This is a genomic window from Mycobacterium sp. 852002-51163_SCH5372311 (genome assembly GCF_001667115.1).
Classification (GTDB): Bacteria; Actinomycetota; Actinomycetes; order Mycobacteriales; family Mycobacteriaceae; genus Mycobacterium.
In genome coordinates this window covers 1-57,443 of sequence record NZ_LZIJ01000201.1, presented here as the reverse complement: position 1 = coordinate 57,443, position 57,443 = coordinate 1, and the positions used below count along the sequence as shown (strand labels likewise).

Below are 57,443 nucleotides of genomic sequence, written 5' to 3'. Positions count from 1 at the left end.
GGCGGGATAGGTCCCGATGCCATGGCCCAGATAGAAGTGCGGCAGCCATGGTTTTCGGCCACCGTAGGCGGCGATCGCCGCGCGGGCCAGATCTCCTGAAGTGGCGCCGGCCCTGGTTACCGCGAGCACCGCGTCCAAAACGGAACGCCACTGCCGGAACTGGTCCTGCTGCGCTGCCGTGGGTCGCGCGCCGACCAACCAGGTGCGGCCGAAATCCGAACAGTATCCGGCGTAGCTGAAGCTGATGTCGGTCCAGAGCACGTCGCCGGCTGCCAGTTCACGATCGGTGGGCAATAGCGGAAGCGCCAGATCGCCGTGGGTAGTCCACACACCGGCCTCGCGTGAGGCGGGCATCACCTGCCAGATCGCCTCCAGCATGTTGGCGGTAGCACCCAGCTCGAACGCGCGGCGCACCAGCGCGGCGGAAAGATCGATCTGCCGCACGCCCGGCGCCAGCGCTTGCTGGACATCGGCCATGGCCTGTTCGGTAATCCGGGACGCCCGGCGAATGCACGAGACCTCGTCGCGGGTCTTGACCAGCTGCGCTGCGCCGACCACGACGGCTGCGTCCGACGGCGGGCCCGACGGAAACAGCGTCGCCGCCGAGCGGCGCATCGCACCGGTCAGTTCGTCGACGGCGACTGCCGAACCCGGTGGAATCAGCCCAGCCAGTACAGAAGCGAAATAGGCTACACCGTAGTCGAATTCGAGATACACCGGGTCGTGCAGATGGTCAGCCGGAACCGGCGGCTCCGATGCAGCGCCACTGCGAAAAGGGAGGAACAGATGCGGATGCACATCCTCGGCCAGAACGACCGCCACCGGGCGTTCCACGTGCGACAGACCGGCGTCCAGCAGCGGCCAACTGACCCCGGTTGCGTATTGGACATGGCCGTTCATCAAAAGGATCAGCGCGTCGACGCCGTATTTGGCCATCGCGGACCGCAGCCGCGCCCCCGTCTCGGAACGCATGCGCGCCCAGTCCGGTTCGTCGGGAATGTCGAGGACCGTGCCGCTGGCAGTAAGGGTGTGGGGCATCGGGGTCCTTCTAGATAGCTGAGAAGTATCGAACGTTACCCTGCGCCAGCTTGTCCGCCGAGCCTGCGGTAATGGCGGCGAGCCTGCGGCCAGTGCGGAGATTTCGTAAATTTGCACACCCTGGTCGCAGGGTCAAGCTAGATGTCAAACCGGCGCTCACACCGACGACGTAAGCGCGTCGAATATCAGCGTCCCGTAGGTCGCCATCCGGTCCGAGCCCAGGATTCCAGGACCCATCTTGTTCATGACGTAGGAGATGGTGGTGCGGCGGTCCGGGCACATCACCACCATCGAGCCGCCCCAGCCACCCCAGAAGCAGATCTTTTCGTCCGGAACATAGGGGAGGGCCTTGTTCTTCGCCAGGGCATAACCGATGCCCCACCGGACGGGGGCGGGCAGGACGAGGTCGACACCGTTGGCCTGCTCCTCGAAGATCAGCTCGACGGTCTCAGGCTTGAGCAGCTCAACCCCACGCGTCGTGCCGCCCAACGAAACTGCCGACAAGATCGTCGCCAAAGAACGCGCGTTGCCGTGGCCGTTGAGTGCGCCCATATCGGCTTCGCGCCAGGCCGGTGTGTTGGCGGCGTCGGCGTTAGGTGGGGGTCCGCTGAAGGTTTTGCGCATCGGGCTGTCTTCGGGGAGCATCTCCAGCGGCAAGTCCAGCGGTGGCGGCGGCACTATTTCGGCGATCCGGCCGTAATCCGCGGGCCTGGCACCGATTTGGAAGTCGGCGCCCAGCGGGCCGGCGATTTCGTCTCGGACGAACTCCCTGAGCGAGCGCCCGGTGGCCCGCCGCATCACCTCGCCGATGAGGTGGCCCTGGTTGTGCGCGTGATAGCCCGACGCGGTTCCCGGCTCCCACCACGGAGCTTGGGCGGCCAGCGCCGCCGTGGACTTGTCCCAGTCGTACATGTCTTCGGTGGTGAACGGCGCCTCCCAGCCGGAAACACCTGACGTATGCGATAGCACGTGGCGAAACGTGATGTCCTGCTTGCCGTTTGCCGCGAATTCCGGCCAATAGCGAGCGACCGGCGCGTTCAGTTCCACCAGACCGCGGTCGACGAGCATCAGGCCGGCCAGACTGGTGACCGTCTTCGTCGAGGACCACACATTGACGATGGTGTCCTTGTTCCAGGGCCGTGTACGCGCGAAGTCCGTGCAACCACTCCACATATCGACGACAGTTTCACCGTCGATGTCAATCGCGATGCATGCGCCAACCTCTTCGCCGGAGGCGATGTTGTCCCCCAGCGCGGCGCGGACGTTGTCGAACGTGCTGTCACAGTGGCCGTGCACGACGTCGTCCATGTCGACTCCGTTTCGTTGAGGGCCGCTCAGCCGCCGAGCCCCTTCTTGACGGCCGCGTCCTGCTTCTGACCGACGTCGTTGACAAAGTCCGGCGGCGCCAGCGAGTCGACGGGACCATCGAATTGCAGTGTGACGAACGCCTTCCCCTCGGTGAACATCAGTATCGTCACACCCTTGGAGTGGTCCAGTGCGTTACCCGTTAACGTTGTGCCGCCGGTACCGATGTTGGCCGTTTGCGTTCCCGGGTGTTTCAAGGTGTTGGTCTGCGCGCCCTTCGCCGCATTCAGTGCATTCGTAGCGGCGGCGCCGTCCGCCAGCACCTGGATCGTGTCGTGAATGACGTGGACGCCGTCCTGTGTGCTGAACGTCGTCGCGACACCCGGTTGGCCATTGGGATTGTTGGTCGGCTGGCCGGCCGTGAACGGTTCCGGCGCGACGATATCGGTGGCCTGGATCAACAATTTGGCGTAATCGGACGGCTTACCTGCCACCGGCGATGTCGGCGCCGGGCCGCGGCTACCCGTGGCTGGCGTGGGCTTACTGCTGCAACCGTCCGCCATCAGCACCAGACTCACCGCTGTCAGGCCGGCGACCACCGTATGAGAGATTCTCATCGCATCGCACACTACCTCGCGTTGCGATGCACACGATAGGAGACCTGACATGGCGGGTTTGCTGGCCGGCCGGGCCGCGGTGGTGGTCGGCGGGAGTCGCGGCATCGGGCGCGCGGTCGCCGAATTACTCTGCGAACTCGGTGCCGGCGTCGTCGTCAATGGCCGCGATCCCGATGCCGTCGAGGAGACGATCGCAGCGATAAGCGCGGCAGGCGGGCGCGCCGCCGCAGTGCCCGGGGCGGCAGACGAGGAACGCAATGCCGCGGCGCTGATCGACGAATGTACCGGCAGGTTCGGGCGGCTCGACGCCTTGATCAACTGCGCGGGGATCGCCGAACCGCCCCGCTCCTCGATTCTGAACATCTCACCCGCGGAGTTCGATCGCCTGATGAGCGCCCATGTCGGCACGGTGTTCCACACCTGCCGGGTGGCCGCGCCGGTGATGGCCGACCAGGGCTATGGGTCGATCGTGAACACCAGCTCAGCGGCGTTTCTCGGCGACTATGGCGGCACCGGGTATCCGGCCGGCAAAGGCGCGGTCAACGGGCTGACGATGGCGATCGCCGCGGAACTGAAAGGCCATGGCGTGCGTGCAAACGTGGTGTGTCCCGGTGCGCGAACGCGGCTGTCGACCGGCTCGGAGTACGAGGAACACATCGAAGATCTGCACCGCCGTGGACTACTTGATGAAATCACCAGACAGGCCTCGCTGGATGCTGCTCCGGCTGCGTTCGTGGCCCCGCTTTACGCGTATCTTGCCGGCGACATGTCGGTTCGTGTGACCGGCCAGATCTTCGTTGCCGCAGGCGGTTTCGTCGGTCGCTTCGACCGGCCGACACCTCGGGTGCTGGGATATCGCGACCACCGCGGCTCCCTACCGTGGTCGGTTGAGGAGCTGCACAACATGATTGGCGGTTAGCCGCTCAGCTAGCCGGTGAGCGTGAAGATCAGCACCAGCGCGGCATAGGCGACAACCAGCGCCACGGCTCCGGCCACGCTGATACGTGCCAGTTCGCCATCGATGGGGTCGAGCCAGCGCCGAAACGGTAGCGAGGCTGCCGGAACGAGCACCCACTGCAGCAATGCGACGCTGATGACGTTGCCGATGAACACCGCCAGTGCCTGTCCGACGCCGGCGTGGCTCAACGCCGGCGCCAGCGACTTGGAAAGCAGAATCACTGTCGGGTACAGGCAGAGCACCACCAGCATCGCCGTCTTCCAGGCCGGCGTGATCCTGGTCTGTCCGTCGGCCACTCGAACCGTCGACCCGAACGGCGCGCTACGTGACAGCTCGGCGAAGTCTCGGGTCAGTTCGCGGCGCAACCGTGGCAGCGCCTCCCGACGCTCCCGCGAGCGGATCCACCCGGTCAGCTGACCCGCCGTCCGGAATCGGAGCACCGACATCCACTGGCCCGACGAATCTGCCGGAAACAGGGCTGTGCCTTCATATCCCGGAAAGCCGGAGCTGACCGTGGTGAGATCGCTTTGAGCCGAGACGAATTCGGCCTCTTTTTCGGGAGTCACGCTGTGCAGGAAGACGCCTGTGTTGGCCGGTGGCAGCTCCCCCCGCGCGAGAATCAGATCAGCGGCGGACCGCCAACAGCCCTGCGCTTGACCGTCGGAGAGCAGGGCTTGACGGTCATCGCTGTCGAGCCAGGCATCGAGCTGATCGGCGCTCTCGAAGGAGACCTCGACCGCCCAATCGAGCTGCCCGCTGCCCTGAACCGATCGGCGTGCGGATACGTGTCCAATGCAGTGACGCGCCGAAGCAAGGTATCCGGTCACCCACCGGTCGAAACGCTGCGGATCGGAGGGCGGATGGAAGATCGTGATCGCTGTGGCGCCGACAGTCATGTCAGTTGTCTACCATCCACGTTCAGCGCGCCCGCCGGCGAAGCGGTTGCCACAGCGCGGCGACCACTTCGGGTGCTGGTTGTCGGCGCCGCCGTAGCCGGAATCTCCGTGGCGCGGGGCCTGCTGCGCGACGGTCACGATGTCTCGGTCTTCGACCAGCGGTCGAACGTGCAGGCCGGCGGCGGTGCCGTGACCATCTGGTCCAACGGGGAGACGGTGTTGCGACAATTGGGCGTGGACATGGACGGGGCCGGTCAGCTGCTGTCCAGCGTTCGGGTGATGACGTCGGGAGGTCGCCGGCTCGCCACCGTGGACGTGACGGCGATGGAGAACCGGCTCGGAGCGCCGGTACGGATGGTGCCACGGCGCGTCCTGTTGCAGCGGCTGCTGGAAGGGTTTCCGGGAGAACGCATCCGATGCGGCTTTCGTGCGGTCGGAGTCACCACTTCGCGCGACGGGGTGCGAGTGGAATTCGAAGACGGCAGCACGGCCGAAGGCGATGTGCTGATCGGTGCCGACGGCCTGCACTCGACGATCCGCGGCGTGGTAGGTGCGCCGAACGCGAAGCCGACCGGCTGGTGCAGCTGGCAGGGGCTGGCTGAGTTCCCAAATCTCACCGACGAGCAAGTCGGCCTGATTGTGATCGGCGACCGGGGAAATCTCGGCCTCTGGCCCGCGGGCGAGCGCGAGCTGCAGTGGTGGTTCGATTTGCCGTGGACGTCCGACTTCGTCAGGCCGACCCGTCCGATCGACGTGATCCGGTCGAACTTCGCTGGTTGGACCGACTCAGTCGATCTACTACTCGCGAAGCTCAGCGACGACGACCTGGCCGCTTCGCCATTTCCGCATTTTCGGCATCCGATTCCCGCTCCGGGCCGCGGGGTGCTGACCTTGCTCGGTGATGCCGCCCATACGATGCCGCCGACCCTCGCGCAGGGCACGAATCAGGCGTTGCTCGACACGATGGTGTTGTGCAAGGCGCTTTCGGATTTCCGGCAAGGCATCAGGTTCGGTGATGTCCCGGGCGCGTTGCGCTGGTACGAGAAGACCAGGCGACGCAGGGTCGCAGCGGTGTCGCGGGTGGCGTCGCTTCAGGTCGCCCATGGCGAGTCTTTACTGCGCCCGGCTGCTTTGATCTCGGACCGGCTGCACACCTGGAGTCTGACCACGTTTCTGCGTTCCACCAGTCACCGTCGGCTGTCGGCGCGGATCAGCCGCGATCTAACGGGGGCGACCCATCCGATCCGGGCGCCGATCCACTCGGCACAGCGATGAACGATGCGGAATATCCGGTACGTGTGCGAGGCGATTTCGATGCGCCCTCGCGCTGGCTGTGGCTCGTCAAGTGGTGCGTCCTGGCCGTTCCGCATTACCCGATATTGATTGCGCTCTACCTGGTGTATCCGGTGCTGACAACCGTTGCGGGCGTCGCCATCTTGTGCACCGGACGGTACCCGCGCCCGATCTTCGACTTCAACGTCGGCGTGCTGCGCTGGTCCTGGCGCCTGATGAATTACCGCTTCCCGATGAACAGCACCGACAAGTACCCGCCTTTCACCCTGGCGCCCCGGCCCGACTACCCGGGCGATCTCGAAGTGGATTATCCGGAGCGGCTTACGAATTGGGCGGTGCTGGTGAAGTGGCTGCTGGCGCTGCCGCAGATATTGCTGTGCTGGGCAATGGAGCCGCTGCTGCAGGTGCTGGCCCCGATCACCGCGATGGCATTGTTGTTTACCGGAACGATCCCGCGCGGCATTTTCGAACTCCTCCTGGGCATCGTCCGCTGGCGGTACCGGGTTGCGGTGTATGTTTCGTTGATGCGGGACGAATATCCGCCATTCCGAATGGATCTCGGCTCGCAGCCAGCGGCGTCTAATCGACGCTGACGGCCTCGACGATGTTGAGTCGCGCCGCGCGCCGCGCGGGTGGCACCGAGCCGAGCAAGCTGATCGCCAAGGCGCCGATCGTGAAGACCAGCACCATCGCGCTCGGCCGGAAGCTGACTTGAAAGCTCATCATCTCGCCGCTGACGAGGCTGAACAGCCACTGGTCCGTCACGCCGAACACCAGCCCCAGCACGCCTCCGACGACACCGATCCCCAATGCCTCGACCAGGACCATTCGCAAGGTGAACCGGCGGCTGGATCCCATCGCGCGCAGCACACCGATTTCGCGGCGGCGTTCCAGCACCGACAGCGTCAGGGTGTTGAGCAGCGCCACCGCGGCCACCGCAACAACGATGATCCAGACGGCATTGGCGATGAACATGCTCTGCCGCATCGGCGCCTCGAGTCCGGCCAACGCGGCGCGACCGTCGTAGACGTAGTTCGACGCCGGAACCGCCCGGCGAACCTCATTCAGCAGGTGCCGCGGGTCGACGCCCGGAGCCGCCGAAACCTGCAATACGGTGGCCGCCGGACGGTCGAACCAGGTGCGCATTTGATCGAGGTTCATTCCTACCGTCCCGATGACCGTCGAGAAGTACGGCACCAGCGCCAACACGGGTGTCTCTTGCACGCCGCGCGGCGTCTCCATGCGCAATCGATCACCGGCCCGAACGTGTAGCGTCTTGCCCAGGTTCTGGGTCAGTACCACGCCCCGACCGTCGAGCAGCTCGGCGCGAACCCGGTTGTCGAGCGCGCGGAAAAGTGCGTCGGCGGTTCCCGCCGATAACCCGTCCAGCATCACCCGGGTGCCGCCGACCTCGGCGAACCCGTATGCGCCCTCGGTGACGTGCGCGACGCCCGGCACCGCGGCCACCTTTTCGGAAAGACCTTGCGGCAGAGTATCGGTGGGGTAGCTGTCGGGGGCGTTTGCGCTCACCCATACCGGGACCTCGGCGACCGATGAGAAGATGCCGCGCGCCGAGCGGATCATGTCGGTGTTGGTGCCGGTGATCGCGATGGTCGTGACGACCGCGATCAGCACCGTCATCACCGTCGCCCACACTCGTCGAGGCGCGCGCTCGATGGTCGCCGCCGCCAATGCCCCGAAGGATCCGAACATCCGGGCTGTCGCGGCGGTGGCCCGCACGATAGCCGCGGTGAGCGCGAAGCCGAGCGCCACTTGGGCACTGAACACGGCCGACATCGCGGCGAAGGCCACCACGCCGCGCTGGGTGACCACGATAAGCATCGAGGCCGCCAACACCGTGAGCGCGCCTATCCCGGTTGTTATCCGCAGCCACCGTGGCACCCGGTCGGCGGCTGAGACGCCGACCGGCGCCAACGCCTCGATCGGTGAGACCTTGTACACCTGCCGGGTGGCCATCGCCGACGCCGCCACGCTGGTGAGTGCGGTGGCCGCCAGCGCCGCCGGTATCGCGTAGACAGGCAGCCAGTATTCGACGCGGGCCTCCAGCCCTTGAGTCATCGCCGCGGGCAATCGGCCAATGGCTATGCGGCCCAGCAGGATTCCGGCGACCGACCCGATAGCTCCGCCGAAAAGTCCGAGCAGCGCCGCTTCGGCGAGCATGTCACGCACGATGGTGACGCGCCGGCCGCCGATCGCGCGCAGCATCGAGATGACCGGGCGGCGCTGGGTGATCGCCATCGTCATCGTGGTGTAGATCAGGAACGCGCCGACCATCAACGCAACCATCGCGCCCATCAGCGCCATGTAGTTCATCATCTTGACGCCGTCGCCGGCCCGGGTCGCCCGCATGCTGGGCTCGGCCACCACTGCCCGGCCGTTGACCGCGGCGGTGACGGCCTTGCGAACCTGGGCCGGATCGACGCCAGGCTTGAGGGTGATCAAAATGGAGTCGAGCTGACCGTGGCGCCCGGTGATGTTCTGCGCCAACGCAAGCGGGGCGAGAACATAGTGCCCGCCGTTGAGGTCGGCAAGCTGCTTACCGCCCAGCACCTCGATGACTGTCACCGTCTCCGAACCAAGTTGGAACGTACTGTTTTTCGCGTTTCCCACCGCCGGGCCGACGCGGACACCGTTGGGCGGATCCGATGAGCTTGTCAACCGGCCCGATACGGCGTCTTTGAGCGCGCCGCCCAGCGCGGCGATGCTCTGGTCCGCACCGAACAGCAGCACGTGACCGGACGCGGTGGGCGCCGATGTCCGGATCATCGGCGCCGCGACCGCGACGCCGGGGACCGCGGCCACGTCGACAGTTATGGTGTCGGGAAATCCCGCGTCGGTGATACCCGACACCTCCAGGGCTGCGATGCCGGCGACGCCGTCGGCCAACCGGTTCACCGATCCGGTGATCGACCCGAAGATGCCGAATATCGCGACCAGATACATTGCGGACACCGCCATCACGGCGATCGAGGCGATCGTGCGGCGGCGATGGACCGCGAGTTCGCGGACGCTGAACACTCGTAGCCGGCTGGCCGCGGCGGCTATCGCCGAGCCGGGTCTCAGCACGGGACCAGCAACGACTCGTCGGAACCGACTCTGCCGTCCTGCAGTGTGATAACCCGATCCGTCGCCTGTGCGGCCTCTGGGTTGTGGGTCACCATCACCACCAGCCGGCTGCGGCCTTCCTCGTGTGCAACTTCGGCCAGAAGTTCCAAAATCGAAGCGCCCGTGGCGGAATCAAGGTTCCCGGTCGGCTCGTCGGCGAGGATCAGCGACGGATCCATCATCAACGCACGCGCCACCGCGACTCGCTGCATCTGGCCGCCGGACATCTCCGATGGCCTATGCTCGGTCCGGTTGCCAAGGCCGACCCGCTCCAGCAACCGAACCGCGTCCGGCTTGGCCTTGCCCAGCCGCACACCGTCGAGCAGCTTCGGGACGGCCACGTTCTCCCACGCCGAGAGCGTCGGCAGCAGGTTGAAGAACTGGAAGACGAATCCCACCCGATGATGCCGAAACTCGGACTGCTGCCCATCGCCGAGGCGGCCGATTTCCCTGCCGTCGAAGGTGATCGACCCCGAATCGGGGGAGTCCAAGGCACCCAGCAGATGCAGTAATGTGCTCTTGCCTGCGCCCGACGGTCCGACTATCGACACGAACTGTCCGCCGTCGAGCCTCAGATTGACGTTGTCCAGTGCGCGGACCGACTGGCCGCCGACACGGTATTGGCGCACCACGTCGCGCAGTTCGACGGTCAGGCCGCGATCCGGCCCGTCCAAGGCAGCAAGTGCTTCGATAACCGCGCCGAGCAGATGCAACAGTGTGCTTCTACTCGCCCCGGAGTGTCCGACCGTCGACAAAACCTGCTCACCGTCGAGCTGCAGGTTCATGTTGTCCAGTGCGCGGACTGACTGGCCGTTAACCCGGCGCGGGCGCACCACATCGCGCAGTTCGGTGCTCAGGCCGCGATCCGGCCGATCCAAGGCAGCAAGTGCTTCGATCGAGGAAATCAACGAGCCCGAAGTGCCCATCGCATGACGGCCGTGACCCATGCGAAGTACACGAGCCCGACGCCCGAGCGGTTCAGCGCGACCGCCAAAGTGGCCGTCGAATGTGAGTTTGTGGCACGCCTGCAGTTGGTTACGCGTGCATCAACCTCCCACATTCGGCGCCAAGGTGCGGGTCAGTAGCCGGTGCTGGTGCCGAGGATTTCGACGGCCGCGTTGATGTTCGGGATGACACTCGCGCCGTATCGGGCGACGATCTGCCCGAGCGCTCGCGCGATGTGCGGACCCACATCCTCGGCGAGCAGGACGTCCTCGGCAATGACGATTCCGTTGATCAGGTGCGCCGCCAGCAGGCGGCCGTCGTGGCTGACCTCGTAACGCCAGTCACCGATCTGTATCCGCTCCGGTTGCGATCGCAGAAATCCGCGTCGCGCGGGCGTGTGCACCACGCCCGGAAGTCCCGCGAAGACCTTCACGACCATCGCGACTCCGCCCGGACCGGACAGCGCCGCGCCGACGATGCGACTCACCCGCTCGTGATCAAAGTCGACCATCAGCCGTCCATGGGCAGGACGAACGACGGCGTGATCGTTTCCCCGCTGCCGGTGCGGCGTACCGCGGTTCCCGCCGTGTAGAACTCCACCGTGTGCAGGCCCCAGGCGTAGTTGGAGATGGCGAAGTGCACGCCCACCACGCCGGTTGCGCCGTCGCGCTCCGCCTCGCTTTGCATGCGCGACATCGCAAGCTCACGCGCTTGGTAGTTGCCCTGCGTCCACTGCGGCATCTCCATGTTGCGGCCCATTTGTTTCAGCGTCTGCATGAACCCCTGCACTGCGATGTGAAATACGCAGTTGCCCATCACGAAAGCCACCGGTGCGAACCCGGATCGCAGTAGCGTCACCATGTCCTGACCGGATAAATGGCTGGAGAACGCCTGTCCGTTGGGGCGCCGGAATGCGCCCGGTTTTTCGGTGTAGCGCACCGCGGTGCCGACCGCCATGAACTCCAGATGCTCGCCACCCTCGCCGTGATGACGCCAGTTGAGGCGGACGCCGACGATCCCGTCCGCTTTGAGGGCGTCGGCTTCGGCCTGCATGCGCGCCATCGCGTTCCACCGCGCCCGATACGTGGCCTCGGTGAGGACACCCAACTCCTGCTGCTGCCGCATGCCGCTGAACTGGAAGCCGACGTGATAGACGGACACACCCATCACCAGTTCGATGGGTTCGAAACCGGCTCCGTGCAGTAATGCGAACTCGTTGATCGACAGGTCGGACGTCCATGACTTGGCGGCGTGCGACAAACGTTCACTGGCTACGGGATCGAGCTGGTTCGGTTCCATCGGCAAGGTCCCTTCTGTTTTGCGTCAGCGTACGACCCGGGAGCCGCAGGTGTCTGCCATATCCATGCGATTTTGGCCGGACAAGGGTAGCCCGGGAAACTGCGGATCCAGCCCTCTCAGTGTTCTTGTGGGACAGGGGACCTCAGGGTGTCAGCGTGATCGCCTGCTCAGGGCAGTTCTGTTCGCCGATGCGGGCATGCTGCTCGGCTGCACCGGAGACGTCCTCGACCAGCACGACCGAGTGTCCGATCTCGTCGGCATCGAAAACGTCGGGCGCCAACGTGTAGCAACGCCCGTGCCCGACACAGCGGTCCGGGTCGACCGAGACGTGAGTCATCGTGCTGGTGCTCCGAACACCAGCGGCAGCGCCTCAACCGATCGGAGCGCTGCGGTATAGATCAGTTGCGTGCCGGGCTTGATCTCGTAATCCGGTATGCGCCGGTGGAATTCGCGCAACGCCACGCGTAACTCCATGCGGGCCAGGTGGGATCCGAGACAGCGGTGCGGACCTCCGCCGAACGCACGGTGCCGGTTGGGGTTGCGGGTGAAGTCCACCAGCTCTGGCTCGGGGAATTCGGCCGGGTCCGTGTTGGCCGCGCCGAGCAGCGGACTGACCCGTTCGCCCTTGCTGATCGGGCACCCGCCCACCTCGACGTCCTGCATGGCGACGCGGGCCACCCCGGGCACCGGCGTCTCCCAACGCAACAACTCTTCGATCGCGTGCGGCAGGACGTCCGGCTGCTCGATGAGCTGATGGCGGTGGTCGGGATGTCGCGCCAGGTACACGAAGAAACAGTCGAGCGAGTCGGTGACCGTGTCCAGGCCGGCGATCAGAAACAGGAAGCAGATGTCGAGCAGCTCGTCGCGCGACAGTGGCCGGCCCTCGCTCTCCACGTTCGCGGCGATCATGGCGGAAAGCACGTCGTCGCGGGGGTTGGCGATGTGGTCGTCGATGGCGCGCTCGAAGTAGTCGTAGATCTGCTGCGCCACCGGAGCCGACGCGTTGTGGCGGCCGTCCCAGTCGGTGGCGCCCTCGGGCCGGATCACGCCGTCCTTCCACGCCAGGAACTTGTCCAGGTCGTCCAGCGGCAGGCCCAACAGCTGCAGGAACACCGTGCACGGCAGGGGAACCGCGAACTCGGCGTGAAAGTCGCACTCGCCCCGGTCGGCAAAGCCGTCGATCATCTGGTTCACCAGGTCGGTGACGAGCGGTTCACGCCGGGCCATCTCTCGCGGGGTGAACAGCGGGTCCAGGATGCGGCGGTACTTGGCATGCTCGGGCGGGTCCACTTGCAGCGGGATCAGCGGGCGCACGTTGCCGAGGTCGACGGCGTCCATGTTCGACGAGAACAGGTCGGTTCGCTTGAGCGCCATCTCGATGTCGGCAAGACGGCTGAGCACCACCGCCTGCGGCGCCCGAAATACCGGAGTCGACTCGCGCAGCGCCTTGTACATGGGTTGCGGCTCAGCGAGGCCCATCACTGCCTGGTCGACGAAACCTTCGGTGTCTGTCATGCAGCTAGCGTGACACCCGTGTCCGGCACTGGGCAATGCCTGCGGACGCCTTTATTGCAAAAATACCTAAGTTAAGCAAGTTATCGACCTGGGCTGGGGTCGTCTCCGGGGACCCGGTGTCGCAGCAGCGAGGCCGAGGAGCGGACTGCCCCCCGCACCGCGTAGACGGCCGCCACCACCGACAGCAAGATCAGCACGATGAACGTCGGCAGCCAGTTGGCGCGATCATGTTTGACGTTCCACCAGACGATGGTGAACAGCACAGTGCACAGAAAAAGCACCACGTCCCGCCAATTGCCGTGGTACGACGTGGCCGCCCTGCGCAGTGCACGTCCCCGGTCGGCGGCGTCGATCAGGTCGTCGACGCGGTCGTCGATGCTGCGCTGCAAGTTGGCGCGTCTTTCGATGGCGTCCGGAGGCAGCCGATCCAGCAGATCCATGTCCTGCTTGATCATTCCCCGGAAGTCGGGGCCCCTGAATTGCCCGGCCGCGAAGGCCAGCATGGCGCCACCGAAAACCGGTGCCGCACCCATCGCCGCCTGTCCAATACCGACCACGTCAGCTTCCTCCTTCGGGGATCTTCCTCAACATGCCACGGCGCGAGCAGACGCAAAAGCCCCCAATTCGAGTTGAATTCGGGTGCTTTCGCGTCTGCTCGTCCTTCTAGCCGAATTGGATGGGAAGTGTTGTGGGGCCGGAAAGTTCGGTCGGCAGCTTCCATGGCGCGGGGCCGGCGCGACGAGCGTTGGGCATGCGCCGCGTAATGACGCGCAGCGCCTCGACGAGTTCGACCCTGGCCAGATGGGCGCCCAGGCAGTAGTGAGCGCCGCCGCCAAGGGTCATGATGCCCGGACCTCCCTCGCGAGTGATGTCCAGACAGTCCGGATCATCGAACACGGCCTCGTCGCGGTTGGCGGACGCGGTATTGGCGATGACGTAGGTGCCCGAAGGGATCAGGGCATCGTCGAGCACGACGTCTTCGGTCGCGACGCGCAGCGCCGTATAGATGATCGGGGAGTGGCGGATGAGTTCCTCGACGGCTTGCGCCGCCAGCTCGGGGCGTCCGGCGAGCAATGCCCATTGGTCGGGGTGCTCGCAGAGCACTTGCACGGCGACGGCCAGCTGGTTTCGCGTGGTGTCGGTTCCGGCGTTGAGCAGAACCGCCACGAGACTGACGAGTTCGTCGTGGGTGAGCCGGTCTCCGTTATCCTCCGCGCGGATGAGCTCGGAGACGAGGTCGTCGGACAACGACCGGCGCCGCCGCTCGATCAAGTCCTCGACGTAGGCCTCGAGTTGTTCCCACGCGCGCAGGATCGCCGATTGCTCCTCGGCGACATGGACTCCGAACGCCTTGCTGATGTCGCCCGCCCACGTCGCGAACCGTTGCCAGTCCTCCCGCGGTGCTCCCAATAATTCACAGATGATCGGGACCGGGTACGGCTGGGCAATGTCGGCGACCATGTCGCAGTGCCCGGCCGCAGCGTGCTGGTCAACCAGCTCGCTGATGACGTCAGTGCACGCGGTGCGCATCCGCGCGGCGGCCCGCGGGGTGAAGGCTCGCGACACCAGGCGCCGCAATCGGAGGTGCTCGGCGCCGTTCAGGCTGATCAGCAGCTTGCATACCTTGTCCCACACCGGGCCGGAAGTGATGCCCTGCACCGCCAAGCCGATCCCTTGCGGCATGGCGAACCGGGGATCGCGCAGCATGGTGCGCACCAGCTTGTAGGTGAGCACTTCGGGTCCGTAGGGACCCAACGCGATGGGTGACCGGTGGCGGGCTTGCCGGATCAGTCGGTGGACCTCGTTGTGATCGCGGGACTCGTGATACGAGATGGATGGAAGTGCGAGATCGAAGACATTGGCAGTCGGGGTTTCTACGGTCATGGCCACCCTCCTCGGGTCGGATTGACTCGACTATCCGGCGATTGCGGCCAGGGACCATCGGCCAACGTGCCAATTTGCGCGACGCTCGAAACGCTCACGTAGGCATAGCGCGCAGCAAACTATTAAGCCATTTGGCTAATGTTTCTGCCGCGCATGTCACCGCATGCTGGCTAGCATGAGCACAACTGAGTGGAGTGACGTCGGTGTGAATGGGCTACCAACTGGAACTGTGACGTTGCTGCTGGCCGACGTCGAGGGTTCCACGCGGCTATGGGAAACCCAGCCCGAGGTGATGGCCGCCGCGGTGGCGCGCCTGGACCAGGCACTGTGCGAGGCGGTCGCTGCCCATGACGGCGTGCGTCCGGTCGAACAGGGTGAAGGCGACAGCTTTGTGATCGCGTTCGGGTGGGCATGCGACGCGGTGGCCTGCGCGCTGGATTTGCAGCGGGCACCGCTGGCCCCGATCCGGTTGCGTATCGGCATCCACACCGGCGACGTGCGGCTACGTGACGAGGGCAACTATGTCGGCCCGACGATCAATCGCACGGCGCGCCTGCGTGACCTGGCCCATGGCGGCCAGACCGTGCTCTCGGGTACGACGGACGACCTGGTCGCCGAATCGTTGCCCAAGGAATGTTGGGTGGCCGATCTCGGTGCCCACCCGCTTCGTGATCTGGCCCGGCCGCAGCGGGTGGTGCAACTTTGTCACCCGGACTTGCGCAATGACTTCCCGCCGTTGCGGACTGCGAACAGCGTTGCGGCGCATAATCTTCCGGCCCAGCTCACCAGCTTTATCGGGCGACGAGCCGAAATTGCCAGCGTACGAGGGGCATTGACGGCCAATCGGCTGGTCACCCTGACTGGTGCCGGAGGAGTGGGAAAAACCCGATTAGCCGTGCGGGTGGCCGCTGCGATGGCCGATGAGTTCAGCGAAGGCGTGTGGTACGTCGACTTGGCCCCGATAACGGCGGCCGAGGTGGTGCCGGTCACCGTCGCCCGCGCATTAGGCCTGCCCGACCAGCCCGGCCGCTCAACGATGGACACTTTGATCCGGTTTGTTCGCGATCGCCACATGTTGATCGTGCTGGACAATTGCGAGCATCTGCTGGATGCCAGCGCGAAGTTGCTCGCCGAGCTGCTGGGCGCGGCTCCCCGAGTAACCGTGTTGGCCACCAGCCGGGAACCGGTCAATATCACCGGCGAAGCGACCTGGCAGGTGCCGTCGCTGTCATTGGCCGACGAGGCCGTCGAGCTGTTCGCCGAACGTGCCCGCCTGGCCCGGCCCGACTTCGCCGTCACTGAGGACAATTCGGACGCAGTGGCCGAGATCTGCCGTCGCCTCGACGGCATGCCGCTGGCGATCGAGCTGGCCGCCGCACGGGTGCGGGCGTTGTCGCTGACCGAGATCGTCGACAGTCTGCACGACCGTTTCCGATTGCTGACTGGCGGCTCCCGCACCGCGGTGCGTCGTCAACAGACGCTGCGCGCTTCGGTGGACTGGTCGCACGCACTGCTGACCGAGACCGAACGCATCCTGTTCCGACGTTTATCGGTGTTCTATGGCGGATTCGATTTGACTGCAGCGCAATTCGTGTGCGGCGAGGGTGACATCGAGCGTTATCAAGTGCTGGACCAGCTGACGTTGCTCGTCGACAAATCGCTGGTGGTCGCCGACGAGAGTAGCGGTCACACCCGCTACCGACTGCTTGAAACGGTGCGTCAGTATGCGTTGGAGAAACTCGGCGAGTCCGGCGAAGCGGATGTCGTGCGGTCGCGGCATTGTGATCACTACACATCGATTGCGGCGTTGCTTGATGCGCCTGCGCGCACCGATTATGAGCAGCGGCTCGAGCAGGCCGAAATCGAAATGGACAATCTGCGCAATGCCCTCGGCTGGAACCTGGAAAACCGTGACACCGAACGGGCTTTGGCACTGGCGTCGTCGCTGCAGCCGGTGTGGCTGTCCAGAGGCCGTATTCTCGAGGGCCAGGCGTGGTTCCACACCATATTGGCTGACTTCGACCAACCCGTCGACGTCGCACCTGCTGTGTATGCGCGTGCGCTTTGCGACGAATCCATCTTGAATGCGTTTGTCGGCGCTCGCATGAGCCGCGCACAACGCGCGGTAGAGATCGCCCGCGAACTTGATGACCCGGCGCTGCTCGCCCGGACGCTCTCCGCATGCGGCTTCATCGCTGGGACCCAGTACGACGAGAAGGCGGCGGCAGAGTATTACGCGGAGGCCGCCGAGCTGGCTCGGGCTTCCGATGACCTATGGCGGTTGAGCCAGATCCTTGCCTGGGAAGCCAACAGCCGTTTAAGCGCTGGTGATCCACGGGCCGCGGGCAGGGCAGGGCAGGAAGGACGCGATATCGCAGATGCCATCGGTGACCGGGCGAACTCGCGCCAGTCTCGCTTGGGAATCGGGTGGGCACTTCTCGTGCAGGGAAACGTCGCTGGAGCCATTTCCGAGTTCACTACGTTGGTAACCGACTGCGAGGAGGCTCACGACGAGGTCTTCAAACCGATCTTCATGATGGGATTGGGAATATCGCTTGCCTATCACGGTGAAGTGGAGGCTTCAGTCGCCGTCGCCGACGCGGCGCTGAAATGCTCGGCCGACCTTGGGGAGTACTTCCTTGGGATGGGCTATGCGCAGTTGTCCCAAGCCTGCCTGGCCGCAGGCGATATCGACGCAGCACACCATGCCGGCCAGGCCGCCTGGCAGGGTTTGCGCACCTTCCAGCACGAACTGTCGGATGTACAGCGTGCCTTCAACTCCATCGAAGTCGCTTTGGCGCGCGGTGAACTCGCCGAGGCCCGAGAGATGGCTGATACGGCCGTCGCAGTGGCGAAAGGGTGGCACAGAGTGGCGGTGCTCGCAGTTCGCGCCCGCATAGCGATTGCAGAAGGTTCGCCGACGGACGGCGAACGTGACACCCACGAGGCGCTGGACCTCGCAGCCGGCGAGGGCCTATACCTCCACATTCCCGACATCGTCGAATGTCTGGCCGGCCTGGCGACTAGAAATGGCAACCACCTGGAAGCGGCACGGCTCTTCGGTGCGGCGAATGCGCTCCGCCAGCGCATGGGCGTGGTGCGCTTCAAGATTCACGAGCCCGCGTACCAGGAGTCCGTAGCAGAGCTACGGAAGGCGATGGGCGACATGGCTTTTGACGCTGCCTGGGCTGAGGGGGAAGCGATGTCGCTCGAGGAGGCAATCGCCTACGCGCAGCGCGGGCGCGGACAACGCAAACGGCCCGCGACAGGCTGGGAATCGCTGACGCCGGCCGAACGTGATGTCGCCCGACTGGCCTGTGAAGGGCTGGCCAACAAGGAGATTGCAACGCGGCTCTTCGTGTCACCCCGCACCGTGCAAGCTCACCTTTCGCACATCTACACCAAGCTCGGTATCACCTCCCGCGTCCAGCTCGTCCGTGAAGCGGCGCAGTGGCGAGCAGACGCAGAGTCGCACGATTTCACGCCAAATCGTGCGACTCTGCGTCTGCTCGCGGGGGAATGCCGTCAGGCAACTGATGCACCGAGAATCAGGTTGACCGCCTCGGTCAGCTGGTCGGCGATCTCGTCGTAACTGACAAACCGGGCCGTCATGAGGGCGCCTGCAAACGTCATCTGCAGAGTGGACTTCACCGCACGTGACCATCCCGGGCCCAGGGCCGCGCCGATCCGCCTGGACACCTCTTCCGCGATCTGTTCCCGCAAGGGCTTGACCGCGGGGTCGTCAGCCATCAACGCCGCACCGCACGCGGTGATCAGCTCGGGCTCGTCAGCAACCACCACCGCCATGTCCCGCATGGTCGCAGTCACCCGCGTCTTCGTCGTGTCGTTGACATCGGTGTGCATCGGAAGATCCCGCAGGAAACGCAGGTACACCGCGGCGACCAGCGCGCTCTTGGACGGAAAGTAGGTGTACGCGCTGGCCGGCGACACGCCGGCACGGGCCGCCACCGCCCGCATCGTCAAGTTGGCGTAGGAAGATTCGCGCAGCTCCTCCAACCCGGCATCGAGAACCTTGCGGATCGTCTGCCCCGGCCTACGGTCCGACCGGCGAGCTATGCCCGGGTCACGGGCGACGGAAGCCGCGGCATATCTAGACATCCGTCCAGTATAGAAAAGTTCGCCACGCGGGACAAACCTGGCCAGAAATACGGCTTTGCGCCTGATTTACCCCATCGGTAAGCGGCTTTGCTGCCCGGACCAGGCTTGCCGGACCGCCATCAACGCGCTACCCTCGAGCACTAAATCCAGACAGATGTCCAGAAATTACGCATGTCGACAATTCCGCTATGGAGGACTGCAGTGACCACCGATCGTGTACTCGTCACCGGGGCATTCGGCCTCGTCGGCTCTGCGGTGGTAGCCGCGCTGGCCGACCAAGACCGTCGCGTTGTGGCGACCGACCTGGACATTCCCGCGAACCGCAAACGCGCACAAGCGCTTACCGCACGTCCCGGTGTCGAGGTGCGCTGGGCCGATCTGACGTCAAGCACCGACGTCACGACCCTGCTGGAAGCGGTTGCGCCGTCGGCGATCATCCATTTGGCGGCCATCATTCCGCCGTTCTGCTATGCCCGTCGCGAGCTCGCGCGGTCGGTCAACGTCGATGCCACCGCGGAGTTGGTCAAGGCCGCCTCGGCGCTGGCGAACCCGCCGCGCTTCGTGCACGCTTCGAGCGTCGCGGTGTACGGGGCGCGGAATCCCTACCGCACCGAGGGACTGTTGACGTCGTCGACACCGGTGCGACCCACCGAGCTCTACGGCGAACACAAGGCCCTGGCCGAACAGCACGTGACGACTTCGGATTTGGAGTGGGTGGTACTCCGGCTCGGAGCGGTGCTCAGCGCCGAACCGCGTTGGACCATCGACCGCGATCTGATTTTCTTCGAAGCGGTATTGCCGTCCGACGGGCGTATTCAGAGCGTCGACGTGCGTGATGTCGCTGCCGCGTTTTGCGCGGCGACGGTGACCGACCAGGTCCGAGAGGTCTTCCTGATCGGCGGCGATGAAACACACCGCATCACCCAGGCCGTCATCGGCGCCGAGTCTGCCGCCGCGATGGGACTCGTGGGCGGCTTGCCCCCGGGACGACCGGGCGATCCCGACGACGACCGGGCCTGGTATGCCACCGATTGGATGGACACCGAACGCTCGCAGAATGTCCTTGCCTTCCAGCATCATTCGCTCCCGGACCTGAATGCCGAGCTACGGGCGAAGGTCGGCTGGCGGCGCGTGCTAATGCGTCTGCTCGCACCTGCGGTGCGCTGGTATCTGAGACGGCATTCGCCGTATCGGGGAATTGCCGGCGACTATGCGGACCCCATGCAGGCGCTGAGCCGGCGATGGGGCGAACCGAAACCATCGCGGGACTCCGACGAACGGGTCCTGCAGCCTTAGGCTGTGTCGGGTGACCGACGAGGACCGGCGCCGCTGGGACGAGAAGTACGCGGACCGCGGACCGGCACCCGTCGGTGCGGTTGGTCCGCCGGCCGTCTTCGCCGCCTATGCGGACGTGTTTCCGGCCGCCGGACGGGGTCTCGACATCGCCTGCGGCCAGGGACTCGGCGCCGTCTGGCTCGCGCGCCGTGGGCTGACGGTGTTGGGACTGGACATCTCTGAGGTGGCCATCGTCCAGGCACGAGATCTGGCCCGGCGCAGTGGTGTTGGCGATCGCTGCCATTTCAAAACGTGGGACCTCGACGAGGGCCTGCCGGACGGTCCAACCGTCGACGTCGTTCTCGGCCACAAGTTCCGGGACCGCCGCCTCGACCGGGCGATCATCGAACGCCTGGCCCCTGGCGGCCTACTGGCGATCGCCTCGCTGAGCGAAATCGGCTCCACCGCAGGGCCATTCCGGGCCGAGCCCGGCGAGCTACCGGCCGCCTTCGGCGAACTCGACCTGATTGCTGCCGGGGAGGGCGAGGGCTACGCGTGGCTGCTGGCTCGCGCCTAGCTCTCCCGAGCGAGGCCGCCTAGCCGGGACTTCGCTGAGGGCGGCTGGAACGGCGACGACGTCTGATTTGCTGCGTCGGTGCGGCGGCGCGCTCCGACACCGCCGGTGTTGTTTCGACGCGATTCGTGTTCGCTGATCGCGTGCGGCTGCGACGGGGTCGGTGCACCACGGTGGTCGGTCGATGCTGTTGATGAGAACGCGACGAGACGGGGGCAGGCTGGTAGGGCGCGGTCTCACCGACAAGCGCCTGCACCGCTTCCGATTCTGCGCTGACGTGCTTGGGGGCGACCTTGACGCCGGCCTTGCGCATCAGCGCCTGGGTATGTTCGCGCTGCTCGGGCAGGACCACGGTGACGACATCGCCGGTGCTTCCTGCCCGTGCGGTGCGTCCGGACCGATGCAGATAGGATTTGTGCTCGCTGGGCGGGTCGATGTGCACGACCAGTTCAACGTCGTCGACGTGCACGCCGCGGGCGGCGATATCGGTTGCTACCAGTACCCGGGCACTACCCGCGGCGAACATCGCAAGGTTGCGTTCGCGTGCGGGTTGAGACAGATTTCCGTGCAAATCGACTGACCGAACTCCCGACTCGGTGAGCTGCTTGGCGAGTTTGCGCGCTTGATGCTTGGTGCGCAGGAACAGAATTCGGCGTCCAGACCCGGAGGCGAGGCGGTGCACCAATTCTTTCTTGGCCGCTGCGCTGGCGACATAGAAGACGTGGTGGGTCATCTCTGAAACGGGTGTGCTGACCTCATCGACGGAGTGCGACACCGCATTCCGGAGGAAACGCGTGACGAGCTTGTCGACACCGTTGTCCAGGGTCGCGGAGAACAGCAGCCGCTGGCCACCCTGAGGAGTGGCTGCCAGTATCCGGGTGACGCCGGGCAGGAAACCGAGGTCGGCCATGTGATCCGCCTCGTCGATCACCGTGATCTCCACCGCGTCGAGACTGATCAGACGCTGCTTCATCAGATCCTCGAGCCGGCCCGGACAGGCCACCACGATGTCGACGCCGGATTTGAGCGCGGCCACCTGACGGGTTTGCGATAAGCCACCGAAGATGGTGCTGACCCGCAGGTTGTAGGCGACTGCCAATGGCTCGAGTGTCGCTGTGATCTGCGTCGCCAGCTCACGGGTAGGCGCGAGCACCAAACCCGCAGGTCGCGACGGGCGCGCGCGTCCGGAAAGCCGGCTGATCAGCGGAATCGAAAATGCAAGTGTCTTCCCGCTGCCGGTCTTTCCACGGCCGAGTACGTCTCGGCCTGCGAGTGTATCGGGAAGGGTCTCGACCTGGATCGGAAATGGATGCGTCATGCCGCGGGCGGCGAGGGCACTTACGAGCGGTCTCGGCACGCCGAGATCGGCAAAGGTTTTGTCGGTAGTCACTTTCGGTGCCTTTCAGGCATCGGTGGTGCGTGGCCGAAGACGCGATCGTCGCGCGGCCCGCACAAGGTGGCGAGATTGCCGGAGGGCAAAATCGATCGCCGCGAGACAAGCTGGTGCGAGATGCACGGATCATCTGGACTCGGTGGCAACGCGAGGGTTGACACCAGGAGGATGAAAAGCGTTCCACGACGGGGTTGGCATCAGGGTGGTGAGGCCAACGTTCCTGCCAGCCTAGCGCACGCGGCACCGAACGACTAAATAGGCGCGGCAATCGTTGGGTTCGTGCCCGGAAAGCTCCTAGCGGATGCTTTGCTCAAGATTCCAGCCTCGCTCGCACTGCTGCCATACGTTCCTCGAGCTCGGACTCGTCGATAACGCCGCGCGCTACCAACGATTGCGCCAGCGCGACAAGCCGGTTCTCGGGATACGGCAGCGTGGAATAGACGGTTGCCGACAGCTCGTCTTCTTCGTCGCGCCGCTCAACGAAGTTGAGTACCTGTGAGCCAGAGGCGCTTTGGTCGAGCGCGTCGCATATGCCGTCGAGACTGGTCTTCCATGGCGGCACGGGGTTGTCGACGCCGTACTTTGCTGCCATCCGCTGCCAGACCTGGTTGCGTTCAATGATTTTCGCCAGCGAGGTGGGTGTGGTGCTGTTGACAGAACGAGTATTCGCCATCACTGGTCCGCCGGATGAATGGCCGGCCGGGTCTCGGTGATCACGTTGGTGGTCACACCCACCTTCGGCAGCGCGACACCGATCAGGCAATCGCGGGTGATGATCTCCACCAGCTGGTCCTCGGACCAGCCGTCGGTTCCTTCCGGGCGTACCGGCAGGACCATGAACCGATGCTTCTGATTGGAGTCCTCGACCCGGATCTCGACCTCTTCGGGCAAGTAGAGCCCGAACTCCGCGAGCACCTGGCGCGGCCAGCGCACGATACGCCGCCGAAAGTTCGGTGTCCGGTACCACTCGGGCGAATTGCCCAGAATCGGCCGCGGGTAGCAGGAACACAAGGTGCACACGATGACATGGTGCAGCGTGGGCGTGTCTTCGAGAACGCGAAAGGCCGTGAAGTCGCTGGGCGTCCCAAAACCGGTGGGTTGCAGCCAGTCCACACCGACTTCCTTGCTTGCGGCGAGAGCATCGTCGAGGGTCAGCTGCTTGTACTCCGGATCCAGCCAGGCCCGGGCCACCATGCGCGCAGCGGGCGTCGGGCCGATCTGTTCGGCGAATTCGGTGAAGCGCCGATGGTCCTCCGCGGTGAATATGCCCTTCTCGATGCACAGTTCGCGCAGGGCGATCTCGAGGACTTCGAAATCGGTTATCTCATCGACCATCGGCGCAGCGGTTCGATCGTGATCGTGATCGGTCATGCTGAGGCCCTTTCCAGCCATCGCTCCGGGATCTCGGTCTGCAACGTGTCGTTGCCGGGTCCGGTGTAGCCGTGCCACAGCTCGGAGAGGTTGAACCGAACGATGTAAAACCACTCCGGCTTCATGTCCGGGCGGTCCCACGTCTCGTCCTCAGCCGCCGGGCTTTCGTATGAGACGACCGCGATTTCGCCTCTGGCACCACGCAAGTACTCCTGAGTGCGGGTGTACAGCAGGACCGGAAGGTCCCGCACCACGACGTGGTCGCCGACTCGAAACCTGGGCTCGCCGGCGTGGCCGGCGAACACTTGGGGGTCGCCCTTGCCGACCGCATGCCTATGGTGACTGTTGCGTTCGACGCCGGACGGATCACCTTCGAACTTCGGCTTGGCCGCCAATGAGTTTCCCTGCAGGCCTTCCGGGTATCGCGCCTTGACTTCGGCCATGCGTTCGGCCAACTCGCTGAGCCCGATGTGGTGTTTCTCGACCAGGATGCGAGCGACCGCCAACAGCCATCGCCCGTAATAGGGAAGGCCCAGGTAGATGGTGCGGCCGAGGTCGACGTTGCCCATCCGGCGTCGTTCCTCTGACAACCAGATCCCGCGCCAGCCGAGAACCTCGCACAAAACATAGGTGTTCTCTTCCCACATCTCGTACTGCTTGTTCTCGAATCTGAGGGGCACATCCGGCTCACCGCCGACGTCATGCGGCGTCTTGAGGTAGGCGGCAATTCGCTCGTGGTCCAGGAGATCGGGGGTGGGGGCGTCGGGAAGCTCCGGATAGGAGGACTTGAGCCGGGCCACCAGGTCGAGCTGGGCTGCACGCTCTGACGCAGTTGGCATGCCGAGCTCCATTCGCCGAGGGAACCGTCCCGTGCAGCCGCAGCGGATCCCGCCCAGCGGCTCGGGGCAAATGCTTCTAGCCCAGCACACCGCAACGCTCGACATCACGCAACCATCCCGCGTTGGAAATATCCGGCGAATATGGCTGCAGCCCTCTTCGTCGGAGCCTACGGCTGTCGACAAGATGTGCGGCGGCACAACAGGAATCAGGCGGGAAATCGCGAGTCGTTCGCCGGCACCGCGCTATCCGGTAATGTCACCCGGCATGGAGCGGCGTGTGCTCGAAGCGGTCATCTACGAACGCGAACCGCCGATTGCGCGGATCATCCTGAACCGAGTCGACAAGGCCAACACCAAGGATGCGGTCCTGGTCACCGAAGTCGACGACTGCCTGCACGAGGCAGACCGCGACAAGGAAATCAAAGTCGTCATACTCAAGGCCAACGGCAAAGGCTTCTGCGGCGGGCACGTGGCGCGCTGGAGCCCGGACGAAAACCCTTACCCAGACTTCGGAAATACCTTCGAGGACCTGTACAAGGGCACCGCCGACCTGTTTCTCTGGCCGACGCTGTACCTGTGGGAGTTTCCCAAACCGACGATCTCGCAGATCCACGGATACTGCATGGGCGGCGGGATCTACCTCGGTCTGCTGACCGACTTCTGTGTGGCGTCCGAAGACGCGTACTTCCAGATGCCGCTTGCCCAGAGCCTCGGAGAACCCGGCGGGCACACCATGATCGAGCCGTGGCTGCTGATGAACTGGCACCGTACCATGGACTGGCTGCTGCTCGCCCCGACATTGTCGGCCCAGCAAGCCCTCGAGTGGGGCCTGCTCAACAGGGTGGTGCCGCGCGACGAGCTCGAGGATGTCGTCGAAGAGATGGCACGCAAGATCGCGCAGATCCCGTTGACGACCCTGATGGCGGTGAAGAACAACGTGAAGCGCGCGTGGGAGTTGATGGGCATGCGGGTGCACCTGCAGGTCAGCCACATCTTGACGAACATGGTCGGCGCGGCATCCGACGTTCAGGCGCGGCGGGCCGAGCTCATGCAATCAGGGCTGAAACCACGCGACTTCGTCGACGGCGAGCAGACGTAAAGGCACAAGCAAGCCCGGCGTGTCGCGTGCTTTTGCGTTCCCCCGCAAGCGGGAGGTGCCCCCAGCTCGCGCAACCTAACCGGCGGCGTGGCGGGCGGCCACGTACCCGAAGATCATCGTGTAGGCGATGCTTCCCCCGGCGCCCAGATATTTGCGACCCATCACAGTCGCCGTGATGTTGCCGGTGGCATACAACCCTTCGATCACGCGCTCGTTCGTGTCCAGGACCTGCGCGTGCTCGTTGGTGACCAGTCCTCCGCAGGTTCCCACATCGGCGGGAACGACTTTGGTGGCGTAGTACGGTGCGTGGTCGAGCGGCCCGAGCGCGGCGTTCGGGCGATACCCGGGATCTCCCAGGCAGTCGTTGTAGGCCGACTGGCCGCGCCCGAAGTCGGGGTCGAGGCCCCTGGCCGCGAATTCGTTGAACCGCTGCACAGTCTGCTCCAGCGCGTCGGGAGGCACATCCATCTGCCGTGCCAGATCGGCGATGGTGCCACCCCGCAGCACCGCGCCCCGCTCGATCAGTTCTTCGGGCAGGCGACGTTTGCGGAACGGGTTCGCCCCCGACACGTACCTGCCAATGTAACCCTCGTCGAAGACCATCCAGCACGGCACCGCCTTGTTGGCGTACATCGCCTTGCCGACTTCGACGTAGGAGTTCGACTCGTTGCAGAACCGTCGGCCGGTTCCGTCGACATAGATCGCCCCGGGCCGCTGCCGGCCGCTGCCGAGCGCCTTGGCGGCGTCGCCTCCGTCGGCGATGAAAACCGATGGCAGCCACCAGGCCTCGTCCATCAGGTCGGTTTTCGCGCCAAGCTCGATCGCCGTCTGCAGCACTTCGCCGGTGTCGCCGGCGTTGGCGATCGACCACAGCCCCTCGTTGGGCTGCTCGCCGCTGTAGCGGCGACGCATATCGGCGTTGCGACTGAAACCGCCCGCCGCCAGCAGGACACCCTTGCGGGCCTCGATGTTCAGCGAGGTGCCGTTGCGAGCGACCCGGGCTCCGACGATACGGCCGTCTTCGACGATCAGGTCCTCCATCGCGGCTCCGGTCCAGATCGGCGGCTCGCCGCGAAGGTCCATCAACACTTTCAGCATCTGTCCGATGAGTGACGCACCGTTGGTCAGCATCTCCCGACGGCGCAGCCGGGCCGCCCGCGTGCGCGCGAACACCCGCACCGCTACAGCGAAAGCACGCGGCGACCGATTGAAGTACTGCACCGCGCGAAGCTCGTTCGTCTTGAGAACGAATCCGCCGTAGTTCTTGCTCATCGAGGGCTGGACCTTGTCCCTCCAATTACCCAGCGCTGCCGCGTCGTACGGGACTCCCTCGACGGCGCGCCCGGCTTCGTTGCCGCCCTTGTGATTCGGGTAGTAGTCGCTCCAGCCTGGGCACCGCACGAATCGAACACCCTTGTGCGTGAGGAATTCGATCATCTCGTAGCCGGCGCTGAGAAACATTTCGCGGCGCGCCGGCGATGAGGCCGGGCCGATGTCGCCGACGACGTCGTCGAAGTACGCCAGACCGTCCTCGTACGAGTCGGGGATGCCTGCGGCGCGCATCAGCGGGTTGTTCGGCAGCCACACCATGCCGCCGGAAAGCCCCGTGGAACCACCGACCAATCCCTGCTTTTCGATCACCAGCGGCTCGATCCCCGAGTCGAGCGCCGCGAGCGCCGCCACCATCCCGCCCCCGCCGCTGCCCGCGATCAGGAGGTCAACGGAGTGATCCCAGTTGGTCATCGTGCCTCCGAAGCGACAGGAGCACTGAATCCCAAGTCGGCGACCGGGACGTCGATGGTGGTGTTCGTCTTCTGGATCGCCGGTATCAGCGCGTCATAAGGCAGGCCCGCGAGGAATCCGTCGACGACACGTTCGAAATTCGAGATCAGTCCCTCGATCTGGTTGGACAGCCGCATGTACTCAAACCCCTTGGAGTGCAGGCCTTTCTGCTGTCGGGGCAAGTTGGAGAAGTCCTGGGCGGGGATTGGCGGCCAGCGCGGGTCGTCCGGCGGCATGGGCTCGGGCGGGGTGGGCTTTCCCGCGGAAACATCGGAGGGCAGACGGGTGAGGGACCAGATCTCGAACAATGTCTCCTCTGGCCCCAGCGGGCGTATCCGGTACGACGAGGCGCTGCTGTAGGTGGGCAGGATGAAGTGGTGCGGGAAGCAGAACCCGATCGCGTCGGTGATCCCGCGTCGAACCAGGTCGTTGAGATCGGGCATGGTACTGCCCCGGGCCCGGTGCCAGCTGACGACGGCGTCGTTGAGTGCGCTGCGCCAGGCGGTCAGCGCTTCGGCCGGATCCGGCGGCAGCTGGATGGTCTGCAGTCCCTCGGCGATTCGGACGTCGTTCTCGTGAGTCATCCCGCCCATGCCGTCGCCCAGCGTGCGCATGAAATACAAACTGCTCTGGACGACGGGGTGCACCGCGCAAGACAGACCGCCCGTCTGCGCGGACGGCAGCAGCTGGGGATGCGTCTGGGGGACGTGGTAGCCCTCCATGAACGCCGCCGTCGCCAGCTTCCAGTTCACCGGGAGGCGGCACGACTGCCACCACTCGACCCGCAACGATTCGACCTCCCATGCGTCGTAGGTCGACGCGAACGGCTCCTGGCAGTCGCGCAGCGCCGGCGCATGGTCGTCGAAGTTGATCCACGCGCATCCACCCCACAGCTCGCAACGGACCGAGACAAGGCGGAGATCGTCGGGGCACAGGTTCTCCTCGGCGAACACCTCCGGGCGTGCGACGAAGGTGTTGCGTCCGTCGACACCCCAACACCACCCATGGAAAGGACAGACGAATGTGCGCCGAGATCCGTTGCCTTCCACCAGCTTTACTCCCCGATGTCGGCAGGCGTTGTGATAGGCGCGTACCGTTTCGGCGTCGACGCGCACCACGATGATCGAGTCGTCCAGGATCTCGTACTCCACGAAGTCGCCGGGCTTGGGGATCTCTTCGAGGCGGCACGCCATCTGCCACACGCGCGGCCAGAACATCTCGTTTTCCAGCGCGTAGAAGTCCGGGTCGTAGTAGCGCTGCTTGGGAATACGATCGGGCATCTGTACGGCCCATGGCACCGGAAGCGGCGTCCAGTTCACGTCGGTGCTCACACTAGCCATCGCAAGCCATCCTTCTTCGATGCGGGGTCACACGATTCGCGACGCCCGCCCCGCCCAGTAACGTTCACGGATACGCCTCTTGTAAAGCTTTCCGTTCGGGTCCCGGGGCAGCTGCGGGTCGAATTCGATTGTGCGCGGGCACTTGTACCCCGCGAGGTGTTTTCGGCAGTACTCGATGAGCTCGGCCTCCAGGTCGGGCCCGGGAGTGACACCCTCGACCGGCTGCACGACGGCCTTGACCTCCTCGCCGAACTCGTCGTTCGGAATGCCGAAGACCGCTGCGTCGACGAGTTTCGGGTGCATGACCAGAAGGTTTTCGGCCTCCTGCGGATAGATGTTGACCCCACCGGAGACGATCATGAAGGTCGAGCGGTCGGTGAGGTAGAGGTATCCGTCCTCGTCGACGTAGCCCATGTCTCCCAGTGTCCGCCAACCTCGCTCGTTGTACACCGACGCGGTCTTGGCGGGATCCTTGAAGTACTCGAATGCCGGGCCGCCCTCGAAGTACAGCTCGCCGGCCTGGCCGACGGGGAGCTCCTCCCCGTCGTCGCCGACCACGTGGACGGGAGACATCGGCACGCCCACCGAACCGGGATGCGCGAGCCACTCTTCGGGGCCGATCGTGGTCCCGGCGAATCCCTCTGTGCCGCCGTAATATTCGTGAATGATGGGCCCGAACCACTCCATCATCCGGTGTTTGACGTCCACCGGGCAGGGCGCGGCCGCGTGGATCACGCACCGCAAGCTGGAGACGTCATAGCGTTGCCGGACGGCCCTGTGCAGCTTGAGCATCCGCACGAACATCGTCGGCACGAACTGGGCATGAGTCACCCGGTGGGTCTCGATCAGCCGTAGCACGCTCTCGGCGTCGAACTTGGGCATGACGATCGACGCGGCGCCGACGCGGTGGACCGCCATGGTGTAGTTCACCCCGGCGGCGTGGTAGAGCGGCGCGGGGGAGAGGTACACGCTCGACGGGCTCATCCCGTACTTGTGGGTCAACGCCATCTCCAGCACCGCCTGCGCCCATGACCCGTTGCCGTCGGCCGGCAGCGGCCGCCGCACCGCCTTGGGCCGCCCGGTGGTACCTGACGAATAGAGCATCTCCGAGCCGTCCGACAGCGGCGGCGCATCGCCCGCCGCCGCCAGCGCGTCTTCATAGCGGCGCCAGCCCGGCAAGTCCGGACCGACGACCAGATGGACCTTGACGCCGGTGTTGACTTCGCGGATATGCGCCGCGAGCTCGCCCATCGACCCGTCGACCAGCACCGCCCGCGCGTCGGAGTCGTCGATGACGTAGGCGACTTCATCGGGCGTGAAGTGGGTGTTGACGGCGGTGTAGTAAAGCCCGGAAAGCTGGCAGCCCCAGGTGATTTCGAGGCACTCCGCCCGGTTCGGCAGGACCAGCGCAACTCCGTCGCCGCGGCGCAGCCCCGCATCGTGCAGCACCGCGGCGACGCGCTGGCTGCGGGTGTACAGCTCGCCGTACGAGATCGTGTCACCGTCGGCGACGATGATGGCCGGCGAGTGGCCGGCGGTGATCGCGTGGTCGGCGATGTTCACCGGATGAACCTCGAAAACTCAACTGGTCGCTGCGCCGTCGGCCGATGCAGCGGCGGCCGCCTGGCGGCGCGCCTGTTCGGACGGCAGCACCTTGTCCTTGAACACGGTCTGGATCAACTGCTGCACGTCCCTGCTGACCGAGGCAAGCGCGACCAGGTCGTTGGAGCTCTGCCAGTGGACCCGCATGCCCATCAGCTCCCAAGCCCGCTTCAGGTTGGCCTTGGTCGCCAGCAGGGTTGTCATCGGGGCCTGGGCGATGTGGCGGGCAATGGCATCGACCCGTGAGTCCAGCTCGTCGCGCGGGACGACCTCGTTGACCAGACCGATCTCCAGCGCCCGTTTGGCGTCGATGACCTCGGCGAGATAGAGGTAGTAAGCCGCGCGCCGCCAGTTCATGAAAACCCATGGCTCGATGGAGCATTCGCCGGACGGCATGCCGAAACCCTGCAGCGGCGGGTAGGAGAAGTAGGCGTCGTCGGAGGCGATGACGATGTCGGTGGTCAGCCCGTAATGGGTGCCCCCGCCGACGCAGTAGCCGTGTACCTGGGCGATGGTCGGCTTGGAGAACTCCCACAGATTAAGGATGGGCTTCACGAACAGGTCGGTCTGCGGTTTCCACGGCGTGCCCATGACCTTCGCGCCTTCCACGAAAGCCGGGTAATCGACCGCGTTGTTGCCGATCGCGTGGCCCGAGCAGAAGCCCTTACCGTTGGCCTTCATGATTAGGACCTTGATGTCGTAGTCGCGATCCGCGTCAAGCAGCGCGGCGTCGACCTCTTCGGCCAGCTTCTGATCCTGGGCGTTGGCCTTCTCCGGCCAGTTGAGGGTGACCTTCGCGATCGGGCCGTCCTTTTGGTAGATGATTCTCTCTCGGGTCTCGTTGAGATCCATTGCCTGCCCTCACCTTTCGTTATGAGCTGATGACGCCGATCTGGGCGCCGATGTCGTAGGTCTTTCCGATCTGGCCGGACCATTGCACCGTGCCGGAGGCGCCGGCTTCGATTTCCTGCTCCACCTTCTCGGTGGCGATCACGTAGATGGGTGTGCCCGCTTCGACATGTTCGCCGGCCTCGACGAGAAGGTCGGTGAGCTCGGCTTCTGAGACGGCGACCGACACCCGGGGGATACGAATGATGAAGTCAGTCACGGGCTCCCGCCCTCTGCAGCGTGCGCTGCGCGGCCGCCACGATTCGTGCCGGCGAGGGATACACCTGGGCCTCGAGCGCCGCCGCCGCAGGGTTGGGGACGAACCGGGCACCGACGCGCTCGATGGGTGCGACCAGCTCGCCGAACAGTTCGGACTGCAGGATGGCCGCGATTTCGGCTCCCGGCCCGGCGAATTGGACCGCGTCGTGCACGACCACGACCCTGCGGGTGCGACGGGCGGAGCCGACGATCGTGTCCACGTCGAGAGGTACCAGGGTGCGCAGGTCGACGACCTCGACGTCCACCCCCTGCTCCTGCAGGATGGTCGCGGCCGCCAGCGCGTCGTGCACACTGCGCCCGTAGCTGATCACGGTCAGGTCGGTACCCGGACGTTTGATGTCGGCCTGGCCCAACGGGATTGAGAATCCCGGATCGGCCGGTACCGATCCCTTCTTGCCCTGCAGCCGGATCGTCTCGACGAACAGACACGGGTCCTCGTCGAAGATCGCCGACGTCAGCAGGCCTTTGCCGTCGCGCGGAGTGGACGGCACGATCACCTTCATCCCCGGAATATGCATGAACCACGCCTCCAGGCTCTGCGAATGCGTTGCGCCGGTGGCCAGCCCGGCATACACCTGGGTCCGGATGGTGATCGGTGCGGTGGTGCGCCCGCCGGTCATGAACCGCAGTTTCGCGGCATTGTTGATCAGCTGATCGGCGGCGATGCCGATGAAATCCATGATCATGATCTCGGCTACCGGCAGCATCCCGTCGATGGCGGCACCGATCGCCGCACCGACGATCGCGGCCTCCGAAATCGGCGTGTCCAGGACCCGGTCGTGGCCGTATTTGGTGGACAGGCCCGCCGTCGGGCCGGACGCTCCCGGGTCGGCAATGTCCTCACCTAGCAGAAACACCCTGTCGTCGGCCTGCAACGCCTGATCCAGCGCGAGGTTCAGCGCCTCGCGCATGGTCATCTCTTTTTCGTCTACTCCCTCTTTTCTATTCATCCCGCACTCCTCAGACCGGGAACCCGATCGGCGTCGCGTACACGTCGCGCTGGAGTTCTTCGGCGGGGGCGGGGTCGGCGCTCATCACGGTGTTCAGTGCGTTCTCCACCGTCTGCAGTGCGTCGTCGTCGATCCGGCTGAGCTCGTCTTCGGTGCAGATGCCGGCGTTTGCGAGGTAGCGCCGAAACCGCGGCACCGGATCGGCCGCCATCGCCGTGGCCAGCTGATCCTTGGGGATGTATGGCATCCGGTCACCGAAGTAGTGGCCGCGGAACCGGAATGTCACGCATTCGATGAAGGTCGGTCCCTCGCCGGCACGCGCCCGCTGCAGCGCCTGGTCGAGTACCGATTTGACTGCCAGCGGGTCGTTGCCGTCGACGTGGACGCCCGGCATGCCGTAACCCGCGGCACGCTCGGCGACGCGCGCGAGTTTCATCGTGTCCGACGTCGGTGTCATCTCGGCGTACAGGTTGTTCTGGCACACGAAGACCAGTGGCAGATCCCAGAGCGCGGCCATGTTGGCCGCCTCGTGAAACGAGCCGGTGTTGGTGGCGCCGTCGCCGAAACTGACCACCGTGACCCGGTCGAGGCCTTTGCGTCTGCCGACCATCGCCAGCCCCACGGCCACCGGTGGGCCCGCGCCGACGATTCCTGTCGAGAGCATCACACCCTTGTCCGGGTTGGCGATGTGCATGGTGCCGCCCTTGCCGCGACAAGCGCCGACGGTGCGCCCCATCATCTCGCCGTAGATCTCCTCCAGCGGGACACCCTTGCCGATCAGGTCATGCAAGCCGCGGTACGTCGTGACCAGCTGGTCGTCGGGGCGCAGCGCGACGCCCATCGCAGCGGCGATCGCCTCCTGCCCGCGCGACGGCCAGTACACGCACATGAACTCGCCGGTGCCGATGCCCTTGGACAGCCGGTCGTCGGCGGCCTTCATCAACACCATCAACGCGTAGAGCCGACGCTGAACCGCGGGCGGCTCCTCGCTCACAGTGCTCCTCCAGTTTTGCTGCGGCGCAGTCGGATTGGCGTCACCTCGGTCACCCGCCCGACCATGGTTTGACCTTGAGGAAGCCGCCGCCGTCGACGCGCAGCTGCTGCCCGGTGATGTAGCGGGCCGCGTCGGAGGCCAGGAACAGCACCGCCTCGCTGATGTCCTCGGGTTCGACGTAGGGGATCGGCATCGACTGCACCAGCGGGAAGATCGGCTCGGCATCCTCGCGGGTGGGGTTCTGCAAGTCGGGCCGGAACGCCCGGTACATCGGCGCGCTGTGCAGCATGTCGGTGTTGACGTTCGTCGGGTGCACCGCATTCATCCGGATGGAGAACGGTGCCAGCGCCCGGGCGAAGTCGTTGACGTAATGTGCCGCAGCCAGTTTCGCGAAGGCGTAGCCGGCCCCACCGGGACCGCCGTCGATGCCGCTCGTGTTCATCGACGACATGAATGCGGCGTTCGATCCTATGACGATGATCGACGCGCCGGGTCGCAGATGCTTGAGGCTGGCGTGCACCAGGTTGAGCACACCAACCAGGTCCACGTCCACGGCGTCGGCGAAGGCCTTTGGCGGTAGGCCGGCGGTCAACGGACAGATGCCGGCGTTGGCGACGACGATGTCGAGATGTCCGAGTTCTGCGACGCCGTCGTCGATCGCCTTGGACAGCGCCACGCGGTCGCGCACATCGGCGATCGCGCTCACCACGCGCTGGCCCTCCTTCTCGACCAGTCGCGCGGTCTCCTCGAGGTCCTCCGGACGCGCCAGCGGGTACTCGTTCGTTTCGATGTCTTCGCACAGATCGACCGCGATGATGTCGGCGCCCTCCGCGGCCAGCATCCGCGCGTGCGAACGACCCTGACCGCGCGCGGCCCCGCTGATCACCGCAACCTTGCCCGTCACCCTGCCCATCGCCGCAACCCGCCCTTATATCCCGGTAATCGTATACACGACAGCCGTTGCAGCCCAAAGCATTTCCGGGACGGCCGCGACCCGGCGACGGGTGCGCCGCATCGGGATTGGGCTCAGATCAACGGTCGGCTCCATCGCATCTCTCCCACGAAATACTGCCGCGCTGATGACTTTCCTTGGCGCAGCGCGGCCGCAGCCGGGCTACTGTATCCCCTACAGTAGCTAGAATATCTAAAATAGCAAGGAATGGCCGCCCGGGTGGCGGCGCCTGCCGGCGGGCCATCTGCCACATCGGCTTCTACTGAGAAGATTGTGTGCGCGTGCAGGCACTCTGGTGCTGAAATTGGCTCACAAAGTACCGAGAGGAGCTGCCATGGCCCAGTCTGGTCGGATCACCGCGCTGCCGACCGAGCTGGCCACGATGCGTGAGGTCGTCGAGACCCTAGCGCCGATCGAACGCGCTGCCGGTGAACCGGGGGAGCGGCAGGCGGCCGAGTGGATCGTCGAGCGCCTGCGCACGGCGGGTGCGCGAAATGTGCGGATCGAGGACGAGCAGTTCTTCGACGGCTACCCCCGCTTGCACGTGAAGCTGGCGGCGATCGGGGCGGCAGCCGGGCTTGCGGGCCTAGTCAGCCGGCGCCTGCGGGTACCCGCAGCGCTGGCAGGCGTGGGGGCGGGGCTGGCGATCGCCGACGACTGTTCCAACGGTCCGCGGGTGGCCCGCAAGAGCGTGCAGAAGGCACGAACGACGTGGAACGTCGTGGCCGAGGCGGGTGATCCCGGCGGCGAGCACACGGTCGTCGTGTGCGCTCACCACGACGCGGCGCGCACCGGCAAGTTCTTCAACCAAGGTCCTCAGCAGTTCTTGGTCGAGCGATTTCCCGGCATCGCCGAGCGCATGAACACATCGCTGCCCAACTGGTGGCCGCCCATCCTCGCGCCCACCCTCGCAGGCGTCGGCGCCCTGCGCGGCAGCCGCAGGATGATGATCGCAGGTGCCGCGATGAGTGCGGCGGCGGCCGCGATATTTGCCGACATCGCTCGCAGCCCCGTCGTCCCCGGAGCCAACGACAATCTGTCTGCCGTTGCGCTGATCGTCGCGCTTGCCGAACGGCTGTGTGAGCGACCGGTGAGAGGTGTACGCGCCCTGCTGGTTTCGCTCGGCGCCGAGGAAATATTGCAGGGCGGTATCTACGGGTTCATGGCGCGGCATGCGCCCGAACTCGACCGCGGCCGGACCTACTTCCTCAATTTCGACACGGTCGGATCACCGGAGCTGATCATGCTCGAGGGTGAGGGCACCACCGTGATGGAGGACTACTACTACGGTCCGTTCCGCGACCTGGTGATACGCGCGGCCGAGCGGGCCGACGCGCCGCTGCGCAGGGGCATGCGATCCCGCAACAGCACCGACGCGGTGCTGATGAGCCGCGCGAGATACCCAACCGCATGCTTCTCGTCGATCGACCGCCACAAGGAGTTGTCCAACTATCACCTGATGTCGGACACACCGGAGAACCTGGTCTACGAGACGGTGAGCCACGCCGTGACGGTCGCCGAAGCGGTGATGCGAGAGTTGGTGCGGTGATCCCGCTTTGGCGTACCGCTACGCCGATCGGAATCGATTCATCCCCTGGCTGCTAAAAGACGCTCTGTCACTTGCCATTGCCCGACGCGCAGTTGACGCCCCCGTCGATATCGGCGCCGTCACAAGCACATATCGATTCAGGCGTTGGTCTGGCACTCCGCGTTTGAAACACAAATCATTGCACAGTGCGCTATCGGGGATCGTGGTCGCGAATTCGCCGACATCGATAGGGCTCAACAGGAGGTATCCACTTCATGATCGCTAACTGGGTTCCGGCCCAGATGTCGTCTGGCCACAACTCGGGCCGCATTCTGGACACCGCGCGGGGCATTCTCATCGGCTTGCGGCGCTGCCCGTCAGAGACCGCGTTCGACGAATTGCACAGCGCCGCACTACGTCACAAGGTGCCGGTATTCGCGATGGCGTGGGCGCTGGTCCACCTCGCGGGTGAAGGCGAGAAGACACCCAGCTTCAGCGAAGCGCAGTCTGCGGCCCGCCACGAATGGGGTCAGTTGTTCGCCCGGAAGGCCGCCGCGGCCTGCTGAACGACGGCCGCGGTAATGGGGAAGTACCGCGGGCGTCGCTTCCAGAGCACCCGATTCAAGTGAAGGCGGGCACGACAAAGCGCTGCACCAGTTGGCGTTCGGCGTCGTCATTCTCGGCGGGCAAGTACATCAGCGACAACACCACGCGAACCAACCATTGCGCGGCCTGCGGGTCGCCGTCAGTGAGCCCGGCCAGATCGGTGGCGAAGCCGGCCAGCAGCGGCGAAGAGGTGAGCCACGAAATTTCGTCGGTGGCGCGGATCGAGCCGACCATCAGTTGGCCCAGTGGGTCGGAGCGAATCCTGTTGAGTGCCAAGATGATCGCGGTGGCGACGCGTTCCGGCCCGGTCAACCCCTCGACATCCGAGCGGACGGCGTCGACGATACGATTGGCGGCGCGCGCAAGTACTGCGTCGCGGATTTCGGCCTTTCCGCCGGCGTATCGATAGACGGTCGCACGGGAACAGTGGACGCGCGCGGCCAGCGTGTCGATGTCGAACGCGTCCAGCCCCTGCTTCGCGATGAGGTTGGTCGCCGCGGCGTAAATGCGTTCGGTGGCGGCTGCCCGCCGGTCGCCACCGACCAGCCAATCGTCACGCGGCACAGCTCACCTGACCTTCAGAGAAGTAGTGGATACAGCTTCTCACACTGAGACAAACGTGGCGCTTATTCTCAGCGAAGGCCCAGGTCGGGGCCGCGCGGTGAGAACACCTGCCAGGTGCCTGGCCGGCGCCGGTTTTCAACTTCTCTCAGCACCGTTGACGTGCGCCGATCCGCCGATCAGCCTGGGAAAATGACCGTCGCCGAGCAGACGTTGTTTACCGCTGAAGCTCTGCAGGATCCCTATCCGCTTTACGAGCGCATGCAGGCCGCGGGGCCGGTGCATCGCATCGGCGACTCGCAGTTCTACGCGGTGTGCGGTTGGGATGCGGTCATCGAAGCCGTCAGCCGTCCGGAGGACTTCTCGTCCAACCTGACCGCGACGATGACGTGCGCCCGAGACGCCACCGTCAAGCCGTTTGAGATGGACCCGCTCGGCGGCCCTACCCATGTATTGGCCACCGCCGACGGTCCCGCGCACGCGATGCACCGCAAGCTGTTGATACGCCACCTGGCGGCTCGGCGGATCCGGGCGCTGGAGGACTTCGCCTCGCAGGCCGCCGATCGGCTGTTAACCGACGGCATGCGTGGTGGCCGCATCGAGTGGATGGGCGCCGTGGCCAACCGTCTGCCCATGATGGTGGTGGCTCAGCTGATCGGCGTGCCCGACACCGACGTTGCTCAATTGGTGAAGTGGGGATACGCGGCCACCCAGTTGCTCGACGGGCTGGTCGATGAGGATCAGCTTGCCGCCGCCGGCACCGCCGTGCTCGAACTCAGCGGTTACATCGCCGAGCGCTTCGCCGCGGCAAGTCAGGTCGCCAAGGCCGGCCCGCCGGACAACCTGCTCCGCGAGCTGGCCACCGCTTGCGCGGCGGGTGAGCTGGACATGATCACCGCCCAGGTGATGATGGTGACGTTGTTCGCGGCCGGCGGCGAATCGACGGCTTCGCTGCTGGGCAGCGCGGCGTGGATGCTGGCGCACCGGGCCGACATCCAGCGGCAGGTGCGCGAAAAGCCGGTATTGCTTGGATCATTCGTCGAGGAGACGCTGCGCTACGAGGCACCGTTCCGGGGCCACTACCGGCACGTGCGAAATCACAGCACGCTGGCCGGGGTGGAGTTACCCGCCAACTCGCATCTGCTGCTGCTGTGGGGTGCGGCCAACCGCGATCCGGCGCACTTCGAGGCCCCCGGCGAGTTCCGCCTGGACCGCTCTGAAACCAAGGGCCACATCAGCTTTGGGAAAGGCGCGCACTTTTGCGTCGGTGCCGCGCTGGCCCGCCTGGAGGCCCGGATTGTCTTGCGAATGCTACTCGAACGCACGTCGATGATCGAGGTGGCCGACGTCGGACGATGGTTACCCAGCATCCTGGTGCGACGCCTCGAACGCCTTGAACTTGCGCTCACCTAGCACACTGAATTCGCCCTCGGTACAGGCGGTTTCGTCCTCCGACGCCGGTCGGGGAACCACGACCGCCCGGTGCTATTCGGCGGCCGGAAGTTGTCGCGGACCGTCGGGTGACCGCAGTTGACGCGGCCCTTCGCGCTCGATCAACTGGCGCTGGCGGTCGCGTTCTGCCGACTCGAGTGAGGGGCCCGGCCGACCGTCCGCCGATGCCCGGCTCAAAGACGGGTACCCGTCGTCGGCAGGAAGCCGCCCGTAGCTCTCGAAGTTACCGGCGTCCCAGGGGTCTGCATGGTCACGCCACGACGGGATGCGTTGGCTCCCAGCCGGGTTCTCGGCCGGAGTGGGCTGCGCTTGCGCGCCCGCCTGAGGACCGCCCGGCTCGGAACTTTCGGAGTTCACCGTGACTTTGCGGGTCCGCTTGAGCGAGAACGCGATCTCTTCGACCTCTTCGAACACCTGCCGAGCGGTGCGCAGCGGCTGAGTCGTGTTGTCGATGGCCCGAGCCACGAAGGGCGGCACCAGCGGGCGAATCCAGCGAGCCGCGGCTCTGGTCGCGTCTGGGATCGACGGGATCAGCGGCGTTCCCGCTGCACGCTCCTGGTGCGGTTCGACCGCGCTACCCGATTCGGCCGGTGCCGGCAGGTTCTCCGGCGTGTCCGACGGAGTATCCGTTGCGGCAGCGGGCAATTGAGCGGCGGCGCGACTGGCAGCCTCGGCTTCTGCGGCAATCGGCAGATACATGTCTTCCTCCACTGGTTCGAAAGTACGCTGCGCCTGCACACCGGGAAAAGCCCGGACCGGCCGCTCAGGACCTTCGAGCGCTTCGACGACTCGACGACGTTGCTGCTCGCGGTCGATCTCCAGCTGGGCCTCGATGGCGAGCCGGGCTTGGGTGAGTTGGTGTTCGGCCCACAGGATTTCGGCCTCGCGGCGCACTTCGGTGCGCTTGATGGCGATGGCCGTCTCGGCCTCCAGCTCGGCGCGTTCGCGGTCCGCGCGCGCGGTTGACCGGCGATCGTGAGTCGTCTCGCCGCGCCACCGGCGCAGAATCAGCGGAAGCAGGTAAAGCAGCGCGAAAATCGCCATCGTCAGCAGCCGCAGCAGTAACACGCCGACACTGGCGAGTGTCAGATCGTTCAGCGCGACCCAACGGTCACCGAGTCCGCGACCGCTGTCGGCGGTCGCGCTGTGCCGCGCCTCGGCCAGGGCCTGCTCGCCGTGAGCGACGAGGGCGTCCAGCCGTGGGGCTTCGCGGTCGCGAGTGGCGTTGGCATTGTCCAACTCCCGTCGCGCATCATCCAGAAGTTCGTTTGCCGTTCGTGTTTCGGGTCCGGCGCCGGGAACTCCGGTGATCCGGGTTTGCGGGCAGCCCGGTGTGGGGTGATATTCGCAACGCGCCACCACCAGGGCGTTGTCCAGCTGGCCCCGGGCCCGCTCGACGGCGCTGTCCAGCGCATTCCGCGCATCGCGGGAGCGGGCCAGGCTCGCCGACGCGTGCGCCACCGCCGGCGCGGATTCGGCGCTCAGCGCGGCCCGCTCGTCGAGACGGCGGTCGATCGAGCCGGAGAACATGACGAGTGAGGCCAGCTCACCCACGATGACGCCGACGGCGACCGCGACCGCCCCGCGTCCCAAAGCGCTCGGAACACCGCGCCCGGGGCCGCCGGCGATGCCGCGGGTTACCGCACCGACCAGCAGGCCGAAGACCAGGGCCAGCCCGATGACCGCCCACGCCGGCCAGCGCGCCGACTGACCGACCGCCAGGCCGGCGACGAGCCAGGCCAGCAGGGCCCCGCACAGCACGATGGCACCGGCCACGGCATGCGTGGACCGCTCGTAACGCTCACCGAGTTCGCCCCAGTGCCCCCCGCCGAGCCAGGTCAGCAGCCTCTCCACCCTGGATGCGGCCAGGCGCGACTCAGTAGCTTCATGCGCGCGCATGAGATTCCAACACCTCCAGTTTTTCCAAGCCTGGCAGCTTGCCCCCCGACACACCGAATCGAAAAGACCGCTTGTGGCCCTCTTCACAAATCCGGCAACGGGCGACGAATCACACATTCGCGGCGCCAACGCCAAGCCGCCACGCTGCGGCATCGTGCCTCGTCGGGCGCTGAATTCCGGCCCGAAAACTGCCACGCGGGCGGATCAGCGGCCAATACGGCACGTAACGTGAGACGGTATAAACCTATGCAAAACTACGACTACGTTACCTACGAAGAGTTCGGCCGTAGATTTTTCGAGGTTGCCGTCACCCCCGAGCGGGTCGCCGCCGCATTCGCCGATTTCGCGGGCACCGAGTTCGCGATGGAGCCGATCGCGCAGGGGCCCGGGGGAATCGCCAAGGTCAGCGCGAACGTCAAAGTCAAAGACCCGCAGGTCACCCGTCGCCTCGGCGACAGCATCACCTTCGTAATCCACATTCCGTTGACGATCGATCTGCTCCTCGACCTACGGCTGGACAAGCAGCGGTTCACCGTCACCGGGGACATCGCGCTGCGCGCTACCGCGCGGGCCGCAAAGCCGCTGATCTTGATCGTCGACGTGGCGAAGCCGCGACCCTCCGACATCACCGTCAACGTGTCGTCCAAATCCATTCGCGGTGAGGTGTTGCGCATCATCGCAGGCGTCGATGGCGAGATCCGCCGATTCATCGCCCATTACGTGGCTGACGAAATCGACGCGCCGCAGTCCCAGGCCGCACAAGTCATCGACGTGGCACACCAGTTGGAGACCACCTGGGACCGCCCGTAAGGTTTAACCGGCTTTCAAAGGGCTCTGGCGGGGTTTTCCGGCCAACGCGGGCGGGTATGCAAGCCGGACAGCGCGAATGTCACGCCTATGCCGTGCTGTCGGAACTCTGTCCACCTCGAGAAGCGGAAAGTTATGGCACGAGTAGACGTTTCGACGTCATCGAAGCTGGAGCCGGCGTCCGCCTGGAAACTGGCATCAGACCTGGGTCGATTCGAGGAATGGATGACGATATTCGGCGGATGGCGCGGTGAGGTTCCGTCGACGATCGAGGAAGGCACGTGCATTTCGTCGCTGATCAAGGTCAAGGGTTTCCGCAACATCATCCATTGGACGGTCACGCGTTACGACGAGCCGAAATCGATTGAGCTGCAAGGCCGCGGCCGTGGCGGAATTCGCATCGCCCTGTCGATGAGCGTCACCGACGACGATCCCGGCTCCACCTTCCATCTCGTCGCCGATTTGAGCGGCGGCCTACTGAACGGGCCGATCGGAAACCTGGTCGCCAGGGTGTTGCGGTCCGACGTTCGCAAGTCGATAAACAATCTCGCCGCCCTCCAGTAGTCGCAGACTTGGCGTAAGGCCGATCGACACAGTGCGGAGTTTGCATGCCGAAATTGCGGTTCCTCACAGCGGCTCTAATCAGCGCCACGCTGATGGCGGCCTGCGCGAGCGGCAAGACGACCGGGGCAGCCGAAAGCTCCGCAACTGGGCACCCCACCATCGGAACCGGCGGCCCCGCGCCCGTCGCAGCGCTGAATTCCCGCCAATGCGCCGAAGTCGACGACGCCAGTGTGGACCTGTTGGCGGGGTCGGACGCCGATGGCGCACGCAGGGCCGCGAACACCATTGAAAGCTTCAACCCGCCGCCACCGGCCAAAACCGCGATCGAATACTTCGTCAGCGCCGGCGGTGCTCACTTCGATGACCCGGACTACCCGAAGAACTACCAGGTGCTGGACGAGTGGTTGAAGCAGATCTGCCCGACTCAGTAGGGCGGCCATTCCCTTTCTGCTTCACGAATCCGCCTGCGCTCCATGGCAAGCCAGCTCAGCCCGGCGCCGAACACCAGCAGTCCGATGCTGACCGCGGCGACACCGAGACCAACCTGCCCCAAGGCGAAATTGGCGATACCGACAACGAACACGATCACGGCGGCGCCCACGACGACCATCCGGGGGATCCTCTCGACGTCATCGATCGGTTCGTCGTTCCGGTGGGCGCCGCGGGTACGGGTGGGTCGCGCAGGGTCGCCGAGGCCGCGCGAGATGTCTCCCATGAAGCGCCTCCTCTTGTTGAACCCGCTCAAAGAGCTACCCGAAATGCGCTTTGGACAAACGACTTCGGCGGGCCGTGAGGCTGCAGGCAACCGGGCCAGTCAGCTTTACAGCGTCTGGTGCCGCCCGAAGTATTTGTGGTCTTCGCTGTAGCCGCCGTAACCGCTACCGATGTCGTGGTAGTCGGCGACGAATTCGATTCCCTTGATCCACTTGACGAGTTTGAAGCCATGCTGCAACTCGTTACGGAGCCGCAGCGGCTTGCCGTGCATGTAGGGGAGCGGCTGGTCGTTCATGTTGTACGCCAACATCGTCATGTGGTGGTCCATCTGGCCGATGTGGTGGGCGTTGTAATAGATGCCGCCGGTGGCGCCCAGCCCCATCGAGTAGAACACCACCCACTTCGCTTCGGGCAACGGCTTGACGATGTCCATGATCGTCTTCATTTGCACGCCACCCCATTTGGCCACACCCGACCAGGCCTGGATGCAGAAATGCTGGCTGATCTGGTCGTGGTAGGGCAGGGCCTTCAAGTCGTCGAGGGAGAACTCCATCGGGTGCTCGACGAGACCGTAGACCTTCAGCCGCCAGTCGCGAAAGTCGTTCTTTTCCAGCTCTTTGTACTCGACGGTCTCCGGAAGACGGCCGTTGCGCCAGTGGTGGGGCGAGATGTCTTCTTCGGTGAAGGCACCGGGCTTGGGATCAAGCTGTTCCAGCATGCGCTGGAACGGGCCGACGAGCGCGTAGCCGACGCGCTGAACGACGCGCGGATGGCGAATGGTGAACGGAGTGGCCCACACCCAGGCGACCGCGGTGACGACCATCGCCAGGGCGAAGATCCAGAAGCCCATCCAGCTGTTGTCGTCGCGGGCGGCGAACATGTGGTTGAGGTTCCGCAGGGCGCTGGTCGCAAAAACCAGCGTGACGTGCACGACGATGAAGAACAAGAAGTACACCAGCACCAGGAAATGCAGTGAACGGGCGATCTGGATGCTCAGCCGCTTGCTGATCCAGTGGACCCGCTGCGAAAGCGCCGGCGACATGCCCAGACCGGTGATCAGCGCGGCCGGGGCAGCGATGAAGACGGTGGTGAAGTAGGCCAGCAGCTGCATCCCGTTGTAGGCGACCCAGCCGTTGTCCTCCGGCCAGTCCAGCGACAGGTACTGGATGGCCACCGATGCGGCGTCAGGGAACACGTTCCAGCTGGTCGGCACGATGTGGCGCCACTGCCCGGTCGTGAACAGCAGGACATAGAACACCGCGCCGTTAACCAGCCACAAGACATCGACGCCGAGATGCCACCAGCGGGCCAGGCCGATGGAATGCCGGAACCCGGGCAGCCCGAACTGCGGCGGCAGGGCGACGGTGTCGGCGTTGGCGGTCCACAGATCGTCGTCGGGTACGGGAGGCCCCACCCGCAGCCATTCGTCCTTGCCGGGGGTGGCATTGCGGCTGAAATAGAGCCGGGGGTGGTCGCAAAGAATCTGGATGCCCGTCCTGATGATGAACATCATCATGAACAGGTTGAAAAAGTGGGTCCACCCGATCCAGGCGGGCAGGCCCGGGGTGGCGCCGGAGTGGGTGTCGGTCCCCGGGTGGCGGTGAATGAACGACTGCACCGCCGGCATGTTGTGCAGGCCTTTGCCGATAGCCACCGCCGCGATCAGCAGTGCGAAGCCGATCGGGATCAGCCACAGCAGGTTGAACCACTTGTCGCGGCCCACCCGCAGGCGCGGCGCGGTAGCCCTTCTGGTGAGGTCGAATCCGCCTCCGTAGCTCTCCACATCGATGGTGTCTTCGGCTTCATGGATTTCGCTGCGGAAGTCCGGAGTGGTTACCAGCGGCGTGCCTACTGTCGTTGTCGATACTGAGCCCGCGGAAGGCTGGGCGAAATCGACATGCGGATCGGCACCTTGACGTTCGGTGTTCGTCACTTGGCGAAAAATACCACGACATCACTTGGATAAATCGGGCGCCTCCGGCCCGGGACGCCGCGGCGAACCTGGTCGTCAGGCAACTTTCGTGACGGTGACGGGCATGCCGCCGGCAAACCGTCCGCACGCCTGGGCGACAAAACCGCAACCGCATAAGAACATGCGATCCTTTTTCCGCAAACGCGGATCCTTAAGGGCTGGCTGTGAGTTCAGGCATAGTCTCCTGCGAGCACAGCGGGTCGGGCACGCACTCGAGCGGTGGATCATCCGGTCAGTGGGGCGGTCTGAGCTCGCACGGCGTCGGCTAAGTCGGCTGCCCGGCGATCGGCGAACACGTCTTCGAGCAGCACCGCTCGACCGTCCGGTCCGGTCAGCGGAATGCGCCAGTTCGGATATTCGTCGGTGGTTCCCGGCTGGTTCTGGGTCCGCCGGTCGCCGACTGCATCGGTCAGGGCGACCCCCAACAGGCGCGACGGCGTCCGGCCGAGGTAGCGGTAAAGGGCCAGGATGATTTGCTCGGCGTCCCGCTCTGCGTCCTGCGCCAATAGCCCGACGCGGCGCAACTCAGCCATCCAGGCGGCCAGCTCGCCGCGATCGGACTGCAGTTCCTCGTCGACGGGCCGGGTCAACAACCCCAGGGAATCCCGCAGCCGCACATGATCTCCGGCCAGGTAGCCCGCGGTAGGCGGCAGATCGTGGGTGGTGACCGACGACAGGCAGTACTCGCGCCAGCGCTCGGCCGGAAGTGGGCCGCCCGTTCCGTCCCGATCCAGCTCGAACCACAGGATCGAGGTCCCCAGCAGTCCCCTGAGTAATAAGTAGTCGCGCACCCACGGCTCGACGGTTCCGAGATCCTCGCCGACGACGACCGCCCCGGCCCGGTGCGCCTCCAAGGCGACGATGCCGATCATCGCGTCGTGGTCGTAGCGCACGTAGGTGCCTTGGGTGGGTGGTGCGCCCTCGGGAATCCACCACAACCGGAACAACCCGATGATGTGGTCGATGCGCACTCCGCCGGCGTGCCGCAGCACCGCCTGGATCAGCGCGCGAAAGGGTCGATACTCCTGCTCGTCGAGCCGGTCCGGCCGCCACGGCGGCTGTGACCAGTCCTGGCCCAGCTGATTGAACTCGTCGGGTGGCGCACCCGCGGTGACCCCCAACGCCAGCACGTCCTGCAGCGCCCAGGCGTCGGCGCCGCTGGGGTGTACGCCGACAGCCAGGTCGTGCATGATGCCCAACGCCATGCCCGCCCGCACCGATAGTGACTGCGCTGCGGCGAGTTGCTCGTCGAGCTGCCACTGCAGCCAGCGGTGGAAATCGATGGCGTCGGCATTTTTTTTGACGAAAGCCGCGACGCCGTCGCTCGCCGGGTGCCGCACCGTCTCCGGCCACTGGTGCCAGTCGCCGCCATATTTCTGCGCCAGTGCACACCAGGTGGCGAAATCGTCGAGAGCACGGCCTTCGCGCTCGCGGAATGCGGCGTAGGCGAGTTCGCGGCCGGCCGACCGCGGCACCCGGTACAGCAGTTCGAGCGCGGCGCGCTTGGCGGCCCACGCGGTGTCGCGGTCGATCGCATCGAGTTCAGCGGCGCGCTGCTGAACCTCGGAACGCAGCCGCCGGACCCGCCCGCGCCTGGGCAGGTCGGCGAACTCAGGGATTGCCTCGACGCGAAGGTAAAGCGGATTGACGAATCGTCGGGAAGTCGGCAGATACGGCGACGGCTCCATCGGGCGCGTCAACGTGGCCGCGTGCAGCGGATTGACCAGCAGGTAGTCCGCGCCATGCCGGGCCGCGGACCACACGGCGAGATCCGCGAGGTCGGTCAGGTCGCCGACACCCCACGACTGGCGAGACCGCACGCTGTAGAGCTGGGTGGCCAGCCCCCAGGCGCGGCGCGCGCCGAGCCGCTCGGGCAGCCCCAGCCAGTCGGGCGTGACAATGAGCGCGGTGCTGGTTTCGGAGTCGCCGGAGCGCAAGTGCACCCGGTGATAGCCGAGCGGGAGGTCGCTGGGCAATACAAAGCTCGCTTCGCCGACCGGGCGTCCGTCCAGGTCGAACGGGGGGGTGAAGTTGTCGACCTGCTGGACCTCGTGTCGAACCGAGCCGTCCTCGAGGTGCAGCCACACGTCGGCGGGAAGCCCGTGGGTGACATGCACCCAGAACCGCGCCTGCGCGCCTGACCGGGCCACGATGGTTGCCGGCATCGGACGCGCCCAATAGGTCCGAAGATGCGCGACCAGCGCGGCGTTGCGCTCCTCCTCGGTGCCGGCCGCCACACCGAGCGCAGCGAGAACATGTACCAGCGTGGTCTCCGGGACGAGCACCCGCCGGCCGGCCCAATCCTCATAGTCGGTCGCGATGCCGTACCGCCTGGCAAGTTCCACCAGCGAGGGCGCAAGCTCACTCATGACGCCCATCTTGCGTCCCGGACCCCGCCGGCCCAGAACGGGGTCACGAGCCCAGTTGGCCGCAAGTGGCTACCATGCCTTTTAAAGGCACAAGAATGCAGCGGGGGACGGAAACTGGCAGCTCTGTGGAGCGCGCCGCGCTTGGTTCGGTTGCTCGACGGTCCGCGAGGATCTCGACCGAAAGGGAACGGATTCGTCGAGGCAGCACGATGCACAGAAAAGTGCGTGAGCTGTCGCGTGGCGAGGTCTGTGCAGGTGCCTTACGGTTATCGATGTGATTTGCGCTCGCTATGAATATCGAGGCCGAAATGCGGGCCAAAGCCCAGGTCAATCTTTAGGCGCTAGAGCAAACCGGATGGTGAATCAACGTGGCGGATGAGAGTCGCGGGCGACGGGGGTCGGGATACGGCCTCGGGCTGTCGACCCGGACCCAGGTAACCGGCTACCAATTCCTGGCGCGCCGCACCGCAATGGCTCTGACCCGGTGGCGGGTCCGCATGGAGGTCGAGCCCGGCCGCCGCCAGATCCTGGCGGTGGTGGCGTCGGTGTCGGCGGCAGTCGTCATTTGTCTGGGGGCGCTGCTGTGGTCGTTCATCAGCCCGTCCGGCCAGCTGAACGAGTCGCCGATTATCGCGGACCGCGACTCCGGCGCGCTTTACGTCCGCGTGGGCGACCGGTTGTATCCGGCGTTGAACTTGGCCTCGGCGCGGCTGATCACTGGCCGTCCGGACAACCCGCACCTGGTTCGCGGCAGCCAGATCGCCGGCTTGCCGCACGGCCCGTTGGTGGGCATCCCGGGCGCGCCGTCGTCGTTCGCGCCGAAGACCCCGACGTCGTCGTCGTGGTTGGTCTGCGACACCGTGGCCACCTCGACAGGTGCCGGATCCTCCCAGGGAGTGACCGTGACTGTGATCGACGGCACCCCCGAACTCAGCAACCACCGACGGGTACTGACCGGGTCGGACGCGGTGGTGCTCAGCTACGGCGGGGACGCCTGGGTGGTTCGGCAGGGGCGCCGTTCGCGGGTGGACCCCACGAACCGGGCGGTCTTGCTGCCGCTCGGGTTGACGCCGGAGCAAGTCAGCCAGGCCAAGCCGATGAGCCGAGCGTTGTTCGACGCCCTGCCCGTCGGTCCCGAACTGGTAGTGCCAGACGTGCCGAACCTGAATGCTCCCGCGGCTTTCCCGGGCGCTCCCGGACCCGTGGGGACGATACTCGTCACTCCGCAAATCAGTGGGCCGCAACAGTATTCGCTGGTCTTGGCCGATGGCGTGCAGACGCTTCCGACGCTGGTCGCCCAGATTCTGCAGAACGCCGGCGGACCTGGGAACGGCAAGCCGGTGACGGTGCAACCGGCCGAACTTGCAAAAATGCCGGTGGTCAACAAGCTGGACCTCTCGTCGTATCCGGAGAATCCACTGGAAGTGGTGGACATTCGGGAGAATCCGTCGACCTGCTGGTGGTGGGAGCGCAGCGCAGGGGAGAGCAGGGCCCGCGTCCAGGTAGTGTCCGGCCCGACCCTCCCGATCCCGGCGTCCAAAGTGAGCAAAGTGGTCAAACTGGTGCGGGCCGAGGCGACCGCAGCGGACCAGGTCTACTTCGGCTCCGACTATGCGAACTTCGTCGCGGTGACGGGCAACCACCCGGGAGCGCAGACGACGGAGTCGCTGTGGTGGATCACCGATGCGGGCGCGCGGTTCGGGGTCGACGGCAGTAAAGAAGCCCGCGAGGCGCTGGGTTTGAAGTCGCAGCCGAGCCTGGCGCCGTGGGTGGCGCTGCAACTGCTGCCGCAAGGACCGACGCTGTCACGCGCTGACGCGCTGGTGATGCACGACACGCTACCGAAGGACATGACACCTCAAGAACTGGCGGTACCCAAGTGAAACGTGGTTTTGCCCGGCCGACACCGGAGAAGCCTCCGGTAATCAAACCGGAAAACATCGTCCTGCCAACGCCGCTGAGCATTCCGCCGCCGGAAGGCAAACCCTGGTGGCTGATCGTGGTCGGCGTCTTGGTGGTCGGCCTGCTGGTCGGCATGGTCGGCATGACCTTTGCCAGCGGCTCGCACGTGTTCGGTGGCGCAGGCTCGATTTTCCCGATCTTCATGATCGGTGGCGTCGCCATGATGATGTTCGGCGGCCGGTTCGGCGGCCAGCAACAGATGAGTCGCCCGAAGCTGGACTCGATGCGCGCCCAGTTCATGTTGATGCTGGACATGCTGCGCGAGACGGCGCACGAGTCGGCCGACAGCATGGACGCGAACTACCGGTGGTTCCACCCGGCGCCCAACACACTGTCCGCAGCGGTCGGGTCGTCGCGGATGTGGGAGCGCAAGCCCGACGGGAAAGACCTCAACTTCGGCGTGGTCCGAGTCGGGGTGGGTATGACGCGCCCCGAGGTGACCTGGGGCGAGCCGCAGAACATGCCGACCGACATCGAGTTGGAGCCGGTGACCGGTAAGGCGCTTCAGGAATTCGGCCGCTACCAAAGCGTTGTGTACAACCTGCCGAAGATGGTGTCCCTGCTGGTCGAGCCCTGGTATTCGCTGATCGGCGAGCGCGAGCAGGTGTTGGGGTTGATGCGCTCGATCATTTGCCAGCTGTCGTTCTCCCACGGGCCCGACCACGTGCAGATGATCGTCGTCAGTTCCGACCTGGGGGAGTGGGACTGGGTCAAATGGCTTCCGCATTTCGGTGACCCCAAGCGTCAGGACGCAGCGGGCAATGCACGGATGGTCTACAGCTCGGTGCGCGAATTCGCCGCCGAGCAGGCCGAATTGTTCGCCGGCCGTGGGTCTTTCACGCCGCGGCATGCCAGTTCGTCGGCGCAGACCCCGACGCCCCACCACGTCATCATCGCCGATGTCACCGATCCCCAGTGGGAGTACGTGATCAGTGCGGAGGGCGTCGACGGGGTGACGTTCTTCGACCTGACCGGCTCGTCGATGTGGACTGCCGTCCCGGAGCGGACGTTGCGGTTCGACGAGAAGGGCGTTATCGAGGCGCTGCCCCGCGACCGCGACACCTGGATGGTCATCGACGACAAGCCCTGGTTCTTCGCCCTCACCGATCACCTCAGTGGGGCGGAGGCCGAAGAGTTCGCGCAAAAGCTGGCACGCTGGCGCCTGGCCGAGGCCTACGAAGAGATCGGTCAGCGGGTTGCTCAGATCGGCGCCCGGGACATCTTGTCCTACTACGGAATTGACGATCCTGCGGATATCGACTTCAACTCGTTGTGGGGCAGCCGCACCGACACCATGGGCCGGTCTCGGCTGCGCGCGCCGTTCGGTAACCGGTCCGACAACGGCGAACTGCTGTTCTTGGACATGAAGTCCCTCGACGAAGGTGGCGACGGCCCGCACGGCGTCATGTCGGGCACGACCGGTTCGGGTAAGTCGACGCTGGTGCGAACCGTGATCGAATCGCTGATGCTCGGCCACCCGCCGGAGGAGCTGCAGTTCGTCCTGGCCGACCTCAAGGGTGGGTCGGCGGTGAAGCCGTTCGCGGGCGTGCCGCACGTTTCGCGGATCATCACCGACCTCGAAGAAGACCAGGCGCTGATGGAGCGCTTCCTGGATGCGCTGTGGGGTGAGATCGCCCGCCGTAAAGCCGTGTGCGACAACGCCGGCGTCGACGACGCTAAGGAATACAACGCGGTACGCGCCCGCATGCGCGCCCGCGGCCAGGACATGCCCCCGCTGCCGATGCTCGTGGTGGTCATCGACGAGTTCTACGAATGGTTCCGCATCATGCCCACCGCGGTCGACGTCCTCGACTCGATCGGCCGGCAGGGCCGCGCCTACTGGATCCACCTGATGATGGCGTCGCAGACCATTGAGAGCCGGGCCGAAAAGCTCATGGAGAACATGGGTTACCGCTTGGTTCTGAAAGCGCGCACCGCCGGGGCAGCGCAGGCGGCCGGCGTACCCAACGCGGTCAACCTGCCGGCGCAGGCGGGGTTGGGATACTTCCGCAAGAGTCTCGAGGACATCATCCGGTTCCAGGCCGAGTTCCTGTGGCGGGACTACTACTCACGCGGGGTCACCATTGACGGCGAGGAAGCGCCGGCTCTGGTCCACAGCATCGATTACGTTCGCCCGCAACTGTTTACCAACTCGTTCACGCCGCTCGAGGTGAGCGTGGGGGGCCCGGAGGTAGAGGCGCCGGTGCACGGCAACGGCGAGGTGCTCGAGTCCGGCGACGTCGAGGAGGACGAGGACGAGGAAGGGATCCGGACGCCGAAAGTCGGCACGGTGATCATTGATCAGCTGCGCAAGATCCAGTTCGAGCCGTACCGGCTGTGGCAACCGCCGCTGACCACCCCCGTCGCCATCGACGATTTGGTCAACCGGTTCCTGGGCCACCCCTGGCAGAAGGACTACGGCTCGGCGCGAAACCTGATTTTCCCGATCGGCATCATCGACCGGCCGTTCAAGCACGACCAGCCGCCGTGGACGGTCGACACCTCCGGGCCGGGTGCCAACGTGCTGATCCTGGGCGCCGGCGGTTCGGGCAAGACAACTGCCCTGCAGACGCTGATCTGCTCGGCCGCCCTGACCCACACTCCGGAACAGGTGCAGTTCTACTGCCTGGCCTACAGCAGCACGGCGCTGACCACGGTGTCCCAGTTGCCGCACGTCGGCGAGGTGGCCGGCCCGACCGACCCGTACGGTGTGCGACGGACGGTGGCCGAATTGTTGGCGCTGGTCCGCGAGCGCAAACGCAGCTTCCTCGAATACGGAATCGCGTCGATGGAGATGTTCCGGCGCCGCAAGTTCGGCGGTGAGCCCGGTCCGGTGCCCAACGACGGGTTCGGTGACGTCTACCTGGTGATCGACAACTACCGGGCATTGGCCGAAGAGAACGAGGTGCTCATCGAGCAGGTGAACCTGATCATCAACCAGGGGCCGTCGTTCGGTGTGCATGTGGTGGTCAGCGCCGATCGCGAATCGGAGTTGCGGCCCCCGGTGCGCAGCGGTTTCGGCTCCCGCATCGAGCTGCGACTGGCCGCGGTGGAAGACGCCAAGTTAGTGCGATCGCGGTTCGCCAAAGAGGTTCCGGTCAAACCGGGACGCGGCATGGTGGCGGTGAACTACGTCCGCCTCGACAGCGACCCGCAATCGGGCCTGCACACGCTGATCGCCCGGCCGGCGTTGGGCGCCACGGCCGACAACGTCTTCGAATCCGACAGTGTGGTGGCAGCGGTCAGCCGCCTCGCGACCGGCCATGCGGCTCCGGTTCGGCGGCTACCGGCCCGGTTCGGCGTCGAGCAAGTCCGCGAGCTTGCCGCCCGGGACACCCGCCAGGGCGTGGGCGCCGGCGGAATCGCCTGGGCGATATCGGAGCTGGACCTGCAGCCGGTCTATCTCAATTTCGCCGAGAACGGGCACTTGATGGTGACCGGGCGACGCGAGTGCGGCCGGACCACGACGCTGGCCACCATCATGTCCGAAATCGGCCGGCTGTACGCGCCGGGAGCCACCAGCGCACCACCGCCGCCGGCGGGCAGGCCGTCGGCTCAGGTCTGGCTGGTCGACCCACGCCGCCAGCTGCTGACGGCGCTGGGCTCCGAATATGTGGAGAAGTTCGCCTACAACCTGGACGGCGTTCAGGCGATGATGGGCGAACTGGCCGCGGTGCTGGCCGGACGTGAGCCACCGCCGGGTTTGTCCGCGGCGGAGCTGTTGTCGCGGTCCTGGTGGAGCGGTCCGGAGATCTTCCTGATCGTCGACGACATCCAGCAGCTGCCGCCGGGGTTCGATTCGCCGCTGCACAAGGCCGCTCCCTGGGTGACCAGGGCGGCCGACGTCGGGTTGCATGTGATCGTCACGCGCACCTTCGGCGGCTGGTCTTCGGCGGGCAGCGACCCGATGCTGCGGGCGCTGCACCAGGCGAATGCGCCGTTGCTGGTGATGGATGCCGACCCGGACGAGGGCTTCATCCGCGGCAAGATGAAGGGCGGTCCGCTGCCCCGCGGCCGAGGCCTGCTGATGGCCGAGGACACCGGGGTGTTCGTGCAGGTCGCCGCCACCGAGGTGCGCCGCTAGTCCAGCACCGGACTCGCCTTCGCCTGCGCCAGGGGCGATTTCAGCGCGTCGATGTTCGGCGCCGCGAGAGTGCGGACGTCTGCCTGTTTATCCACCATTCTTAATTGCGTCCATATTTTAAGCAAACTGCCGGTTAATGCCGCGTTTCCGGCAGCCGCCAAATTGCCGGGGCCACCGGTCGTCGTCAATTATCGTGCGACTGGAAAAAGCCTTGAGCAGCCTTGCTTCGTGAAGCCACGGTGACCTCGGGATGAACATCGGTTAGCCCGAAATTAGCCACGAATGAATTGTTGGCGTTGCGCGCGGCGTTGCGCGCAACGGCCATCTAATCTCGCTATCGAACGATGTTGTGGACGCGGATTATCGAGGCAGAATGCGCATTTCGTTCGTGCAACGCAGAAATGCTGGTGGCGCCGTCGCCAAAAATCCAGTCGCAGCCGCGTTATCGACAGCCATTTGTGACCGCTTCGCCATGCCGAAGGCGCGGATGCCGCGGCAGGAGCAGCCACTGTGATGTTGGCCAGTTAAGGAGGGGTGTTGTTCGACTTCGGGGCGTTACCGCCGGAGGTCAATTCGGGTCGGATGTATGCCGGTCCCGGGGCCGGGCCGATGTTGGCGGCCGCGGCGGGCTGGGACGGATTGGCCGCCGAGTGGGACACCGCCGCCCGCGGCTACGGCTCGATAGTCGCCGAGCTGACCAGCGCGCCCTGGGTGGGGCCGGCGTCGACGGCGATGGTCGCCGTGGCAGCACCGTATGTGGCCTGGATGAGCGCCACCGCCGCCGAGGCCGAGCAGGCGGCTATGCAGGCTCGGGCGGCCGCGGCGGCCTATGAAGCGGCGTTTGCGATGACGGTGCCCCCACCGGTGATCGCGGCCAACCGCGCACTGCTGATGGCCCTGATCGCGACCAACTTCTTCGGGCAAAACACCGCCGCGATCGCGGCCACCGAGGCCCACTACGCCGAAATGTGGGCCCAAGACGCCGCCGCCATGTACGGCTACGCCGCCGCCTCGGCCACCGCCTCGGTACTGAGTCCGTTCTCCGCGCCACCGACCACCGTCAGCCCGGCCGGCGTCGCCGCCCAAGCCGCGGCGGTCAACCAGGCCGCAGCCACCCCAGCGGGTAACACCGCCTCGACCGTCTCGGCGGCGACCTCAGCGGCGACCACGATGGCCTCGTCGACCACCACCGCCACCGGCACCACCGGGGCGGCCACCGGCGCCGCCACAGCCTCGACGTTGCCGGACTGGATGGTCGGCCCCAACGGCCTGATCGCCACCCTTTTCGGCGCATCCTCGGGCATGTGGAGCGCGGAGACCTACTTTGCCTACGGCTCTGTGGGGTCCGTCAACTCGCTGCTGGGGTGGAGCGCTGGAATGCTGCCCGGGGCTCCGGCTCCCAGTCCCGCGCTCGGTGGCGCGCTCCCGCCACCGGGGGCCATCGGCGCCTGGGGCACCCCGGTGGCCGCCAACTGGGGCCAGGCCGCCCGCGTCGGCGCCTTGTCGGTACCCCAAACCTGGACCGCCGCCACACCCGTCGCCGAAATCAGCCCGGTGTCCGAACCCCTAGGCATCAGCAGCATCAACACCGCCACCGCTTCCAACGCCGGAACCTCCGGGCTGCTACGCGGAATACCGCTATCCGGCGCCGGAACCGGCCGGCGCAGCGCCGGCTACGTCACCAAATACGGCTTCCGCTACAACGTGCTCACCCGATCACCATCCGCAGGATAAGAGGAGGTTAATTTCAACCAAATTTTATTGGTCGGTGGATTATCCGAAGCGTTGTCGGGCAGCGATGGTGCCGACAGAATTCACGAGCGAACTGCAGATGAATTCCCCTTACCGGGACATGAACAGTAGTTGGCCGGGAATGAATAGTTGGCATTGCGTGCAGCACCGTTCGGTGCGAGCGAAGTAACGTGACAACGGAATGACTTCCGCTGAAGGTGATTGAGTTACAGGGCTATCGAGGAGGAAATCAGATGTCGTTTGTGACGGCGCAACCGGAAGCATTGGCGGCGGCTGCCGCGGACTTGCAAAGTATCGGCTCGGCGGTGAGCGCCCAGAACGCGGCCGCGGCAATGCCGACGACCGGCGTGATCCCGGCGGCGGCGGACGAGGTGTCGGCGCTGACAGCGGCACAGTTCGCCGCGCACGCCCAGATGTTCCAAGCGGTCAGTGCCCAGGCGCAGGCCATTCACGAGATGTTCGTCAACACATTGCGCACCAGCGCCGGGTCGTATGCCTTCACCGAGGCGGCCAACGCGGTGGCGGCCAGGTAAGGATCAGGGATGGATTACGGGGCATTACCGCCGGAGATCAACTCTCTGCGGATGTATGCGGGGCCGGGCTCGGCCCCCATGGTCGCCGCCGCCGCCGCGTGGAACGGACTGGCAGCGGAGCTGTCCTCAGCCGCAACGGCCTACGAAGCGGCGGTCAGCACGCTGACCGGCGAAGAATGGCTGGGTCCGGCATCGGGCGCGATGGCTGAGGCGGCGAACTCCTATGTCACCTGGATGAACACGACCGCCGCTCAGGCCCAGGAGGCAGCCAGCCAGGCCAGCGCCGCGGCAGCGGCATACGAGAACGCATTCGCGGCGACAGTGCCGCCTCCACTGATTGCGGCAAACCGCGCCGAGCTGTTGCAGCTGCTGGCTACCAACGTCATGGGTCAAAACACCAACGCCATTGCGGCGCTCGAGGCGCAGTACGGCGAAATGTGGGCTCAAGATGCCTCAGCCATGTACAGCTACGCCGCCAACTCGGCAACCGCCACGAAGCTGACGACGTTCGCCTCGCCGGCACAAACGACCAACCCAGCCGGGCAGGCGCTGCAATCCGCCGCGGTCGCGCAGGCGGCCAGTACTTCGGCGGGCACGTCCGCGCAGTCGACGTCTTCTGTGAGCAACGTGCTGCAGGGACTGTCGCTGACCGGGTCCGGGATCACCGGAACCTCAAGCGGATTCACGGTCGACCCGAACTCGATCCTTGGTTCGATCCTTACTGGTATCGGCGGGAGCAGCACGGTGAACCCGCAGTGGTTCATCACCGCCTTCAGGAACTTTGCCGGACCTGCTTATAACGTCCTGGGTATGCCGTATTTCTCGACCGGTATGGCAAACACGATGCTGTCCATCAGCAAGGGGCTGGCGCCGGCGGCTGCCGCAAAAGCCGGAGCCGAAGCCGCGGGCGCAGCTGCCGGGAAAGGTTTGGGCGGTTTGGGTGGACTGCTGGGCGGCGGCGGCCAGGGAGTAGCCGCGGGACTGGGCCAGGCGGCCTCGGTCGGCAAGCTATCGGTCCCGACCACCTGGTCCCCGGCCATCGCGGCGCCGAGCCATGCCGCACCGCTACCCATCAGCACGATCAGCGCGGCGCCCGAATCGGGAGCGGGAAACCTGCTGGGCGGCATGCCCCTCGCTGGTGTGGGTGGCGGCGCCGGCGCCAACAGCGGTCCCCGGTACGGCTTCCGGCCCACCGTCATGGCGCGCCCACCCTTCGCCGGATGACCACCGCGGCGGTTGCTGCGGCGACCGCCGCGGTCAAGGACACGTGGCAGCTCCCCTCGCACGGGGATGAGCCAAGGCGCGCCGGGCCGGCAATCGACCGACGACGCCGCCGGGCCCGCCATCGGGCCTCACCGGCGGAAGTTAGCCGACGACGCGATTTTTATCGCACCCCAACCCACGGAGCTGGCCGTATGCACTGTAAAGATCTCGTCATGATGGTCGCGGGCAGACCTCGATCCAGGTGTACCACTGTTACTGTGGCGTTACCGAAAGTGAATTCGTCGTACCGCCTGGTGAACACTTGCCGATTGGCAGCGCCGAAAACGACCTTGGACCGCGGAGTCATCTACTCTCTTGGGGGAGAGCGGTTGCTGACGATTGAGGAGGACGCAACATGTCGTTCGTGACCACGCAGCCAGAAGCCCTGGCTGCGGCGGCCGGAAGCCTGCAGGGCATCGGTTCCGCCATGAACGCGCAGAACGCGGCTGCGGCGGCCCCGACGACCGGGGTGGTCCCCGCTGCCGCTGATGAAGTGTCGGCGCTGACGGCGGCCCAGTTCGCCGCGCACGCGCAGATGTACCAGGCGGTCAGCGCGCAAGCCGCCGCTATTCACGAAATGTTCGTGAACACCCTGACGACAAGTTCCGGTTCGTATGCGGCCACTGAGGCCGCCAATGCAGCCGCTGCCGGCTAGACCAGGCCGGCGAGGCAAGGGTTGCGACGGCAACCCCCAGGCAGTCGGTGATCTCGGGGATCGACTGCCCGGCGATGGAAGCGCCCGGGACGGTCTGCTTGACCGTGTTGGAACGGCCGGTGGCACCGGCGGCTGACAGAAAGGGGAGCGTAGTTAGTTTGCGGTTGGGCGGTGCGTCATCCCGCACCCAGTCCGGCCGTCGCCTTCCAGCACGACAAATCCAAGCAACTAATTGACTGAGGAGAAATTCATATGGCAACGCGCTTTATGACCGACCCGCACGCGATGCGGGCGATGGCGGGGCGTTTCGAAACCCACGCCCAGACAGTTGAGGACGAGGCCCGCCGGATGTGGGCGTCGTCGCAGAACATCTCGGGTGCGGGCTGGAG

General features: G+C 65.6%; 50 protein-coding genes (1 of these 50 running past the window's edge). 20 read left to right on the top strand and 30 right to left on the bottom strand.

Annotated features, from left to right (window positions below; genetic code table 11):
• From A5791_RS25080 to A5791_RS25070, 3 genes are all read right to left on the bottom strand, one after another.
• On the bottom strand, positions 1–1,038 hold the 5' portion of the coding sequence (locus A5791_RS25080; protein WP_067242878.1) for a Xaa-Pro peptidase family protein. Its footprint begins 198 nt before the window's first position; 1,038 of the gene's 1,236 nt are visible here — the first part of the coding sequence; the start codon lies at positions 1,036–1,038; its stop codon lies off the left edge, out of view.
• A 156-nt stretch (positions 1,039–1,194) separates the two neighbouring features.
• A complete protein-coding gene (locus A5791_RS25075) occupies positions 1,195–2,346 on the bottom strand; it encodes a serine hydrolase (protein ID WP_067242876.1) in 1,152 nt (383 codons plus the stop codon).
• A gap of 26 nt (positions 2,347–2,372) precedes the next feature.
• Positions 2,373–2,960 carry a hypothetical protein gene (locus A5791_RS25070; protein ID WP_067242904.1) on the bottom strand — a complete coding sequence of 196 codons (588 nt, stop codon included), beginning with the start codon at positions 2,958–2,960 and terminating at the stop codon, positions 2,373–2,375.
• A 49-nt stretch (positions 2,961–3,009) separates the two neighbouring features.
• Here A5791_RS25070 and A5791_RS25065 point away from each other — a divergent pair, with 49 nt between their 5' ends.
• Entirely contained in the window at positions 3,010–3,879 is an 870-nt protein-coding gene (locus A5791_RS25065; RefSeq protein ID WP_067242873.1) for an SDR family NAD(P)-dependent oxidoreductase, read from the top strand.
• Between the two features lie 8 nt (positions 3,880–3,887).
• Here A5791_RS25065 and A5791_RS25060 read toward each other — a convergent pair whose 3' ends face one another.
• Positions 3,888–4,814: an antibiotic biosynthesis monooxygenase gene (locus tag A5791_RS25060; protein ID WP_156661602.1), complete on the bottom strand. Its 927-nt coding sequence runs from the start codon at positions 4,812–4,814 to the stop codon at positions 3,888–3,890.
• Positions 4,815–4,886: 72 nt separating this feature from the next.
• Between A5791_RS25060 and A5791_RS25055 the strand changes: the two genes are divergently transcribed.
• Together A5791_RS25055 and A5791_RS25050 are read left to right on the top strand one after the other, a co-directional pair.
• Positions 4,887–6,089: an NAD(P)/FAD-dependent oxidoreductase gene (locus A5791_RS25055; protein ID WP_067242871.1), complete on the top strand. Its 1,203-nt coding sequence runs from the start codon at positions 4,887–4,889 to the stop codon at positions 6,087–6,089.
• 23 nt (positions 6,090–6,112) lie between these two features.
• Positions 6,113–6,700, top strand: coding sequence for a DUF4389 domain-containing protein (locus A5791_RS25050; protein ID WP_067242900.1), 588 nt, complete (start codon positions 6,113–6,115; stop codon positions 6,698–6,700).
• Here A5791_RS25050 and A5791_RS25045 read toward each other — a convergent pair.
• The 8 genes from A5791_RS25045 to A5791_RS25010 form a co-directional block, all read right to left on the bottom strand.
• On the bottom strand, positions 6,687–9,191 hold the full coding sequence (locus A5791_RS25045; RefSeq protein ID WP_067242898.1) for an FtsX-like permease family protein: 2,505 nt from the start codon (positions 9,189–9,191) through the stop codon (positions 6,687–6,689). The two genes, A5791_RS25050 and A5791_RS25045, sit on opposite strands and share 14 nt — an antisense overlap.
• Complete coding sequence (locus A5791_RS25040) at positions 9,188–9,886, bottom strand: ABC transporter ATP-binding protein (protein ID WP_067242896.1); 699 nt, start codon at positions 9,884–9,886, stop codon at positions 9,188–9,190. The genes A5791_RS25045 and A5791_RS25040 overlap by 4 nt, the downstream gene beginning before the upstream one ends.
• Positions 9,887–10,311: 425 nt before the next feature.
• Entirely contained in the window at positions 10,312–10,689 is a 378-nt protein-coding gene (locus A5791_RS25035; protein WP_067242863.1) for a DUF5073 family protein, read from the bottom strand.
• A complete protein-coding gene (locus tag A5791_RS25030; RefSeq protein WP_067242861.1) occupies positions 10,689–11,477 on the bottom strand; it encodes a heavy metal-binding domain-containing protein in 789 nt (262 codons plus the stop codon). Before A5791_RS25030 ends, A5791_RS25035 begins: the two co-directional genes overlap by 1 nt.
• A gap of 142 nt (positions 11,478–11,619) precedes the next feature.
• Positions 11,620–11,814: a ferredoxin gene (locus tag A5791_RS25025; RefSeq protein ID WP_067242859.1), complete on the bottom strand. Its 195-nt coding sequence runs from the start codon at positions 11,812–11,814 to the stop codon at positions 11,620–11,622.
• A complete protein-coding gene (locus A5791_RS25020; protein ID WP_067242857.1) occupies positions 11,811–12,992 on the bottom strand; it encodes a cytochrome P450 in 1,182 nt (393 codons plus the stop codon). Before A5791_RS25020 ends, A5791_RS25025 begins: the two co-directional genes overlap by 4 nt.
• An 80-nt stretch (positions 12,993–13,072) precedes the next feature.
• Positions 13,073–13,525, bottom strand: coding sequence for a hypothetical protein (locus A5791_RS25015; protein WP_197504773.1), 453 nt, complete (start codon positions 13,523–13,525; stop codon positions 13,073–13,075).
• Between the two features lie 130 nt (positions 13,526–13,655).
• Positions 13,656–14,876: a cytochrome P450 gene (locus A5791_RS25010; protein ID WP_067242894.1), complete on the bottom strand. Its 1,221-nt coding sequence runs from the start codon at positions 14,874–14,876 to the stop codon at positions 13,656–13,658.
• A gap of 175 nt (positions 14,877–15,051) precedes the next feature.
• Between A5791_RS25010 and A5791_RS25005 the strand changes: the two genes are divergently transcribed.
• Positions 15,052–18,468, top strand: a complete 3,417-nt coding sequence (locus tag A5791_RS25005) for a LuxR C-terminal-related transcriptional regulator (protein WP_082967130.1) — start codon at positions 15,052–15,054, stop codon at positions 18,466–18,468.
• Here the strand turns inward: A5791_RS25005 and A5791_RS25000 are convergent.
• Positions 18,402–18,995 (bottom strand): TetR/AcrR family transcriptional regulator, encoded by a 594-nt coding sequence (locus A5791_RS25000; RefSeq protein ID WP_067242849.1) that lies wholly within the window; start codon positions 18,993–18,995, stop codon positions 18,402–18,404. The genes A5791_RS25005 and A5791_RS25000 overlap by 67 nt on opposite strands.
• 171 nt (positions 18,996–19,166) lie before the next feature.
• Between A5791_RS25000 and A5791_RS24995 the strand changes: the two genes are divergently transcribed.
• On the top strand, positions 19,167–20,291 hold the full coding sequence (locus A5791_RS24995) for an NAD(P)-dependent oxidoreductase (protein ID WP_067242847.1): 1,125 nt from the start codon (positions 19,167–19,169) through the stop codon (positions 20,289–20,291).
• Between the two features lie 10 nt (positions 20,292–20,301).
• Positions 20,302–20,847, top strand: coding sequence for a bifunctional 2-polyprenyl-6-hydroxyphenol methylase/3-demethylubiquinol 3-O-methyltransferase UbiG (locus A5791_RS24990; protein ID WP_067242845.1), 546 nt, complete (start codon positions 20,302–20,304; stop codon positions 20,845–20,847).
• A gap of 19 nt (positions 20,848–20,866) precedes the next feature.
• Here A5791_RS24990 and A5791_RS24985 read toward each other — a convergent pair whose 3' ends face one another.
• The 4 genes from A5791_RS24985 to A5791_RS24970 all read right to left on the bottom strand — a co-directional run bounded on the left by A5791_RS24985 (position 20,867) and on the right by A5791_RS24970 (position 24,447).
• Positions 20,867–22,234 (bottom strand): DEAD/DEAH box helicase, encoded by a 1,368-nt coding sequence (locus A5791_RS24985; protein ID WP_067242843.1) that lies wholly within the window; start codon positions 22,232–22,234, stop codon positions 20,867–20,869.
• A 313-nt stretch (positions 22,235–22,547) separates the two neighbouring features.
• Positions 22,548–22,910: an SH3-like domain-containing protein gene (locus A5791_RS24980; RefSeq protein WP_067242841.1), complete on the bottom strand. Its 363-nt coding sequence runs from the start codon at positions 22,908–22,910 to the stop codon at positions 22,548–22,550.
• Positions 22,910–23,608 (bottom strand): thiocyanate hydrolase subunit gamma, encoded by a 699-nt coding sequence (gene scnC / locus A5791_RS24975; RefSeq protein ID WP_156661601.1) that lies wholly within the window; start codon positions 23,606–23,608, stop codon positions 22,910–22,912. The genes A5791_RS24980 and scnC overlap by 1 nt, the downstream gene beginning before the upstream one ends.
• Positions 23,605–24,447 carry an SH3-like domain-containing protein gene (locus A5791_RS24970; RefSeq protein ID WP_067242892.1) on the bottom strand — a complete coding sequence of 281 codons (843 nt, stop codon included), beginning with the start codon at positions 24,445–24,447 and terminating at the stop codon, positions 23,605–23,607. The genes scnC and A5791_RS24970 overlap by 4 nt, the downstream gene beginning before the upstream one ends.
• Before the next feature lie 265 nt (positions 24,448–24,712).
• On the opposite strand from A5791_RS24970, the gene A5791_RS24965 reads away from it, so the two are divergent.
• Positions 24,713–25,546 carry an enoyl-CoA hydratase-related protein gene (locus A5791_RS24965; protein WP_067242836.1) on the top strand — a complete coding sequence of 278 codons (834 nt, stop codon included), beginning with the start codon at positions 24,713–24,715 and terminating at the stop codon, positions 25,544–25,546.
• Positions 25,547–25,621: 75 nt separating this feature from the next.
• On the opposite strand, the gene A5791_RS24960 is transcribed toward A5791_RS24965, so the two are convergent.
• The 8 genes from A5791_RS24960 to A5791_RS24925 form a co-directional block, all read right to left on the bottom strand.
• Entirely contained in the window at positions 25,622–27,289 is a 1,668-nt protein-coding gene (locus tag A5791_RS24960; protein ID WP_067242835.1) for an FAD-binding protein, read from the bottom strand.
• Complete coding sequence (locus A5791_RS24955; RefSeq protein ID WP_067242834.1) at positions 27,286–28,668, bottom strand: Rieske 2Fe-2S domain-containing protein; 1,383 nt, start codon at positions 28,666–28,668, stop codon at positions 27,286–27,288. The genes A5791_RS24960 and A5791_RS24955 overlap by 4 nt, the downstream gene beginning before the upstream one ends.
• 27 nt (positions 28,669–28,695) lie before the next feature.
• Positions 28,696–30,231, bottom strand: coding sequence for an acyl-CoA synthetase (locus tag A5791_RS24950; RefSeq protein WP_067242832.1), 1,536 nt, complete (start codon positions 30,229–30,231; stop codon positions 28,696–28,698).
• Positions 30,232–30,249: 18 nt separating this feature from the next.
• The gene (locus tag A5791_RS24945; protein ID WP_067242830.1) at positions 30,250–31,122 is read right to left on the bottom strand and encodes an enoyl-CoA hydratase-related protein; all 873 of its coding nucleotides are present in this window, start codon (positions 31,120–31,122) and stop codon (positions 30,250–30,252) included.
• A 19-nt stretch (positions 31,123–31,141) separates the two neighbouring features.
• A complete protein-coding gene (locus A5791_RS24940) occupies positions 31,142–31,378 on the bottom strand; it encodes a lipoyl domain-containing protein (protein ID WP_067242828.1) in 237 nt (78 codons plus the stop codon).
• A complete protein-coding gene (locus A5791_RS24935) occupies positions 31,371–32,387 on the bottom strand; it encodes an alpha-ketoacid dehydrogenase subunit beta (protein WP_067242826.1) in 1,017 nt (338 codons plus the stop codon). The genes A5791_RS24940 and A5791_RS24935 overlap by 8 nt, the downstream gene beginning before the upstream one ends.
• Before the next feature lie 10 nt (positions 32,388–32,397).
• Entirely contained in the window at positions 32,398–33,336 is a 939-nt protein-coding gene (locus tag A5791_RS24930; RefSeq protein ID WP_082967129.1) for a thiamine pyrophosphate-dependent dehydrogenase E1 component subunit alpha, read from the bottom strand.
• A 94-nt stretch (positions 33,337–33,430) separates the two neighbouring features.
• Entirely contained in the window at positions 33,431–34,294 is an 864-nt protein-coding gene (locus A5791_RS24925; RefSeq protein WP_067242821.1) for a mycofactocin-coupled SDR family oxidoreductase, read from the bottom strand.
• Between the two features lie 373 nt (positions 34,295–34,667).
• Here A5791_RS24925 and A5791_RS24920 point away from each other — a divergent pair, with 373 nt between their 5' ends.
• Together A5791_RS24920 and A5791_RS24915 are read left to right on the top strand one after the other, a co-directional pair.
• Positions 34,668–35,882 (top strand): M28 family peptidase, encoded by a 1,215-nt coding sequence (locus tag A5791_RS24920; RefSeq protein WP_067242819.1) that lies wholly within the window; start codon positions 34,668–34,670, stop codon positions 35,880–35,882.
• 254 nt (positions 35,883–36,136) lie between these two features.
• The gene (locus tag A5791_RS24915; RefSeq protein ID WP_067242817.1) at positions 36,137–36,427 is read left to right on the top strand and encodes an ANTAR domain-containing protein; all 291 of its coding nucleotides are present in this window, start codon (positions 36,137–36,139) and stop codon (positions 36,425–36,427) included.
• Between the two features lie 55 nt (positions 36,428–36,482).
• On the opposite strand, the gene A5791_RS24910 is transcribed toward A5791_RS24915, so the two are convergent.
• On the bottom strand, positions 36,483–37,031 hold the full coding sequence (locus A5791_RS24910; RefSeq protein WP_067242815.1) for a TetR/AcrR family transcriptional regulator: 549 nt from the start codon (positions 37,029–37,031) through the stop codon (positions 36,483–36,485).
• 189 nt (positions 37,032–37,220) lie between these two features.
• Here A5791_RS24910 and A5791_RS24905 point away from each other — a divergent pair, with 189 nt between their 5' ends.
• Positions 37,221–38,441 (top strand): cytochrome P450, encoded by a 1,221-nt coding sequence (locus A5791_RS24905; protein ID WP_067242813.1) that lies wholly within the window; start codon positions 37,221–37,223, stop codon positions 38,439–38,441.
• A gap of 72 nt (positions 38,442–38,513) precedes the next feature.
• Here A5791_RS24905 and A5791_RS24900 read toward each other — a convergent pair whose 3' ends face one another.
• Positions 38,514–40,379: a DUF4407 domain-containing protein gene (locus tag A5791_RS24900; RefSeq protein WP_067242811.1), complete on the bottom strand. Its 1,866-nt coding sequence runs from the start codon at positions 40,377–40,379 to the stop codon at positions 38,514–38,516.
• A gap of 246 nt (positions 40,380–40,625) precedes the next feature.
• Between A5791_RS24900 and A5791_RS24895 the strand changes: the two genes are divergently transcribed.
• The 3 genes from A5791_RS24895 to A5791_RS24885 all read left to right on the top strand — a co-directional run bounded on the left by A5791_RS24895 (position 40,626) and on the right by A5791_RS24885 (position 42,181).
• On the top strand, positions 40,626–41,189 hold the full coding sequence (locus A5791_RS24895; protein WP_067242809.1) for a hypothetical protein: 564 nt from the start codon (positions 40,626–40,628) through the stop codon (positions 41,187–41,189).
• 132 nt (positions 41,190–41,321) lie between these two features.
• Positions 41,322–41,750: an SRPBCC family protein gene (locus tag A5791_RS24890; RefSeq protein WP_067242807.1), complete on the top strand. Its 429-nt coding sequence runs from the start codon at positions 41,322–41,324 to the stop codon at positions 41,748–41,750.
• 44 nt (positions 41,751–41,794) lie between these two features.
• Positions 41,795–42,181: a hypothetical protein gene (locus tag A5791_RS24885; RefSeq protein ID WP_067242804.1), complete on the top strand. Its 387-nt coding sequence runs from the start codon at positions 41,795–41,797 to the stop codon at positions 42,179–42,181.
• Here the strand turns inward: A5791_RS24885 and A5791_RS27820 are convergent.
• The 3 genes from A5791_RS27820 to malQ all read right to left on the bottom strand — a co-directional run bounded on the left by A5791_RS27820 (position 42,175) and on the right by malQ (position 46,805).
• A complete protein-coding gene (locus A5791_RS27820) occupies positions 42,175–42,465 on the bottom strand; it encodes a LapA family protein (RefSeq protein ID WP_369828140.1) in 291 nt (96 codons plus the stop codon). The two genes, A5791_RS24885 and A5791_RS27820, sit on opposite strands and share 7 nt — an antisense overlap.
• Positions 42,466–42,570: 105 nt before the next feature.
• Positions 42,571–44,304, bottom strand: coding sequence for a molybdopterin-dependent oxidoreductase (locus A5791_RS24875; RefSeq protein WP_067242885.1), 1,734 nt, complete (start codon positions 44,302–44,304; stop codon positions 42,571–42,573).
• A gap of 356 nt (positions 44,305–44,660) precedes the next feature.
• Complete coding sequence (gene malQ / locus A5791_RS24870; protein ID WP_067242883.1) at positions 44,661–46,805, bottom strand: 4-alpha-glucanotransferase; 2,145 nt, start codon at positions 46,803–46,805, stop codon at positions 44,661–44,663.
• Between the two features lie 368 nt (positions 46,806–47,173).
• Here malQ and eccB point away from each other — a divergent pair, with 368 nt between their 5' ends.
• From eccB to A5791_RS24835, 7 genes are all read left to right on the top strand, one after another.
• Positions 47,174–48,688, top strand: a complete 1,515-nt coding sequence (gene eccB, locus A5791_RS24865) for a type VII secretion protein EccB (protein ID WP_067242802.1) — start codon at positions 47,174–47,176, stop codon at positions 48,686–48,688.
• Positions 48,685–52,851 (top strand): type VII secretion protein EccCa, encoded by a 4,167-nt coding sequence (eccCa, locus tag A5791_RS24860; protein WP_067242798.1) that lies wholly within the window; start codon positions 48,685–48,687, stop codon positions 52,849–52,851. The genes eccB and eccCa overlap by 4 nt, the downstream gene beginning before the upstream one ends.
• Positions 52,852–53,433: 582 nt before the next feature.
• Positions 53,434–54,585, top strand: a complete 1,152-nt coding sequence (locus tag A5791_RS24855) for a PPE family protein (RefSeq protein WP_231996007.1) — start codon at positions 53,434–53,436, stop codon at positions 54,583–54,585.
• Between the two features lie 251 nt (positions 54,586–54,836).
• Complete coding sequence (locus tag A5791_RS24850) at positions 54,837–55,136, top strand: PE family protein (protein ID WP_067242793.1); 300 nt, start codon at positions 54,837–54,839, stop codon at positions 55,134–55,136.
• A 9-nt stretch (positions 55,137–55,145) separates the two neighbouring features.
• Positions 55,146–56,360 (top strand): PPE family protein, encoded by a 1,215-nt coding sequence (locus A5791_RS24845; RefSeq protein WP_067242791.1) that lies wholly within the window; start codon positions 55,146–55,148, stop codon positions 56,358–56,360.
• A gap of 394 nt (positions 56,361–56,754) precedes the next feature.
• Positions 56,755–57,054, top strand: coding sequence for a type VII secretion system ESX-5 target PE18 (locus A5791_RS24840; protein ID WP_067242789.1), 300 nt, complete (start codon positions 56,755–56,757; stop codon positions 57,052–57,054).
• Positions 57,055–57,306: 252 nt separating this feature from the next.
• A partial coding sequence (locus A5791_RS24835) for a WXG100 family type VII secretion target (RefSeq protein WP_197504581.1) occupies positions 57,307–57,443 on the top strand: 137 nt, incomplete at its 3' end.

Bases quoted from the DNA above. Each gene is read 5' to 3' on its own strand.
- A5791_RS24935 (WP_067242826.1), bottom strand. From the start codon at position 32,387: ATGAATAGAAAAGAGGGAGTAGACGAAAAAGAGATGACCATGCGCGAG.
- A5791_RS25010 (WP_067242894.1), bottom strand. From the start codon at position 14,876: ATGACCGTAGAAACCCCGACTGCCAATGTCTTCGATCTCGCACTTCCA.
- A5791_RS24890 (WP_067242807.1), top strand. From the start codon at position 41,322: ATGGCACGAGTAGACGTTTCGACGTCATCGAAGCTGGAGCCGGCGTCC.
- A5791_RS24945 (WP_067242830.1), bottom strand. From the start codon at position 31,122: ATGGATCTCAACGAGACCCGAGAGAGAATCATCTACCAAAAGGACGGC.
- malQ (WP_067242883.1), bottom strand. From the start codon at position 46,805: ATGAGTGAGCTTGCGCCCTCGCTGGTGGAACTTGCCAGGCGGTACGGC.
- A5791_RS25000 (WP_067242849.1), bottom strand. From the start codon at position 18,995: ATGTCTAGATATGCCGCGGCTTCCGTCGCCCGTGACCCGGGCATAGCT.
- A5791_RS25015 (WP_197504773.1), bottom strand. From the start codon at position 13,525: ATGGGTGCGGCACCGGTTTTCGGTGGCGCCATGCTGGCCTTCGCGGCC.
- A5791_RS24920 (WP_067242819.1), top strand. From the start codon at position 34,668: ATGGCCCAGTCTGGTCGGATCACCGCGCTGCCGACCGAGCTGGCCACG.
- A5791_RS25005 (WP_082967130.1), top strand. From the start codon at position 15,052: ATGAGCACAACTGAGTGGAGTGACGTCGGTGTGAATGGGCTACCAACT.
- A5791_RS24915 (WP_067242817.1), top strand. From the start codon at position 36,137: ATGATCGCTAACTGGGTTCCGGCCCAGATGTCGTCTGGCCACAACTCG.
- A5791_RS25070 (WP_067242904.1), bottom strand. From the start codon at position 2,960: ATGAGAATCTCTCATACGGTGGTCGCCGGCCTGACAGCGGTGAGTCTG.
- A5791_RS24980 (WP_067242841.1), bottom strand. From the start codon at position 22,910: ATGGCGAATACTCGTTCTGTCAACAGCACCACACCCACCTCGCTGGCG.
- A5791_RS25035 (WP_067242863.1), bottom strand. From the start codon at position 10,689: ATGGTCGACTTTGATCACGAGCGGGTGAGTCGCATCGTCGGCGCGGCG.
- A5791_RS24930 (WP_082967129.1), bottom strand. From the start codon at position 33,336: ATGGTGTTGATGAAGGCCGCCGACGACCGGCTGTCCAAGGGCATCGGC.
- A5791_RS24855 (WP_231996007.1), top strand. From the start codon at position 53,434: ATGTATGCCGGTCCCGGGGCCGGGCCGATGTTGGCGGCCGCGGCGGGC.
- A5791_RS24960 (WP_067242835.1), bottom strand. From the start codon at position 27,289: ATGACCAACTGGGATCACTCCGTTGACCTCCTGATCGCGGGCAGCGGC.
- A5791_RS25060 (WP_156661602.1), bottom strand. From the start codon at position 4,814: ATGACTGTCGGCGCCACAGCGATCACGATCTTCCATCCGCCCTCCGAT.
- A5791_RS24840 (WP_067242789.1), top strand. From the start codon at position 56,755: ATGTCGTTCGTGACCACGCAGCCAGAAGCCCTGGCTGCGGCGGCCGGA.
- A5791_RS24850 (WP_067242793.1), top strand. From the start codon at position 54,837: ATGTCGTTTGTGACGGCGCAACCGGAAGCATTGGCGGCGGCTGCCGCG.
- A5791_RS24895 (WP_067242809.1), top strand. From the start codon at position 40,626: ATGCAAAACTACGACTACGTTACCTACGAAGAGTTCGGCCGTAGATTT.
- A5791_RS24845 (WP_067242791.1), top strand. From the start codon at position 55,146: ATGGATTACGGGGCATTACCGCCGGAGATCAACTCTCTGCGGATGTAT.
- A5791_RS24885 (WP_067242804.1), top strand. From the start codon at position 41,795: ATGCCGAAATTGCGGTTCCTCACAGCGGCTCTAATCAGCGCCACGCTG.
- A5791_RS24925 (WP_067242821.1), bottom strand. From the start codon at position 34,294: ATGGGCAGGGTGACGGGCAAGGTTGCGGTGATCAGCGGGGCCGCGCGC.
- A5791_RS25020 (WP_067242857.1), bottom strand. From the start codon at position 12,992: ATGACAGACACCGAAGGTTTCGTCGACCAGGCAGTGATGGGCCTCGCT.
- A5791_RS24995 (WP_067242847.1), top strand. From the start codon at position 19,167: ATGTCGACAATTCCGCTATGGAGGACTGCAGTGACCACCGATCGTGTA.
- A5791_RS25075 (WP_067242876.1), bottom strand. From the start codon at position 2,346: ATGGACGACGTCGTGCACGGCCACTGTGACAGCACGTTCGACAACGTC.
- A5791_RS24900 (WP_067242811.1), bottom strand. From the start codon at position 40,379: ATGCGCGCGCATGAAGCTACTGAGTCGCGCCTGGCCGCATCCAGGGTG.
- A5791_RS25065 (WP_067242873.1), top strand. From the start codon at position 3,010: ATGGCGGGTTTGCTGGCCGGCCGGGCCGCGGTGGTGGTCGGCGGGAGT.
- A5791_RS25030 (WP_067242861.1), bottom strand. From the start codon at position 11,477: ATGGAACCGAACCAGCTCGATCCCGTAGCCAGTGAACGTTTGTCGCAC.
- A5791_RS24955 (WP_067242834.1), bottom strand. From the start codon at position 28,668: ATGGCTAGTGTGAGCACCGACGTGAACTGGACGCCGCTTCCGGTGCCA.
- A5791_RS24965 (WP_067242836.1), top strand. From the start codon at position 24,713: ATGGAGCGGCGTGTGCTCGAAGCGGTCATCTACGAACGCGAACCGCCG.
- A5791_RS24970 (WP_067242892.1), bottom strand. From the start codon at position 24,447: ATGCCAACTGCGTCAGAGCGTGCAGCCCAGCTCGACCTGGTGGCCCGG.
- scnC (WP_156661601.1), bottom strand. From the start codon at position 23,608: ATGACCGATCACGATCACGATCGAACCGCTGCGCCGATGGTCGATGAG.
- A5791_RS25025 (WP_067242859.1), bottom strand. From the start codon at position 11,814: ATGACTCACGTCTCGGTCGACCCGGACCGCTGTGTCGGGCACGGGCGT.
- A5791_RS27820 (WP_369828140.1), bottom strand. From the start codon at position 42,465: ATGGGAGACATCTCGCGCGGCCTCGGCGACCCTGCGCGACCCACCCGT.
- A5791_RS24905 (WP_067242813.1), top strand. From the start codon at position 37,221: ATGACCGTCGCCGAGCAGACGTTGTTTACCGCTGAAGCTCTGCAGGAT.